The organism is Caulobacter sp. SRI_008 (genome assembly GCF_057586355.1).
The window spans coordinates 53,572-109,144 of the sequence record NZ_JBYCZS010000014.1; the positions used below are offsets into that span (position 1 = coordinate 53,572).

At 68.7% G+C, this 55,573-nt stretch carries 52 protein-coding genes and 1 pseudogene (2 of these 53 running past the window's edge); 25 read left to right on the plus strand and 28 right to left on the minus strand.

Annotated elements, in window-relative coordinates:
• A protein-coding gene (gene rnhB, locus AC2YHT_RS14030; RefSeq protein ID WP_487290404.1) for a ribonuclease HII crosses the window boundary here: on the plus strand, positions 1-35 show its end. It extends 589 nt beyond the left edge of the window; the window shows 35 of its 624 coding nt (coding positions 590-624); its start codon lies off the left edge, out of view; the stop codon is at positions 33-35.
• Positions 36-221: 186 nt separating this feature from the next.
• Here the strand turns inward: rnhB and AC2YHT_RS14035 are convergent, their stop codons facing one another.
• Positions 222-452, minus strand: a complete 231-nt coding sequence (locus AC2YHT_RS14035; protein ID WP_487290497.1) for a DUF3732 domain-containing protein — start codon at positions 450-452, stop codon at positions 222-224.
• A gap of 217 nt (positions 453-669) precedes the next feature.
• Here AC2YHT_RS14035 and AC2YHT_RS14040 point away from each other — a divergent pair, with 217 nt between their 5' ends.
• Together AC2YHT_RS14040 and AC2YHT_RS14045 are read left to right on the plus strand one after the other, a co-directional pair.
• The gene (locus AC2YHT_RS14040; RefSeq protein WP_487290405.1) at positions 670-1,401 is read left to right on the plus strand and encodes a DUF4062 domain-containing protein; all 732 of its coding nucleotides are present in this window, start codon (positions 670-672) and stop codon (positions 1,399-1,401) included.
• Positions 1,391-2,779, plus strand: coding sequence for an RNA-binding domain-containing protein (locus AC2YHT_RS14045; protein WP_487290406.1), 1,389 nt, complete (start codon positions 1,391-1,393; stop codon positions 2,777-2,779). Before AC2YHT_RS14040 ends, AC2YHT_RS14045 begins: the two co-directional genes overlap by 11 nt.
• A 219-nt stretch (positions 2,780-2,998) precedes the next feature.
• On the opposite strand, the gene AC2YHT_RS14050 is transcribed toward AC2YHT_RS14045, so the two are convergent.
• The 3 genes from AC2YHT_RS14050 to AC2YHT_RS14060 all read right to left on the minus strand — a co-directional run bounded on the left by AC2YHT_RS14050 (position 2,999) and on the right by AC2YHT_RS14060 (position 6,444).
• Positions 2,999-3,328: a hypothetical protein gene (locus AC2YHT_RS14050; protein WP_487290407.1), complete on the minus strand. Its 330-nt coding sequence runs from the start codon at positions 3,326-3,328 to the stop codon at positions 2,999-3,001.
• Positions 3,329-4,186: 858 nt separating this feature from the next.
• Positions 4,187-5,023, minus strand: a complete 837-nt coding sequence (locus AC2YHT_RS14055; RefSeq protein ID WP_487290408.1) for a C40 family peptidase — start codon at positions 5,021-5,023, stop codon at positions 4,187-4,189.
• Complete coding sequence (locus tag AC2YHT_RS14060) at positions 5,023-6,444, minus strand: leucyl aminopeptidase family protein (protein ID WP_487290409.1); 1,422 nt, start codon at positions 6,442-6,444, stop codon at positions 5,023-5,025. Before AC2YHT_RS14060 ends, AC2YHT_RS14055 begins: the two co-directional genes overlap by 1 nt.
• 88 nt (positions 6,445-6,532) lie before the next feature.
• On the opposite strand from AC2YHT_RS14060, the gene AC2YHT_RS14065 reads away from it, so the two are divergent.
• The 3 genes from AC2YHT_RS14065 (at position 6,533) to AC2YHT_RS14075 (ending at position 9,942) form a co-directional block, all read left to right on the plus strand.
• Entirely contained in the window at positions 6,533-7,360 is an 828-nt protein-coding gene (locus AC2YHT_RS14065; protein WP_487290410.1) for a tetratricopeptide repeat protein, read from the plus strand.
• Between the two features lie 97 nt (positions 7,361-7,457).
• A complete protein-coding gene (locus AC2YHT_RS14070; protein WP_487290411.1) occupies positions 7,458-8,267 on the plus strand; it encodes a hypothetical protein in 810 nt (269 codons plus the stop codon).
• Complete coding sequence (locus tag AC2YHT_RS14075) at positions 8,257-9,942, plus strand: hypothetical protein (protein ID WP_487290412.1); 1,686 nt, start codon at positions 8,257-8,259, stop codon at positions 9,940-9,942. Before AC2YHT_RS14070 ends, AC2YHT_RS14075 begins: the two co-directional genes overlap by 11 nt.
• A 3-nt stretch (positions 9,943-9,945) precedes the next feature.
• On the opposite strand, the gene AC2YHT_RS14080 is transcribed toward AC2YHT_RS14075, so the two are convergent.
• Positions 9,946-11,535: a sensor histidine kinase gene (locus AC2YHT_RS14080; RefSeq protein ID WP_487290413.1), complete on the minus strand. Its 1,590-nt coding sequence runs from the start codon at positions 11,533-11,535 to the stop codon at positions 9,946-9,948.
• 247 nt (positions 11,536-11,782) lie between these two features.
• Here AC2YHT_RS14080 and AC2YHT_RS14085 point away from each other — a divergent pair, with 247 nt between their 5' ends.
• Positions 11,783-12,529 carry a hypothetical protein gene (locus tag AC2YHT_RS14085; RefSeq protein ID WP_487290414.1) on the plus strand — a complete coding sequence of 249 codons (747 nt, stop codon included), beginning with the start codon at positions 11,783-11,785 and terminating at the stop codon, positions 12,527-12,529.
• 201 nt (positions 12,530-12,730) lie between these two features.
• On the opposite strand, the gene AC2YHT_RS14090 is transcribed toward AC2YHT_RS14085, so the two are convergent.
• Together AC2YHT_RS14090 and AC2YHT_RS14095 are read right to left on the minus strand one after the other, a co-directional pair.
• Positions 12,731-12,862, minus strand: a complete 132-nt coding sequence (locus AC2YHT_RS14090; protein ID WP_487290415.1) for a hypothetical protein — start codon at positions 12,860-12,862, stop codon at positions 12,731-12,733.
• Positions 12,863-12,877: 15 nt separating this feature from the next.
• On the minus strand, positions 12,878-13,402 hold the full coding sequence (locus AC2YHT_RS14095; RefSeq protein ID WP_487290416.1) for a hypothetical protein: 525 nt from the start codon (positions 13,400-13,402) through the stop codon (positions 12,878-12,880).
• Positions 13,403-13,545: 143 nt separating this feature from the next.
• Between AC2YHT_RS14095 and AC2YHT_RS14100 the strand changes: the two genes are divergently transcribed.
• From AC2YHT_RS14100 to AC2YHT_RS14125, 6 genes are all read left to right on the plus strand, one after another.
• Positions 13,546-14,274, plus strand: coding sequence for a CPBP family glutamic-type intramembrane protease (locus AC2YHT_RS14100; protein ID WP_487290417.1), 729 nt, complete (start codon positions 13,546-13,548; stop codon positions 14,272-14,274).
• Positions 14,275-14,440: 166 nt separating this feature from the next.
• Complete coding sequence (gene rpmH, locus AC2YHT_RS14105) at positions 14,441-14,575, plus strand: 50S ribosomal protein L34 (RefSeq protein WP_110118343.1); 135 nt, start codon at positions 14,441-14,443, stop codon at positions 14,573-14,575.
• 112 nt (positions 14,576-14,687) lie between these two features.
• Positions 14,688-15,182 carry a ribonuclease P protein component gene (gene rnpA, locus AC2YHT_RS14110; protein WP_487290418.1) on the plus strand — a complete coding sequence of 165 codons (495 nt, stop codon included), beginning with the start codon at positions 14,688-14,690 and terminating at the stop codon, positions 15,180-15,182.
• 7 nt (positions 15,183-15,189) lie between these two features.
• Complete coding sequence (gene yidC, locus AC2YHT_RS14115) at positions 15,190-17,046, plus strand: membrane protein insertase YidC (protein ID WP_487290419.1); 1,857 nt, start codon at positions 15,190-15,192, stop codon at positions 17,044-17,046.
• Positions 17,046-17,702 carry a ribosome biogenesis GTP-binding protein YihA/YsxC gene (gene yihA, locus AC2YHT_RS14120; protein WP_487290420.1) on the plus strand — a complete coding sequence of 219 codons (657 nt, stop codon included), beginning with the start codon at positions 17,046-17,048 and terminating at the stop codon, positions 17,700-17,702. Before yidC ends, yihA begins: the two co-directional genes overlap by 1 nt.
• A 331-nt stretch (positions 17,703-18,033) precedes the next feature.
• A complete protein-coding gene (locus tag AC2YHT_RS14125) occupies positions 18,034-20,304 on the plus strand; it encodes a TonB-dependent receptor plug domain-containing protein (protein WP_487290421.1) in 2,271 nt (756 codons plus the stop codon).
• Positions 20,305-20,316: 12 nt separating this feature from the next.
• Here the strand turns inward: AC2YHT_RS14125 and AC2YHT_RS14130 are convergent.
• From AC2YHT_RS14130 to AC2YHT_RS14150, 5 genes and pseudogenes are all read right to left on the minus strand, one after another.
• Positions 20,317-20,468: pseudogene (locus tag AC2YHT_RS14130) on the minus strand (hypothetical protein); the annotation flags it as partial.
• Positions 20,469-20,485: 17 nt separating this feature from the next.
• Positions 20,486-21,289: a response regulator gene (locus AC2YHT_RS14135; protein WP_487290422.1), complete on the minus strand. Its 804-nt coding sequence runs from the start codon at positions 21,287-21,289 to the stop codon at positions 20,486-20,488.
• Between the two features lie 122 nt (positions 21,290-21,411).
• The gene (locus AC2YHT_RS14140; protein ID WP_487290498.1) at positions 21,412-22,557 is read right to left on the minus strand and encodes a hypothetical protein; all 1,146 of its coding nucleotides are present in this window, start codon (positions 22,555-22,557) and stop codon (positions 21,412-21,414) included.
• Between the two features lie 301 nt (positions 22,558-22,858).
• Complete coding sequence (locus tag AC2YHT_RS14145; protein ID WP_487290423.1) at positions 22,859-24,145, minus strand: adenylosuccinate synthase; 1,287 nt, start codon at positions 24,143-24,145, stop codon at positions 22,859-22,861.
• Positions 24,146-24,265: 120 nt separating this feature from the next.
• The gene (locus AC2YHT_RS14150) at positions 24,266-24,880 is read right to left on the minus strand and encodes an acyloxyacyl hydrolase (protein ID WP_487290424.1); all 615 of its coding nucleotides are present in this window, start codon (positions 24,878-24,880) and stop codon (positions 24,266-24,268) included.
• Between the two features lie 127 nt (positions 24,881-25,007).
• Here AC2YHT_RS14150 and AC2YHT_RS14155 point away from each other — a divergent pair, with 127 nt between their 5' ends.
• The 3 genes from AC2YHT_RS14155 to AC2YHT_RS14165 all read left to right on the plus strand — a co-directional run bounded on the left by AC2YHT_RS14155 (position 25,008) and on the right by AC2YHT_RS14165 (position 29,425).
• Positions 25,008-25,973 carry a threonine ammonia-lyase gene (locus AC2YHT_RS14155; protein WP_487290425.1) on the plus strand — a complete coding sequence of 322 codons (966 nt, stop codon included), beginning with the start codon at positions 25,008-25,010 and terminating at the stop codon, positions 25,971-25,973.
• A gap of 289 nt (positions 25,974-26,262) precedes the next feature.
• Positions 26,263-27,915: a M28 family metallopeptidase gene (locus tag AC2YHT_RS14160; RefSeq protein ID WP_487290426.1), complete on the plus strand. Its 1,653-nt coding sequence runs from the start codon at positions 26,263-26,265 to the stop codon at positions 27,913-27,915.
• 121 nt (positions 27,916-28,036) lie between these two features.
• On the plus strand, positions 28,037-29,425 hold the full coding sequence (locus AC2YHT_RS14165; protein WP_487290427.1) for an L-serine ammonia-lyase: 1,389 nt from the start codon (positions 28,037-28,039) through the stop codon (positions 29,423-29,425).
• A gap of 7 nt (positions 29,426-29,432) precedes the next feature.
• Here AC2YHT_RS14165 and AC2YHT_RS14170 read toward each other — a convergent pair whose 3' ends face one another.
• Entirely contained in the window at positions 29,433-30,056 is a 624-nt protein-coding gene (locus tag AC2YHT_RS14170) for a hypothetical protein (protein ID WP_487290428.1), read from the minus strand.
• A gap of 161 nt (positions 30,057-30,217) precedes the next feature.
• Here AC2YHT_RS14170 and AC2YHT_RS14175 point away from each other — a divergent pair, with 161 nt between their 5' ends.
• Positions 30,218-31,657, plus strand: a complete 1,440-nt coding sequence (locus AC2YHT_RS14175) for an aldehyde dehydrogenase family protein (protein ID WP_487290429.1) — start codon at positions 30,218-30,220, stop codon at positions 31,655-31,657.
• 212 nt (positions 31,658-31,869) lie between these two features.
• Here AC2YHT_RS14175 and AC2YHT_RS14180 read toward each other — a convergent pair whose 3' ends face one another.
• The 3 genes from AC2YHT_RS14180 to AC2YHT_RS14190 form a co-directional block, all read right to left on the minus strand.
• Complete coding sequence (locus tag AC2YHT_RS14180) at positions 31,870-34,293, minus strand: M20/M25/M40 family metallo-hydrolase (protein ID WP_487290430.1); 2,424 nt, start codon at positions 34,291-34,293, stop codon at positions 31,870-31,872.
• Between the two features lie 135 nt (positions 34,294-34,428).
• Positions 34,429-35,058: a hypothetical protein gene (locus AC2YHT_RS14185; protein WP_487290431.1), complete on the minus strand. Its 630-nt coding sequence runs from the start codon at positions 35,056-35,058 to the stop codon at positions 34,429-34,431.
• Between the two features lie 143 nt (positions 35,059-35,201).
• A complete protein-coding gene (locus tag AC2YHT_RS14190) occupies positions 35,202-37,808 on the minus strand; it encodes a TonB-dependent receptor (protein WP_487290432.1) in 2,607 nt (868 codons plus the stop codon).
• Between the two features lie 266 nt (positions 37,809-38,074).
• Between AC2YHT_RS14190 and AC2YHT_RS14195 the strand changes: the two genes are divergently transcribed.
• The 3 genes from AC2YHT_RS14195 (at position 38,075) to AC2YHT_RS14205 (ending at position 41,529) form a co-directional block, all read left to right on the plus strand.
• Positions 38,075-39,526, plus strand: coding sequence for a protein adenylyltransferase SelO (locus AC2YHT_RS14195; RefSeq protein ID WP_487290433.1), 1,452 nt, complete (start codon positions 38,075-38,077; stop codon positions 39,524-39,526).
• Positions 39,527-39,685: 159 nt separating this feature from the next.
• Positions 39,686-39,811 carry a hypothetical protein gene (locus AC2YHT_RS14200; protein ID WP_110120497.1) on the plus strand — a complete coding sequence of 42 codons (126 nt, stop codon included), beginning with the start codon at positions 39,686-39,688 and terminating at the stop codon, positions 39,809-39,811.
• 500 nt (positions 39,812-40,311) lie between these two features.
• Entirely contained in the window at positions 40,312-41,529 is a 1,218-nt protein-coding gene (locus AC2YHT_RS14205) for an RtcB family protein (protein ID WP_487290434.1), read from the plus strand.
• Positions 41,530-41,743: 214 nt separating this feature from the next.
• Here AC2YHT_RS14205 and AC2YHT_RS14210 read toward each other — a convergent pair whose 3' ends face one another.
• Positions 41,744-42,499 (minus strand): SDR family oxidoreductase, encoded by a 756-nt coding sequence (locus AC2YHT_RS14210; protein WP_487290435.1) that lies wholly within the window; start codon positions 42,497-42,499, stop codon positions 41,744-41,746.
• 116 nt (positions 42,500-42,615) lie between these two features.
• Between AC2YHT_RS14210 and AC2YHT_RS14215 the strand changes: the two genes are divergently transcribed.
• A complete protein-coding gene (locus tag AC2YHT_RS14215; RefSeq protein ID WP_487290436.1) occupies positions 42,616-43,518 on the plus strand; it encodes a LysR substrate-binding domain-containing protein in 903 nt (300 codons plus the stop codon).
• 6 nt (positions 43,519-43,524) lie between these two features.
• On the opposite strand, the gene AC2YHT_RS14220 is transcribed toward AC2YHT_RS14215, so the two are convergent.
• Positions 43,525-44,487, minus strand: coding sequence for a hypothetical protein (locus tag AC2YHT_RS14220; RefSeq protein ID WP_487290437.1), 963 nt, complete (start codon positions 44,485-44,487; stop codon positions 43,525-43,527).
• Positions 44,488-44,613: 126 nt separating this feature from the next.
• Between AC2YHT_RS14220 and AC2YHT_RS14225 the strand changes: the two genes are divergently transcribed.
• Positions 44,614-45,693 (plus strand): hypothetical protein, encoded by a 1,080-nt coding sequence (locus AC2YHT_RS14225; RefSeq protein ID WP_487290438.1) that lies wholly within the window; start codon positions 44,614-44,616, stop codon positions 45,691-45,693.
• A 75-nt stretch (positions 45,694-45,768) separates the two neighbouring features.
• Here AC2YHT_RS14225 and AC2YHT_RS14230 read toward each other — a convergent pair whose 3' ends face one another.
• The 7 genes from AC2YHT_RS14230 to ychF all read right to left on the minus strand — a co-directional run bounded on the left by AC2YHT_RS14230 (position 45,769) and on the right by ychF (position 50,738).
• Positions 45,769-46,458 carry a dienelactone hydrolase family protein gene (locus AC2YHT_RS14230; RefSeq protein WP_487290439.1) on the minus strand — a complete coding sequence of 230 codons (690 nt, stop codon included), beginning with the start codon at positions 46,456-46,458 and terminating at the stop codon, positions 45,769-45,771.
• Positions 46,455-47,150, minus strand: a complete 696-nt coding sequence (locus AC2YHT_RS14235; protein WP_487290440.1) for a dienelactone hydrolase family protein — start codon at positions 47,148-47,150, stop codon at positions 46,455-46,457. The genes AC2YHT_RS14230 and AC2YHT_RS14235 overlap by 4 nt, the downstream gene beginning before the upstream one ends.
• A gap of 62 nt (positions 47,151-47,212) precedes the next feature.
• Positions 47,213-47,704, minus strand: a complete 492-nt coding sequence (locus tag AC2YHT_RS14240) for a hypothetical protein (RefSeq protein ID WP_487290441.1) — start codon at positions 47,702-47,704, stop codon at positions 47,213-47,215.
• Complete coding sequence (locus tag AC2YHT_RS14245) at positions 47,701-48,222, minus strand: hypothetical protein (RefSeq protein WP_487290442.1); 522 nt, start codon at positions 48,220-48,222, stop codon at positions 47,701-47,703. Before AC2YHT_RS14245 ends, AC2YHT_RS14240 begins: the two co-directional genes overlap by 4 nt.
• Entirely contained in the window at positions 48,219-48,728 is a 510-nt protein-coding gene (locus AC2YHT_RS14250) for a L,D-transpeptidase family protein (RefSeq protein WP_487290443.1), read from the minus strand. Before AC2YHT_RS14250 ends, AC2YHT_RS14245 begins: the two co-directional genes overlap by 4 nt.
• Before the next feature lie 3 nt (positions 48,729-48,731).
• On the minus strand, positions 48,732-49,568 hold the full coding sequence (locus tag AC2YHT_RS14255) for a hypothetical protein (RefSeq protein WP_487290444.1): 837 nt from the start codon (positions 49,566-49,568) through the stop codon (positions 48,732-48,734).
• 69 nt (positions 49,569-49,637) lie between these two features.
• Positions 49,638-50,738 carry a redox-regulated ATPase YchF gene (ychF, locus tag AC2YHT_RS14260; RefSeq protein WP_487290445.1) on the minus strand — a complete coding sequence of 367 codons (1,101 nt, stop codon included), beginning with the start codon at positions 50,736-50,738 and terminating at the stop codon, positions 49,638-49,640.
• A gap of 196 nt (positions 50,739-50,934) precedes the next feature.
• Here ychF and AC2YHT_RS14265 point away from each other — a divergent pair, with 196 nt between their 5' ends.
• Entirely contained in the window at positions 50,935-52,116 is a 1,182-nt protein-coding gene (locus AC2YHT_RS14265) for a glycosyl hydrolase family 28-related protein (RefSeq protein WP_487290446.1), read from the plus strand.
• 72 nt (positions 52,117-52,188) lie between these two features.
• Here the strand turns inward: AC2YHT_RS14265 and AC2YHT_RS14270 are convergent, their stop codons facing one another.
• Positions 52,189-52,890 carry a DUF4304 domain-containing protein gene (locus tag AC2YHT_RS14270; RefSeq protein WP_487290447.1) on the minus strand — a complete coding sequence of 234 codons (702 nt, stop codon included), beginning with the start codon at positions 52,888-52,890 and terminating at the stop codon, positions 52,189-52,191.
• Positions 52,891-52,894: 4 nt separating this feature from the next.
• Complete coding sequence (locus AC2YHT_RS14275) at positions 52,895-53,365, minus strand: NUDIX domain-containing protein (RefSeq protein ID WP_487290448.1); 471 nt, start codon at positions 53,363-53,365, stop codon at positions 52,895-52,897.
• Between the two features lie 433 nt (positions 53,366-53,798).
• Here AC2YHT_RS14275 and AC2YHT_RS14280 point away from each other — a divergent pair, with 433 nt between their 5' ends.
• Both AC2YHT_RS14280 and AC2YHT_RS14285 read left to right on the plus strand, forming a co-directional pair.
• Complete coding sequence (locus tag AC2YHT_RS14280) at positions 53,799-53,939, plus strand: hypothetical protein (protein WP_487290449.1); 141 nt, start codon at positions 53,799-53,801, stop codon at positions 53,937-53,939.
• A 331-nt stretch (positions 53,940-54,270) separates the two neighbouring features.
• The gene (locus tag AC2YHT_RS14285; protein WP_487290450.1) at positions 54,271-55,212 is read left to right on the plus strand and encodes an alpha/beta fold hydrolase; all 942 of its coding nucleotides are present in this window, start codon (positions 54,271-54,273) and stop codon (positions 55,210-55,212) included.
• On the opposite strand, the gene AC2YHT_RS14290 is transcribed toward AC2YHT_RS14285, so the two are convergent.
• Positions 55,209-55,573 carry the 3' portion of a hypothetical protein gene (locus AC2YHT_RS14290; protein ID WP_487290451.1) on the minus strand. The gene runs 223 nt beyond the window's last position, so 365 of the gene's 588 nt are visible here — the last part of the coding sequence; its start codon lies beyond the right edge, outside the window — the gene reads right to left on this strand; it ends in the stop codon at positions 55,209-55,211. The genes AC2YHT_RS14285 and AC2YHT_RS14290 overlap by 4 nt on opposite strands.

The following is a 55,573-nucleotide window of genomic DNA, read 5'->3' on the forward strand; positions in this document are numbered from 1 at the left end:
AGCTGGCGCTGGCGGGGGCGTTGGGAGAGGGCTGAGGGGAGCGGACCCTGACGCTGTGGCGGACGTCCGCAGTCGGCAACGGCTCCAGCTTTCCGACGCGACCTGTGGTGGATGGTCGAGGTCCGCTCGTGACTCTTTTGCGACGTTAGGAAGGTCAGCATCCGGGTCGAATACTCGGACTTCCCGGAGGAGCCTGAGCTCAGTTGGCGATAGGGTTTCAATCACGCCTGCGATGGCCAATGCTCAGGAACCAAGGCGTTGTCGTGCCAATCATCGATCAATTCGACACCCTGCAATCGGCCCCAAATCTCTTCACCAGCATGGTCCAGGACGATAATTTGCAGGCGTCCTTCGGCGGCGGTCACTTCGTCGCCAAGCACGCGGAACACGGAGCGTACGGCCTGGACGTCCTTTGGGGGCGTCGGGACGCATGGCCGATGTGTGGGCTGCAGGTCTCGTCACGGCCGCGGCTCGAGGCCGGCCATACGATCGATGGCTGTGTGAGGGGAGAACCTCTCGACGCTTGCTTCCCCCCTTGTTGATGGGGTTTTCGCGCTGAAACTTGACAGTTTTTCGTTGTACTTCGTATTCAACCTATTCGTGTCTTGAGGACTCGTTTGAGTGTCTCGACGGTCGAGGCGATGGGCGCGAAAAGAATGATCAGACCGAATGGCCCGCACCCCTAAACGCAAGAAGCTGACCATCCTCGTTTCGTCCACCGTTTATGGCGTGGAGGACCTCCTCAATCTCATCTACGCCTCGCTGACGAAATTCGGCTATGAGGTCTGGATGTCGCATCGCGGCACGGTTCAGACCTTCTCAAACCGTCACGCCTTTGAGGACTGTCTCCAGGCTGTTCGTGATTGCGATATCTTCCTGAGCTTCATCACCAAGCAGTATGGAACCGGTACGCTTCCGGGCGAGCTGTCCATCACACACCAGGAACTCCTGCTAGCGATCGAACTCAATAAGCCGCGATGGGTGCTGGCCCACCACGATGTCGTTTTTGCGCGCCAGTTTCTGAGAGGATTGGAGCTCGAGTTGGACGACGAGCCCGCTAAGGAGGGGGGCGAGCGTGAGGTTAAAGCCAAGGACAAACCCAAGCCAAAGCAGACCTTCGAGACCCGTGCAAAGCGGGCTAGGCTGAAGCTGAAGAAGGGCGCTGTGATCGACGATCTGCGAGTTATCGACATGTATGAGGACGCCACGCGAGACGAGGTGAAGCTCGGCAAGCCCGCCGGTAATTGGGCCCAGAAGTTTGTCAGCACCGAGGACGGGCTGTTGTTCGCCAATGCGCAGTTCCATCGATACCAGGAGGTGGAGAGTTTCCTGGAGGAGAATTTCAAGGACGTCGCGGCCGTGAAGAATAAGGCGATCAAGGGCGCAGCCGATGATCAATGACGCCATTCTGAAACTGGTAAGAGGGGGCGAGGGCGCGACCACGGAGTTCAAGACGACCTTGGCCTCACCCGAGATGCTCGCGCGCACGATCTGCGGCTTTCTCAACACCAACGGCGGGGTCATCCTCTGTGGTGTCGATGACGAGGGGCGAGTGGTCGGCGTCGATGACGCCGAGCAGAAGCTCTCCAAGCTGGAACGTCAGCTCCAAGCGGCCGTGACGCCGAATGCGCCATTTCAGATGTCGGTCGAGCGCGACGACGATTTGGCGGTGATCGTGATCGAGGTCCCAGTGGGACGTGACGGCCCCTACGTCGTCGATGGCCGGATGTATCTTCGCAAAGGCCCGATCACCCGCGCGGCGTCCGCCGAAGAGCTACGTTCTATGGTTCTTGAACGCAGCATCGAGCCGACGCGCTGGGAGCGACGTCCTTCGTCCGAACTCATGTTCGACGATCTGGATACCGAAGAGATCCAAAACACCATCAACGACGCGCTCAAGAGCGGACGTCATCAATTCAAGACCCCAGACGATCAAGAAAGTGTCCTGCGCGAACTGGGTTGCCTAGGCGGTAGCGGATTGACCAACGGCTGCGACGTGGTCTTCGGGGCGCGCCCGGCGCGGCGTATCCCGCAGGTCCGTGCGCATTTTATCAGCTTCGCCACGGATAAAGGCGGCGCCGAGTACAACGATGACCGCTGGTTCGAGGGGCCGGTGATCAAGGTTCTCGATGAGCTTTACGCTGCTCTCGTGCGCAACCTGCAGGTCCAGGCCCGTTTTCGCGAAGGCGATTTGCGCCGTAGCAACCGCTCGGAGTATCCGTTCTGGGCCATTCGCGAAGGCTTGGTCAACGCCCTGGCGCATCGCGACTACTCCAGCTTCTCGGGGGGGATGTCGGCATCGCTCTATCCCGATCGTCTTGAGATCTGGAACTCGGGCCGCTTGCCGGGCGGCCTCAAGCCGATCGACCTGCGTAAGGTACATCCGTCGATCCCGGTCAATCCCGACATCGCCAATGTTTTCCGGATCCGTGACCTGATGGATCGCGCCGGCCGAGGCACCCGTCGGATCGTCGATGCGTGCCGTGCCCATGGGCTGCCCAACCCCAAGTGGGAAGATCGGGCCACCGGCGTTACATTGACCCTGTTCAACGCACCTGGCGGCATGACGGGCGATTGGAACCATCGCCAACAATCGTTGCTTGAGAACATGCGCACCGGAGAAAGGTTGAGCCCTGGGCTCTATCACGAGCGATACGCCGCGGGCGTGTCGGAGCGTCAAGCGCGTCGCGACCTCGTCGAGCTCGAAGAGGCAGGATTGCTGGTCCGCGAAGGGGGCGGCGCGACCACCGTCTATCGCCGCACCGATATTCGCAACTGACCTGGGCTGAACCGGACATCAACCGGACATTTTATGCGCTCGGCATCTCTGGGCTGTGCGCGGGATGTTGTTGAAAATTAGAGCGTTTGTTGGTGTCGTGAGGCTAGGTCAAAGCTTGTTGCGATCAAATTCGGACATCATCCGGACATCCAAGGATCGAATTTCAAACGCCAGAACCGAGCTTGGCGACCTGAGCGTTCGCTACGTATTTTTCGATCTCTACAACCGTCGCAGACGGGCGCCGATCAGGATCGTCTCCGCCAAGGCCTTTCCGAGCTTGCCCTTACCCGTCACCGAAGCGGTAAGGCTCTCGACTTCCACCTTGTAGTTGTCATCGAGCACGTACTCGACTTCAGGACACTCGCTTGCTTCCCACACTGCAGGGTAGGTGAAGATGTAGGACGCGCCATCCCTGCGAATGGTTTCGATCCCATCATTGATCATCTCTTGGACAGCATCCTTGAGCTTCTTGCTGTTCCTGATCGCGAAGTCACGGATCGCCGTATCCGTTGCCGCCGGCAATTTCACACGCGCGCGCCAAACAGCCATCCCAGTCCCCGCTGCCGACCTGTTTGCAGCGAAGTTAACGTACAAAACGACTTTCGCAAGTTGTACGTGTAGGGCGTCGCGCTAGGGTCAAACGCGAATGCCGAGGAAGTTGGAAAATGGCGACCGCTCCACCTCTATCGAGCAGGACGTCTGCCGGGGGGCGCCAGGAAACTGCCTGGGCATGGCGTTGGAGAGGGCCGTCGTCGGGTGCCGTCGTTACGAAGGTCCCATGCAAGGGGGGGCTGAAGAGGTCAGCCTTGGCCAGTTCGGCGTCGAACTCCTCGACCGTTGCGAAGGAGCCGTAGTTCGCATTCTTGCCCTTGCACTGCACGCCGAACGTTTGGCCGGGAGCATTCGCAGGGTTTCCGAAGACGTCGACGCCGTACTGCTTTTGCCCCAAACGGCCGTGACAGCGAGCATCTGGGTCGGACCAGATCCAGCACCAGACCGTACGTAGTGATGTATGTTTTCGGGTGTCGCGCAACGTTTTGGCACCGTTCCTGAAGATGCCCGTCTCAGGCCAAACCCTGCCGCTTCGCCGGGTGACAATCGGCCCCGGCCACGATCAGGCGCTAACCCGCCAGAGCGTTCAGATTTACCTGCGCCACAAAGGATACGAAAACGTCGAGGTGCGGCTGTCCAACGTACCGTTTCGTACCTGACCGTCCGGCAATGCGGAAACGGGCGGAGGTTGAACGAAGCTGAGCGCACGCTCGGTATGTCCAGTTTCCGGAGGCGTGCCAACGGCGCAAATGGCGCTAAGCAGTCAGAGCGCCCAATCTGCATGACCGCCTTCGGCCCTTCGGCGACGCACGGTTCGTCCGGTTGCAACGACCGATCGAGGTCGGCGAGCCGCCCCTAAACCCGCCGCCACCCCGTCGGCAGTCCCACCCCCGCCGCCTCGATGCGCGCCACGGCTTCGGCAAGGGGCTCCACGGCCACGGCCATGTGGTGGGCGTTGGCGTGGACGATGGTGTCGGGGTCGAGCAGGATCGCCACGTGGCCTTTCCAGAACACGAGGTCGCCGCGCCGGCGCTCGGCCTCGTCGATCGGCTGGAGGAACGAGAACTGCATGTCGGTGTCGCGCGGGACGGCCTTGCCTGAAGCGGCCAGGGCCTGCTGCACCAGGCCCGAGCAGTCCAGCCCCAGGCTTTCCCGCCCGCCCCACTGGTAGGGCGCGCCCAGGAAGGACAGGGCCGTGGCGGCCGGATCGGGGGCGGTCGCCAGGCCGATGGGGGCCAGATGCGCCTCGATGAACCAGCCGGTTCCCGCGCCCTTGGCGAAGCGGCCTTCGCGGGCCTCGACCGTGACCAGGGCGTTCAGGGAATAGAGGCCCACGGGCCGCGACTTGATGTCCGGCGCGCTGAACGCATAGGTGCGCAGGCTCGCCACCTGGTGGGTCGCGGGCTCGCCCAGGGGCGCGAGCTCGGCCTCCGCCACCCAGCCCACATAGCCGTCGCGCGCCGCCTGGCCCCAGGCGAAGCCGTCCTTGGCGTCGAGCACCGCAAAGCGCTCGCCGAACAGCAGCTGGCTTTCCTGCTCGGCGTCCGGCGCGGGGGCCTTGCGCAGGGCGGCCGTGGGCGCGGCGACCTGGCGGGCCTTGGGGGCGTCGTAGCGCTCGGCGGCGACCAGGCCTTCCAGGGCCAGGTCGGCGAGGTCCGGGCGGGCCAGGGTGAGGCGGCGATCCGGAGCCATCAGGCGAACTTGCTCTTCAGCATGGCGTAGAGGCCGCGGATGGCCTGGGCCTCGCCGCCGCTGGGCCGGCCGGCGGCGCCCTTGGGGTTCCAGGCGTAGATGTCGAGGTGCACCCACGCGCCCGTCGTCGGGGCGAAGCGTTGCAGGAACAGGGCGGCGGTCACCGAGCCGGCCTGGGCCCAGGCGTCGGGATCGTTCTTCAGGTCGGCGATGTCGCTTTCCAGCGCCTCGCGGTAGCCGTCCCACAGCGGCATGCGCCAGACGGGGTCCGAAGCGGCGCGGGCGCCGGCCTCGATCTGGCCGGCCAGGGCGTCGTCGGGGGTGTAGAACGGGATCACCTGCGGGCCCAGGGCCACGCGCGCGGCGCCGGTCAGGGTGGCCAGGTCGATGGTCAGGGCCGGCGAATGCTCGGCCGCGCGGGTCAGGGCGTCGGCCAGGATCAGGCGGCCCTCGGCGTCGGTGTTGCCGACCTCGATGGTCAGGCCGGCGCGGCTGTCGAGCACGTCGCCCGGCCGCATGGCGTCGCCGGCGATGGCGTTCTCGACCACCGGGACCAGCACCACCAGTCGCACCGGCAGCCTGGCGGCCATCACCATGCGGGCGAGCGCCAGGGCGTGGGCGGCGCCGCCCATGTCCTTCTTCATCAGCCGCATGCCGGCCGAGGGCTTGATGTCGAGGCCGCCGGTGTCGAACACCACGCCCTTGCCGACCAGGGCCACCACCGGGTGCTTTTCGTCGCCCCACTGCAGCTCCAGCATGCGCGGCGCGCGCTCGGGCACGGCGGCGCGGCCCACGGCGTGGACGGCGGGATAGCCTTCGGTCAGCAGGTCGTCGCCGACGATGGCGGAGAAGCTGGCGCCGAACTGTTCGGCGATCTCGCGGGCGATGGTTTCGATCTGGCGCGGACCCATGGCGTTGGCCGGGCTATTGACCATGTCGCGCGCCAGGGCGCAGGCGTGGGCGATGGCCGAGACCTCGGAAAGATCGACGCCCTCGGCCGCGACAAGGCGTCGCGCGCCGTCGGCGCCTCGGGCCTTGAAGCGGTCGAAGCGATAGGTCCCCAGGGCGAAGGCGAGAGCGATCTGGCCGGCGTCGAGCCCCTCCGGCGTCGCGTGCAGGCGATAGTCGCCGGCCGGCAGCTTGGCCGGCAGGGCGCGGAAGGCCATGGCGTCGGCCTTAATCCCCTTGGAAACCCTTTGCCCCAGGCCGAACAGCACGCGGTCCAGGGCGCCTTCCGGGGTTGGGGCGACCACCACCTGGCCGGCCTTGCCGCTGAAGTCCGACAGTTTGGCGAAGCCGCGCACGAAGCTGGGGCGGGCCTCCAGGAACGCCGCGACCTCGTCTTCGTAGAGGGCGTGCACCGGGATCACGGGGCCGTCGGCGGCGCCGCGCGAGGAGGCGGCGATCAGGGGTTCGGTCATGGGCCGGGGCTTTCGCGGATTTATGCTTAACGATTCCTTGAGGGGGCCGGGCGATGCTCGACCCTACCTCTCCGGAGACTGCCCTTTCATGTGTCGCAAGCCCGCCCTGCTCGCAACCGTTCTCGCACCCGTTCTGCTGCTGGCCGCCGTCCCGGCGTTCGCCGCCGACAAGGGCAAGGCCCCCACGGCGAGCGAGGTGTCCGCCTCTGCTCCGGCCCCCGCGCGCCGCAAGGCCAGTCCCGCCGAGCGCGCCGAGGTCCGCCGCATGGAGCCCCTGGCCCGCGCCGCCTTCTGGAGCGCCGAGGTCGAGGCCGATCCGCGCGACGCTGAAGCCGGTGTGGGCCTGTCCCAGGCCCTGCGCACCCTAGGCCGCTACGACGAGGCCGCCGACGCGGTCGGCCGCGTGCTGGTCGCCACGCCGAACGACCAGGAAGCCCTGCTGGAGTCCGCCCGCGTGCAGGTGGCCCGCGGCGAGGGCTTCTTCGCCATCGAGCCGGCCAAGGCCGCCGCCGCCGCCGCTCCGCGCGACTGGCGTCCGCTGACCCTGCTGGGCGTCGCCTACGAACAGTCCAAGCGCGACGACGAGGCGCTCGCCGCCCACCGCCAGGCCGTCGCCCTGGCCCCCAACGAGGCCGCCCCGGCGGCGAACCTGGCCATGTACCTGGCCGGTCATGGCGACCTGCCCGGCGCCGAGGCCCTGCTGCGCAAGGCCGCGACCCTGCCGTCCTCGACCATCCAGATCCGCCAAAACCTGGCCCTCGTCGTCGGCCTGCAAGGCCGCGTCGACGAAGCCGAGAAACTGGCCCGCCAGGACCTCCCGCCCCAAGTCGTCGACAACAACCTCGCCTGGCTCCGCGCCGCGCTGGGCCAGGGCGGCGGCACCCGCACGTGGGAAGCGGTGAAGGCGGGGAGCTGAGGCTCTCGCCCAACTGAGATCGCCGTCGTCGATGGCGAGATTTCCGGCTCGACCTTAGGTGGATCGTGCGGCACGCTTCCGGCATTCGGAGGGAGACGTGCCCGACAGCAATCGACGTAGAGCCCTGGCCGACGTGGTGAGCGTCGAGGCCTGGCACGCGGCCCTGGAGCAGGGACGGGCCAAGGCCGACCTGCATGTCGACGTCGTCTTCGGCGTCGGCCGCATCGGCGGCGGCGATCCGTCCGGGGTGCGGTTCAGGCTGGGCCTTAGGCGCGCCGAGGTGATCGTCGTCGTGCCGCTGCACGAGCCCGCCCATATCGGCGGCGAGTCCGTTCCTCGCGAGACCACCGGTCAGGTTGTCGGCAAGGTCGAGACCAAGGCCAAGGTCAGCAAGAAGGTGGGTTTGGCCCTGGACGGACAGGGCGGGGCGTCGGTTGCGGGCGTTCAGGCCAAGGCGAGCGCCGAGGCGAATATGGCCCTCGCCGCCAGCAAGGACTGCACGGTGAGCGCCAGCCGCGCCTACAAGGGCCTGGGCGTGACGCAGATGAACACCGGCGAAGGGCAGCGGCGCTGGATCATCGTGCCGGAGCTCGGCGAGACCGTGCTGTCGGGGCGGCCATGGGACGCCAAGAAGGCGCCGCGCGGGGAGATCAAGGACGGGCGTCCCGCCGGCTCGCGAAGCCTTCCGGGCGCGGTTCGGGTCGAGGTGCGTTGTCTGCGTGAGGACCTGGAGATCAGTAACGTGGTGCTGACGGGCGGGCTCCTGGGCAAGATCGGCCGGAACCGCGAACTGGCCGCCGAGGCCGCCATCCGCACCCTGCTTTCGGAGGAAGGGCTGGTCGCCGGCGACATGAGCGACCCCTTTGCGGAGCTGGTTCTGGTGATGACGTTCGCCGATGCCGTCTGAGGGCGAGTCCTGGCTGTCGGCGGTGGCGCGCGTGCTGCTCGCCGAGACCGACGATCTGCGTGAATTGGCCGGAATCGCGGGCCTCGATCCTGCGAGCATGTACATCGGCACGCGCATGGACGGCGCGGATTTGCGCGGCCAGGACCTGCGGGGGATGGCGTTCACTGGGTTGGATCGCAGCAAGGTGCGGACGGACGCGCTCACGCTGCTGGACGAGGTGGAGGCCGAGCTGGAGCCCGTGCTCGATATCGAGCCGGAGCCCGAGCCGGACCGCGATTTCGGCGCCTTGATCCTGTTTCAGGACCCGAATCTCGAATTCAGCTACCGGCGACAGGCCGCGTCAATGTTCTTCCGCAACGAGGTCTTCGGGCCGGGGGAGGAGGCCCGGTTCCTGGCGGCCAGCCGAGATTTCGAGGGGGCCAAGCTCGTTATCGGGTTGTGTCGTGACGAGGCCGAGTACAGGTCTTTTCCGCACTTCGGAGACTTCATCCGCATCATCGGCGTGGATGGCAGGGAGGATCGTTTCCGCGCTATTTCCAGCGCTATCGAAGAACGCTCTCAGTCCAAAACGATCCTGACGCCGCTTTCGGGGGGTATCAACTCGCTTCGCAGGGAGACGCTGTTCTCGGTGTCGATGCGGAATCTGGTGACCTTCGCCAGCGCCGAATGGCTACAGCTCGATGAGATAATTGACCATGGGGAACTCTGGACTTTTATCAGCACCCGCGGGGATGCCGCCGATCCCGAGGCGGCGTGGTTCCAGCTTTTCAGTAGAGCCTGGAAGCTGGGACTGCATGTTGAGGACGGGTTCAGATTGGGAGATGGTCGAGGAGACGTGTTCTCGGGGCTGGGCGCGGGCCTGGCCTTTCCCGGCACCGGCGAGTTCGCGGTGGGTCCCGAGGGGGGCTGGCCGGCCTTTGGCGCTGCGGTCCTATTGTGGAGCGAGCCCCTGTATCGCGATGAGAGTTATCTCAAGGCCGTCCGTCGGATTCTTGACGCCAATAGGTGGAGGCTGCACACGGTCTCGGGCTTGGATTTGCGGATGTGGGGGGCGACGCAGCACTTGGACATTCGGGTCGAACCCGAACTGCCGATGATGCGGCCGCCGCCCTTGCCGTATGCCGCGATAGGGATCAATCCCGACACGCCTATCCTCGTCAGTGAACAGGCGGACGCGGGCACTATTCTCTGGGCGTTGGCCGTCGAGGGGAGGTTGCTTCTCAACCTGCAGGACCTTCGTTGGCTCAATCCGAATTCATGGGGCCCCTGGTTGACGGTCGGCCACCAGGTGCGACGGATCGCACGGACGATGTCCGGCCCCTCGCGCTCCCTCTATATCGCGGCGCTGGTGCGGCAGGCTCTGGAACTGGGGCGGGTGAATGGTCGCGACGGCACCGGACTCGCCGAGATGCTTGCGGCGCCCGATCTTGTCCAGCACGGCGGACTCGATATCTCGCTCATCGGCTTTGACGAGACGCAGGTCGCCTTCACGCTCAAGATCCCTAGCGGCTACCTTCATCCGCTGGAAAGCTCGAGGGTGCTTGTCTTGGCCATTGATGCGGGTGGACCATCCGTGAGGCGGCGTTCCGTTGCGGTCGTGCGAGCTTATTTCAAGGAGCGAATGGGCGGTTCGCTTGGTCCGAAATTGTCCTCCAAGGCTTCGCCGCGAAGTTAGCCTCTAACCTCGCGGCGAAGCCAGACGCTTCACGGGCGCCGCGATCGCCGCCTCCACCCCCACCGGAGCCTCCACCACGAACCGGCTGCCCAGGCCCGGCGTGCTGTCCAGGTGGATCTCGCCGCCCATGGTTTCGACGATCTGGCGGGTGATGCTGAGGCCAAGGCCGGTGCCGCCGACGTGGCGGGCGGGGTCGCCGACCTGTTCGAAGGGGCGGAAGACCGCGTCCAGCTGGTCGGGGGCGACGCCGACGCCGGTGTCTTCGACGGTGAAGCGCAGGCGGGCCTCGCCGCCCGCTTCGGGCTCGAGGCTTTCGACGCTCAACGACACCCGGCCCTGGTCGGTGAACTTCACCGCATTGCCCAGCAGGTTGATCAGCACCTGGCGCAGGCGCTTGGGGTCGGCGACGATGGTGCGCGGGGCGTCGGCCGCCAGGTCGACGGCGAAGGCCAGGCCCTTCTCCTCGGCCCGCAGGCGGAACATCTGGTCGATCTCGTCCAGGCAGGCGCGCAGGTCGAAGGCGGCGGGCTGGAGGTCGAGCCGCCCGGCCTCGATCTTAGCGATGTCGAGGATGTCGCTGATCATCGCCAGCAGGTGCTCGCCGCTGGAGCGGATGGCGTCGACGGCCGTGCGCTGCCTGTCGTCCAGCGCGCCGCGGCTGAGCCAGTAGCTGTAGCCGATCACCGCGTTCAGCGGCGTGCGCAGCTCATGGCTCATGTGGCCCAGGAACTGCGACTTGGCGGCGTTGGCGGCTTCGGCGGCGGCGCGGGCCTCGCCCATCACCCGGGCCTCTTCGGCCTGGCGGCGCTGGCGGGTCTCGAACTCGCGGCGCATGCCCAGCAGGCGTCCGACCAGAAAGCCGCCGGTCACCACCAGCCAGGCGCCCAGGATGATCAGGTACCACTGGCCGTCCGACAGCGAGACGCCCTCGAGGTCGATCTCGTCGAGCGACACGGTCAGCGGGCCGGGCGCGGCGTCGTCGGTGGTGATGGCGATGGCTCGCACGTCGGCCAGGTTCGGAGCGGCGTCGCGGGGCGATACGCCATGGCTGCTGACCCACCAGCCCTCGGCGGTCAGGCGGTCCAGCGGCAGGCGGATCTCGTTGGCGCCCGGATCGACCGGGAATTCCAGGACCAGCGGCACGTCCTGGTCGCCGACCTTGCCACGCAAGGCCGCCTGCGGGGCGGTCTTGACTTGCAGCTTCAGCCGGTCGCCGCCGCCCTTGTAGGTCAGCCGCAGGGTGATGCTCTGGTAGCGGGTGAAATCGAGCCCCTTGCTCGCGCCGCCGGTGGTCAGCTGCAGGCCGTAGCCGCAGTAAGGATAGGTGACGGCCGCCCGGATGTCGCAGCGCCAGGCCATCTGCCGGTGCGGATCGGGGGTGACGCTGGAGCGGCCGCCGGTCTCGGCGTCGGAGAAGGCGTAGGCGATCACCTGGTCCGACTGCGGCGTCAGGGCCAGGCTCTGGCGGGTGAGGGCGCCCTTGCCCAGCACCGCGGCGAAGGTCACCGCGATCAGCAGGAACAGCGCCGCCTCGACCTTCAGATGCCGATAGCGCCGCCAGCCTCCGTTCTCGTTGGACGCCGGCGACGACACCGGTGTCCGTGAGGTTGAACGAGGATCCGGACGCTGCGGCACGAGGCGCTCCTGGAGGCCTGTGCGGGCCGCGAAAGGAAGAAGCGCGACCTTAGCGCGGGCATGTTTGACCGCCGTTTAACGCGGCGCCGGAAATCTTCGGTTCGGCGCCGCGACCTTTTGTCGGCCTCTGCGCGTGAATGACCTTTGCGAGCGCCATGCGCCATGGTTCAACCCGAAGTGGTCGCCACAGCCCCAGGGAAACGCCATGTCCGTTCGCCGCCGGATCGCCGCCGCCGTCGCGCTCGCCGCGCTCGTCTCAGCAAGCGCGGTTCCGCCCGCCTGGGCCCAGATCCCCGGCGACCTGCGCGACCTGATCGGCGCCCGGGCGGCGGGCGGCGAAAGCGAGCTGCAGCGGCGGGGCTATGAGTTCGATCATGTGGACGAGGGCGGCAGCGCCAAGTGGAGCTACTGGCGGCGCGGCGACGACTGCGTCCAGGTCACCACCCGCGACGGCCGCTACCTGACCATCGTCGAGGCCCGCAACCTGTGCCGCAAGAAGAGCTCGGATTCCAAGGCCGCCGCCGTTGTGGCGGGCGTGGCCATCGTCGGCCTGGCCGCCGCCCTGGCGGCTCACAAGCAGAAGCATGGCGACGCCGACCGCGCCCATGACGACGACTACGAGCGCGGCTACCAGGCGGCCCTCTACGGCTCCGACTATGACGACCGGCACGAGACCGAGGGCTATCACGAGGGCTTCCTGGCCGGGCAGTCCGAACGCGACAACCGCCGCTACGCCAACACCCGCTATGTCCGTCAGGCGCCGCGCGCGGCCCAGGACGCCTGTTCGCGCCGGGCCGACGCGTTCCAGAACCGCCCCGCCGGCTCAAGCGTGCCGATCAGCGTTCGCGACCTGGGGCGCGGCGACTGGGAACTGACCATGGCCACCGGTCCCTATCGCTCCCGCTGCTTCGCCTCGTCGGACGGCCAGGTCCGCTCGATCGAGCCGTACTGACCCTTAGGGCGGATCGACACTCGGCTGTTCGCGACCTTCAAATCCGTGTTTCCCCGCGAAGGCGGGGATCCAAGCTGGATTTCAGGATGAGGCGCGACCGTGGACCGATTTCAACCTCGGCTTGGGTCCCCGCCTTCGCGGGGATGCTCGGTGAAAAATGAGCTCAGGCCGGTGAATGTCGGTCGACCCGGGAGCTGAGCTTCAGGCCAGAGCCAGCGGGATCAGGATCAGCAGCATGTAGAAGAGGGCGCGCGCCAGGGCCGCGATGGCGGTCACGGCCGCGCGGGCCGGCGGGATCGACAGATGCCGCGACAGCCAGCGGGTCTGGGCCACGATCAGCCAGACGGTCTAGGCCAGGATCACCGCCGCGCCGGCTCCGACCAGGGCCGGGGTCCCGCGCTGCACGGCCATCAGCCCCAGCGACACGCAAAGCGCCACCGGCGAGGCCAGATAGCACTGGGCGTAGAACGGCCGTCGCAGGGTCTGGCGCGAAATCGCCACGCCCTGCTTGCGCAGCCGGGTCAGGGTCACGACCAGCGGCGTGAGGCCAAACAGCAGGCAGCGGAACATCAGCAGGTTCTGCTGGGAGCCGTAGAGCGCCTTGGCCAGCGGCGGGGCGTTGGCCGGCTGGGGAACGTGGACCGCCCAGCCGATGGCGTTGGCGATCACCAGGGTGATGATCAGCAGCACCGGCGGGCTCAGCGCGTCGTCGTAGCGCAGGTCCTCGGGCTGGCCCTCCTCGCGGTCGGAATAGGCCATGGCCGTCATCGGCCGGCTGACGATCCGCAGCATGGTGCGCGGATAGAAGTAGAGCCAGGTCATGGCTTCGAAGAGCAGTTCCTCGAAGCTCCTCAAGATCTTCAGCAGGTCCACGAAGCAGGCTCCCGTTGCGCCGACCGGTCGGTGATAGCAGCAGCGGGCCGCGATTTCTGCCCATCCATCGCAGGGCGAGGAGCGAGCGCTATACAGCCATGGCGAAGCGTCGCCATAGTCGCCCGCGCAGTGGAGCTTCGATCATGGCTGGGCCAGCCCCGCGAGACTTTCCCTACATCCGCGCCGCGCCCGAAGGCCTGTCGGCCGGGTGGTGGGCCATGGTGCTGGGAAGCTGCGTCGCAGGCTTCGCGGCGCTGATGCTTCTGGCGCGCGCGCCGGGCAGCCCGATGGCGCTGGCCGGGCCGGTGCTGTTCGCCGCCATGCCGCTGCTGGCGCTGAGGGCGGCCCCTGGACGCGGCTGGACGGCGCTGTTCCCGCGCCTCACCTTGACCGACGTGCTGGCCGGCCTGCTGACCGTTCCCCTCGCCCTGCTACTGTCGAGCGCGGTCGCCCTGGTCTTCACCAAGGCCGGCGTCGCCGCCGTCAATCCGGTCGCGGGTCTGCTCACGCGGCTGGACGGCTGGGAGCGCGTCGTCTTCATCGCCGGCACCGCGCCGCAGCTGCTGGGCGAGGAGCTGATCACCATCCTGCCGTTCCTGGCGCTTCTGGCGCTGTTCCATCGCCGGTTCGGCCTGGCCCTGCGGTCTTCGGTGCTGGCCGCCTGGATCCTGTCGGCCGTGATCTTCGGCCTGCTGCACCTGTCGACCTACGGCTGGAACCTGGCCCAGGTGCTGCTGGTCATCGGCGTCTCGCGGCTGGCGCTGACCGTCCCCTATCTGCTGACCCGCAGCCTCTGGTCCTCGCTGATCGCCCACATTACCCTGGACTGGTCGATCTTCGCGCTGGTGCTGCTGGGCGCGGCCAGAGGGTAGGGCGAGAGGGGGGGGCGAGAGGGTAGGGGACCAACCCCTTGCCCTGACTCAGCTTCCGGCGCTTTGCGCGGTTGACATCCCCGGCCGGCTCGCTTATCCACCGCCCCTCACTCGCGGCGGCCGCAAGGTTGTCCGCGTCAACGCTATTGTAATTCGGAGCCACGTCGTGAAGCGGACATTCCAGCCGTCGAAGCTCGTGCGAGCCCGCCGTCACGGCTACCGCACGCGTATGGCCACCAAGAACGGCCAAAAGATCGTCGCGCGTCGTCGCGCCAAGGGCCGCAAGCGCCTGACGGCCTAAGAGCGGGTCTCCCGCTCTTCTTTCCTGCTCCGGCAGGATCGTACGACATGACAAAAGCCGCCCCTTCCCAGAACCAGGCCTCCAGCCTGCGCCGGAAAGGGCGGCTTTTTTCATGACCGATTCCCAGGTTTCCGCCGCCCCCCTGGCCGAACCTCTCGCGCCCGACCCCAGGGGCCCGAAGATCGAGCGCATCAAGGTGCGCGCCGACTTCCTGAAGGCCGCCAAGGCCCCCTCGCTGTCGCGCGGCGCCGTCTTCATGCAGCTGCGCCCGCGAGGCGACGACGACGCCCTGATCCGCGTCGGCTTCACCGCTTCCAAGAAGGTCGGCGGCTCGGTGGAGCGCAATCGCGCGAAAAGACGCCTGCGCGAGGCCGCGAGGCTCCTTCTGCCCCTTCATGGACGGCCCGGTTGCGACTATGTGTTCATCGCCCGCGGCGGTACGCGCTCGCGGCCCTGGGGGCGTTTGCTTGACGATGTAAAAGCCGCGCTGATAAGCCTCGCGGCCGAAATAGACCGCGGGGGGAGACATCCCTCTCCATCTGCCCCTGCCGCGCCCGCCTCACCCTCTTCGCACGCGCCTGCGTCGAAGCCCTCCGATCCCGGTTAAGTCATCCATGCAGAACGACAACAAGAACACGCTGGTCTTCATCGTCAGCGCGTTCGCGATCCTTCTCGGCTACCAATTCTTCGTGCTGGGCCCGAACCAGAAGAAGATGGAAGAAGCCGCCCGCGCCAAGAAGGCCGCCGAGGCCCAGGCCGCCGTCGCGCCTCCCGGCATGACCGTCGGTCCGGACGGCTCGCCCCAGCCGATCAAGCTGTCGCGCGACGTCGCCAAGGCCGCCAGCCCGCGGATCGCCGTCGACACCCCAGCCCTGGCCGGCTCGATCGCCCTGAAGGGCGCGCGGATCGACGACCTGTGGCTCAAGCGCTACGGCCAGACCACCAAGAAGAACGCCCCGCCCGTCGAGCTGCTGCGCCCGACCGGCGCCGAGAACGCCTTCTTCGCCGAATTCGGCTGGGCCGGCGCCAACCCGGCGGGCCTGCCGGACGCCAACACCGTCTGGACCGCTCCGGCCGGCGCGACCTTGCGCCCCGGCTCGCCGGTCGTGCTGACGCATGACAACGGCCAGGGCCTGATCTTCACCCGCACGCTCTCGGTCGACGCCGACGCCATGTTCACGGTGTCCGACAGCGTCAAGAACCAGGGCGGTCAGACCCTGACCCTGGCGCCCTACGCCTCGGTGCAGCGCTGGGGCATCCCCACCGATCTGGGCAAGAACCACATCGTCCACGAGGGCGGCATCGGCATCCTGGGCCAGGACGGCTACGAGCTGAAGCAGGCCAAGTACCAGGACTGGAAAAAGAAGAAGCCGCTGCAGGAGTTCTCCTCCAAGGGCGGCTGGACCGGCATCACCGACAAGTACTGGCTGGCGGCCCTGATCCCGAGCCAGGACGAGGCCATCACGGCCCGCTACAAGGTCACGCCCGTCTCCGGCGTCGACGTCTACGAGGCCAACTACACCGCCGCGGCGCGCGCCCTGGCCCCCGGCCAGACCCTGACCGAGACCACCCGCCTGTTCGCCGGCGCCAAGACCGTGCCGCTGCTGCGCCAGTACGAGTACGCAGGCAACGCTCCCAACGGCTGGGCCTTCTGGGACAAGCGCAAGGCCGACATCCCGCGCTTCGACGACGCCGTGGACTGGGGCATGTTCGCCCTGATCACCCGTCCGATCTTCAACGTGCTGGAGATCTTCTACAAGCTGGTCGGCAACTTCGGCATCGCCATCATGCTGCTGACCGTGACCCTGAAGCTCCTGCTCTATCCGCTGGCGGACAAGAGCTACGAGTCCATGGCCAAGATGAAGAAGATCGCCCCCGAGGTCGAAAAGCTGAAGGCCAAGAACAAGGAAGACCCGGCCAAGCTGCAGCAGGAAACCATGGCGCTGTACGCCAAGGAGAAGATCAACCCGTTCATGGGCTGCGTGCCCATGCTGATCCAGATCCCGGTGTTCTACTCGCTGTACAAGGTGCTGACGGTCACGATCGAAATGCGCCACGCGCCGTTCTTCGGCTGGATCCAGGATCTGTCCGCGCGTGACCCGACGACGTTCATGAACCTGTTCGGCCTGATCCCGTGGGATCCGGCGACGGCCCCGCTGATCGGCAACTTCCTGGGCGGTCCCCTGCACATCGGCGTCTGGCCGCTGCTGTACGGCTTCACCATGTGGCTGACCACGGCGATGAACCCGCCGGCCGGCGACCCGATGCAGCAGAAGATCTTCCAGTTCTTCCCGCTGATCTTCATGTTCACCCTGTCGCAGTTCGCGGTGGGCCTGGTGATCTACTGGTGCTGGTCGAACGTCCTGACCATCATCCAGCAGTACATCATCATGCGCCGCTACAAGGTCGACAACCCGATCGACCAGATCGTGGCTCGCCTGACCGGCAAGCAGACCGCGACGGCGACCTGATGACCGATCCGATCACTCCGGACCCGATCTTCAGCGAGGACGAGATCGAGGCGGCGCGGGTGCTCTTCGCCCAGCCGGTCTCGTTCATGATGGGGGCCGTCCGCATGGACGGCCTGCCGCCCTCCGACCTGCCGGAAGTGGCCTTCGCTGGCCGCTCCAACGTCGGCAAGTCGAGCCTGATCAACGGTCTGGTCGGCCAGAAGTACCTGGCCCGCGCCTCCAACGAGCCGGGCCGCACGCGGGAGATCAACTTCTTCCTGCTGGCCGAGAAGCTGCGTCTGGTCGACCTTCCGGGCTACGGCTTCGCGCGCGTCTCGCGCTCGACGGCCAGCAAGTTCCAGGACCTGGGCCGCCAGTTCCTGCGCGGTCGGCCCAACCTCAAGCGGGTCTACCTGCTGATCGACGCCCGCCACGGGCTGAAGAAGGTCGACGCCGAGGCGCTCGACGCCCTCGACATCTCGGCGGTCTCCTACCAGATCGTCCTGACCAAGGCCGACAAGATCAAGCCGGCGGAAGTCGAGAAGGTCGTCGAGGAAACCACCAAGGCCGTCGCCAAGCGCCCGGCCGCCTTCCCGCGGGTGCTGGCCACCTCGTCGGAGAAGGGCCTGGGCCTGCCCGAACTGCGGGCCGAGATCCAGCGGACGTGTCTGGGCTAACCCTTCTCCCCTTGCGGGAGAAGGTGGCGCCGTAGGCGTCGGATGAGGGGTCTCTCAGAAATCAGACGCCGCGACAGCCGAAAGGCCGTCGCGGCGTTTTGCGTTTGTGCGACCCCTCACCCGACCCCACTTCGTGGGGCCACCCTCTCCCGCAAGGGGAGAGGGATTGGATGTTCCGAGCACGGATCATCCGCACCGCTACATAAATCCGCAATAAAACTGTCGCCGAAACTTCTCTGGCCCCCAGGTTGTGGCGAAACTATGCCCTGCCCCGACAAAAACACGCGCGTCACCCGGTGTCATGCCCGGCCGCGAAGTGGGGGATGTTTCGATGAAGAAGACCGCTCTGTTGGCGCTGTGCGCCCTCGCGCCCCTGGCCATGGCGGCCCAAGCCGCGGCCGCCGATCTCGCCGACGCCCCGATCGCCACCGCCGAAGAGCCGGTCACGGCATCGGAAGTCGTCGTCCAGGCCCAGATCGCCTATCGCAACCGCAGCGAGGAGACCGCCCCGGTCCTCGAATACGGCCTCGACTACTTCCAGCGCTTCGAGCCCCTGACCGCCGGCGACGCCCTCAAGCGCGTGCCTTCGGTGGCCTTCCTGTCGGACGTTCTGGAATCGGACGGCGTGCGCATGCGCGGCCTGGATCCGGGCTACACCCAGGTGCTGATCAACGGCGAGAAGGTGCCCGGCTCGGGCGTCGACCGCTCGTTCTTCGTCGACCGCATCCCCGCCGAGTTGATCGAGCGCGTCGAGATCGTCCGCAGCGCCAGCGCCAACCGTAGCGGCGACGCCCTGGCCGGCGCCGTCAACATCGTGCTGCGCGACGCCTATTCGCTGGACGGCGGCTTCTTCCGCGTCGGGGCCCTGGGCTTCAACGACGGCCGCATCCGCGAGACCCTGGGCGGCGTCTGGGGCGGCCAGGTCGGCCCCGGCCGCCTGCTGCTGGGCGCCAACCTGCAGGGCCGTCGCAACCCCAAGGAAAAGACCAGCCTGCGCTACGCCAGCCCGAACGGCGCCTTCGTCAACCGCGAAGACCAGAGCGACGTGCGCAACGGCACGGACTACTCGTTCAACGCCAGCTACCAGACGCCCCTGGCCGGCGGCGACCTCGACCTGTCGGCCTTCTACGTCAAGACCGACCGCAAGCAGGACGAATACTCGCTCGAGTACAACACCCGCACCGGCGGCTCGACCGCGCCGATCGTGTTCGGCAAGACCACCGGCGGCAACCTGCTGACCATCAACCACCAGATCGTCGACACCGACCAGGAAACCCTGACCCTGTCGGCCAAGTACAAGCACGAGATGTTCGGCGGCGTCGGCTCGGCCCGCGTCACCTACGCCCGCTTCACCGAGACCGATTTCGACCGCGAGGACGACACCGACTACAACCGCTCCAAGCCGCGCTACACCTTCGACCGGACCACGACCGACATCGAGGACACCGAGACCACGCTGAAGCTGAAGCACGAGCGTGACCTGGGCGCGGCCAAGCTGGAGTTCGGCGTCGACCTGCAGGACAAGAGCCGCGACAGCGACATCCAGACCCTGCGCAACCGCTACAACATCGGCGCGACCGCGGTCAGCAACCCCTACGAAGCCGTCCCCGGCGGCGTGAACCAGATCGAGGAAAAGCGCGTCGATCCCTACGTCCAGCTGTCGGGCAAGGCCGGCAACGTGAAGTGGGAAGCGGGCCTGCGCTACGAGACCACCGACGTCTCGATCACCGACGAGACGGCCGCGGCCGCCCTGCGCGACACCAGCCTCGACTACGCCATCCTGCTGCCCTCGGCCCACCTGCGCTGGAGCCTGACCGACGACGACCGCGTCACCGCCTCGGTGGCCCGCACCGTGCGCCGCCCCGGCTTCGACCAGATCTCGCCGGCGGTCCTCGAGGAGGAGTACGGCGACAACGACTTCATCGGCAATCCGAACCTGAAGCCGGAAACCGCCTGGGGCCTGGACGTCGGCTATGAGCGTCGCCTCGGCCGCCAGGGCGTGGCGGGCGTCAACTTCTTCTACCGCGACGTCACCGACCTGATCGAACTGGCCGACACCGGCGTGGTGGGCTCGGCCGGCGGCACCGCCAGCGTGCTGCAGTCGCGCAACGTCGGCGACGGCAAGGTCTGGGGTCTGGAGTTCGACCTCTCGACCCCGCTGACCGTGGTGGGCCTGGACAACACCGGCGTGTTCTTCAACTACTCCTGGCTCGACAGCGAGATCTCGGACGTGCTGGGCAAGCGCCGCTTCAACGGCCAGGCCAAGTACGTGGCCAATGTCGGCTTCATCCAGGACCTGCCGAAGCTGGGCGCGGCCTTCGGCGCCACCTACCGCAAGCAGGGCGAGGCCTTCGACCGCCTGATCGGCGAGGAGGTCCACACCACCTACGGCGGCGAGCTGGAAATCTTCGTCGAGAAGCGCATCGGCGAGCGCACCACCATCCGCCTGACCGGCTCGAACCTGCTGAACGGCAAGAAGAAGGAAACCTTCGACAAGTTCGACAGCCTGGCCGACCAGAAGGCCCGCAACTACGCCGAATACGAACTGGAATCGGAAGAAGCCGGCCCGGCCTTCCAGCTGATCGCCCGCATGGCGTTCTGATCGGAGCCCTGATCCTTCTCCCCTTGCGGGAGAAGGTGGCCCGCGCAGCGGGTCGGATGAGGGGTTGCACTAAGACAAACGCCGCGACAGCCGATCGGCCGTCGCGGCGTTCTGCTTTTGAGAGACCCCTCATCCGTCGCCTACGGCGACACCTTCTCCCGCAAGGGGAGAAGGGAAACTCCTAAGCCGCCCGGCCGTTGCCCTCGTCGGTCATGAAGCCCATCAGGGCGTCGATGCGCCTGACCAGTTCGGCGCGGCCGCCGCCGACCGAGAAGTCGGCCGTGGTGCAGCCGGCCAGGGCCGCGGCGGCCTCGACCAGGCGCGGATCCTTCACCGCCACGCCGACGGCGTTCAGCTCGGCGGCCTGGGCGGCGAGAGCGCGGCGGGCCTGGGCCGGATCGCTGTCCAGCGACTGGGCGGCGGATTTGACGATGCGCAGGGCCTGCGACAGGCGCGCGGCGGGCGTGCCGGCGGCGTCGGCCTTGCGCTTGCGCGGACCCTTGTATTCGGCCGAGTTGAAGCGGCGGCGGTCGGGACCGACGTACTGCACGGCCTCCACCCAGTCGCGCGGCTTCAGGGTCACGGCCTCGAGGCGGCGTTCCAGATCCTTGATCGTGAACGGCTTGCGCATGAACTCGTGGATGCCGGCGTCGCGGGCCCCGAAGATGGCTTCGGCGGTGGCTTCGGCCGTGCACATGATGATCGGGTTCTGGCGGCAGGCCAGGTCGCTGCGGCGGATCTTGCGGGCCAGGGCCAGGCCGTCGAGGCCGGCGCTGGCGTGCTCGACGAAGATCATCTGCGGGTCGACGGTGCGCACCATGCCCCAGCCCTGCTCGATGGTCGGGGCGGCGAAGACCTGCACATTGCCCACGTGGCGCAGCTGGTCGCCCAGCAGGCGGACGGCCGCGTTGCTCGGATCGACGACCAACACGCGCTGCATCTTGGCGGCGATGCGCTGCAGGGTGCGGGGGTTGTCGTCGAACACGGGGCGGGGCCTCTTCGCTGGTCGGGAAGAACGGACCCCGACTCTTAAGGCGCGAGGGTAAAAATCCGCTTGATGACCAGGCGGCTCCTCTGCGTCAGATCGCCTACCTCAGGTGGGCGATCTCAGATCGAAAGCGACGCCGACAACCCGGAGTCGAAGTCCTGCAGGATGTCGACGGCTTCTTCCACGTCGACGATGGCCTGCTGGCCCTCGGGGAAGCGGTAGCGCCAGAAGCTGGCGATGTGCGAGATCACCCCGACCTTCTCGCCCAGGGACAGGAACATCTCGGGCGCGCGCAGCAGGAACTCGCGGAAGGCCTGGGGCTTGCCGTTGTCGATCAGGTCCTCGAAGGCGTCGTCATAGACCTTCAGCGTGCGCAGGATCGAGGCGCGCTCGACCACTACGCCGTGCTGCAGCCGCTTGCGGGCGTCGTCGACATAGCGGGCCGTCTCGGCCTCGCGGGCGCCGGTGATGATCATCTGGCCGATCTCGCCGGCCGTGGCGGTCAGCTGCGGCCACAGCCGCGTCAGCATCCACTTGTAATAGAGGAAGCCCTTCCAGCTGAAGACGCCCTCCCGGAAGCTCTCGCCCTCCAGGACCAGGGTCTCGCGCAGGGGCTCCAGCCGCTCGTCGACGTCGGTCGACAGCAGCGCCTCGACCAGGCGGGCGGCGGCCGCGCCGTTCACCCGGCCGCTGTCGCGATAGGCCAGGTCGATCAGCCGCGAGATCTCGACGGTGACGAAGCCCTGCATCTGCTCCAGGTCGCCGGGCGACAGGGCGAAGTAGCAGGGGGCCACGATCATGCCGTGGCGGCGCAGGTGCTCGCGCAGCAGGAACGGGTCCAGCGACGGCAGCATGTCGATCATGCGCAGCGTGGCCAGGTCCCGGGTCATGTCGGTGGGATCGTTGCAGGCCTCGCGCAGCAGGTCGATCCAGCCGCGTTGGCCGACGAAGAACGACTGGCCGCCCAGCGACAGGTCGCTGCGCTCGAACGGGATGATGATCTTGGTCGCCGTGGGGCGGGCTTCGTCGAACAGGAAGAGGTCGTCGGTCCGCAGGCGGTGCTTGACGATCAGGCTGTTGTTGAGGACCCGGTTGCGGAACAGCGGATGCTGCGAATATTCCGGCCGCTTGTGGCTGTCGGCGGCGATGGCCAGCAGGTTCAGCACCCGGCTGGTCGAGGCCGTGCGCTCCAGGGCGCGCAGGCTGCGCGTCAATCGGTCCGGCTTGCGGACCGGAGAGAGCTTTCGACGCGCGGACAAGATCAGGCGACCCCCTTGGTGACACGAGGGTTGTAGCCTTGCCGACCTAAGCAATCGCTAACCGCGACCGTAGGTAGTCCTCATTATGGGGATTGTCGGCCTCCGTGAGTTCCTTCTCCCGCCTCGGTTCACCTCTCCCATAGGGAGAGGGAGGGGCCCATGCGAAGCATGGGAGGGTGAGGGGTTACAGACTTTCCGGACAGGGCAAGGGGCGAGGGGGATAGGACGGCTGACGTCGTACCCCCTCACCCTCCCACGCCTGACGGCGCGGGCCCCTCCCTCTCCCCATGGGAGAGGTTTCAAAAGCTTACCCCGCGAACGGGTCGCGCATCAGGATGGTGTCGTCGCGCTCGGGGCTGGTGGACAGCAGGGCCACCGGGGCGCCGATCAGTTCCTCGACGCGGCGCACATACTTGATGGCGTTGGCGTTGAGGTCCTTGAACGAGCGGGCGCCGGCGGTGCTTTCGCTCCAGCCTTCGATCTCTTCGTACACGGGCTCGGCGGCGGCCTGGTCGCGCATGCCGGCGGGCAGGTAGTCGAGGATCTTGTCGCCGATCTTGTAGCCGACGCAGATCTTCAGGGTCTTCAGGCCGTCCAGCACGTCCAGCTTGGTCAGGGCGATGCCGTCGATGCCGTTGATGGCCACCGACTGGCGCACCAGCACCGCGTCGAACCAGCCGCAGCGGCGCGGACGGCCGGTGTTGACGCCGACCTCGCGGCCGATCGTGGCCAGGTGCTTGCCGACGTCATCCTGCAGCTCGCAGGCGAACGGGCCTTCGCCGACGCGGGTGGTGTAGGCCTTGACGATGCCCAGCACGTAGCCCGGGCCCTTGGGACCCATGCCCGAACCGGCGGCGGCCTGGCCGGCGACGGTGTTGGACGAGGTGACGAACGGATAGGTGCCGTGGTCGACGTCCAGCAGGGCGCCCTGGGCGCCTTCGAACAGGATGCGCTTGCCGGCCTTGTGGGCCTGGTCGAGCACGCGCCAGGCGGGCTGGGCGTAGGCCAGGATCTGCGGCGCGATCTCCATCAGCTGGTCGAACAGCGCGCCGGCGTCGGCGTCCGGCAGGCCAAGGCCGCGACGCAGGGCGCCGTGGTGGCTGAGCAGGCGCTCGATCTTCGGCTTCAGGGCTTCCGGATCGGCCAGGTCGGCGACGCGGATGGCGCGACGGCCCACCTTGTCCTCGTAGGCCGGGCCGATGCCGCGGCCGGTGGTGCCGATCTTCTGGCTGGAGGCGGCTTCACGCGCCTGGTCCAGGTCGCGGTGCAGCGGCAGGATCAGGGCGGCGTTGTCGGCCAGGATCAGCACGTCCGGCGTGATGGCCACGCCCTGGTCGGCGATCTTGGCGATCTCGGACAGCAGGTGCCAGGGATCGACGACCACGCCGTTGCCGATGACCGAGGTCTTGCCCTGCACCACGCCCGAGGGCAGCAAAGCGAGCTTGTAGACCTTGCCGTCCACCACCAGCGTATGGCCGGCGTTGTGGCCGCCCTGGAAGCGCACGACGACGTCGGCCCGGTTGGAGAGCCAGTCGACGATCTTGCCCTTGCCCTCGTCGCCCCATTGGGCGCCCACGACGGTCACGTTGGCCATGATAGAGATATGCCTTGTCACCTGCCCGGTAGCGCCCGCGGCCCTTCGACAGGACTCGGCGGCGGACGTTCATCAGATTGTGCGGCGACAGGAGGGGGCCGTCAGGCGGCCCCCGCGAAGTCAGAAGGCGTAAAGCAGTCGCACGCCCAGATCGTCAAGCCCCTGGTTCTTGCCCTGGTGGAAGATCTGGCCGTTCGAAAGGTGCACGTAGGACAGTTCGGTCGCCCAACGGTCGTTGAAGCGGTAGCCCAGGTTCAGCTCCGGCTGGAACAGCACCTTCGAGCCGAAATCGATGCGGGTGTAGTAGAGCTTGAGGCGGCGATCGATCTCGGCCTGGCTGATGCCGGGCTGGTTCACCGGCGGCAGGTTGGTCTCGCCGTCGGTATAGGCCAGGCCCATGCCCGGGCGGAAATAGAAGCCGCCCTTGTCGCCGAAGTCGATCGGCCAGCTGAAGCCGGCGGCCACGAAGTTCGAGGTGTTTTCGCTGTTCAGGGACAGGAAAGCGTGGACCTGCGGCTTGCCCAGCCAGCGCAGGTTCTCCAGGCGATCGGTGCGGTAGCCGACGTGCAGGTCGACGCCGTCCTCGCGGCCGGCGGCGCCCAGGCCGACGGCCTCGCCGATGAAGGTGACGTCGTGCTTGTAGGCGCCGACGATCAGTTCGCCGGCGCTGGCGGCCGTGCCGGCGGCGAGCGACAGGACGGCGCAGGCCGCGGCGGCCAGCAGTGCGGTCTTCATGGTGTGAGAGCCCCTCAGCAGTCTTCCCGCTCTCTTATGGCGCGAACTTCCGGCGCGAGCTAGTAGCGGTGCGGTCGATTGTCGCGGGGCTGTTCCCGCGAAGACGCAGCCGCCGGTGGACAGCCTCATGACCGTCTCGCTCGCCGACATCCAGGCCGCCGCCGCCCGCCTCCAGGGCCAGGCCGTCGTCACGCCCTTGCTCGAAAGCGCCGCCCTGTCCGAGCGGCTGTCGGGGCGGATCTTCGTCAAGCCCGAGACCCTGCAGCTGGCCGGGGCCTTCAAGTTTCGCGGCGCCTACAACCGCCTCTCGCAGCTGTCGGCCGAAGAGAAGGAGAGGGGCGTCGTCGCCTTCTCGTCGGGAAACCACGCCCAGGGCGTGGCCCTGGCGGCCCGCAAGCTTGGCCTGCCCGCCCTGATCGTCATGCCGCTCGACGCGCCCAGCGTGAAGGTCGAGGCCACGCGCGGCTTCGGCGCCGAGATTCGCTTCTTCGACCGCTTCAAGGAAGACCGCGAGGCGATCGCCGCGCAGATCGCTACCGAGCGCGGGATGATCGTCGTGCCGTCCTACGACGACCCGCACATCATCGCCGGCCAGGGCACGGTGGGGCTGGAGATCATCGCCCAAGCCGAGACCGCCGGCGCGACCCTCGACAAGGTGCTCTGCCCCGTCGGCGGCGGCGGGCTGATCGCCGGAACCTCGACCGCCGTGAAGGCCCTGTCGCCGGCCACCCAGGTCTGGGGCGCCGAACCCGCCGGCTTCGACGAAACCCGCCGCTCGCTGGGCAGCGGCCATCGCGAGGTGATCGACCCCGACGCCCGCTCGTTCTGCGACGCCCTGCTGACCCCGATCCCCGGCGCCCTGACCTGGCCGATCAACAGCCGGACGCTCACGGGCATCGCCGCCGTCACCGACGAGGAAGTCGCAGCCGCCATGCGCTGGGCGTTTGCGAACCTGAAGCTGGTGGTCGAGCCGGGCGGCTGCGTGGCGCTGGCCGCCGCGCTGAGCGGCAAGATCGACCTCTCCGGGCAAACGGCGGCCATCGTGCTGTCGGGCGGGAACGTGGACCCAGCGGTGTTTTCAAAAGTCCTCTGATCCTTCTCCCCTTGCGGGAGAAGGTGGCGGCCGAAGGCCGACGGATGAGGAACCTCCCCCTGTGGGGGAGGCGGCCGCAGGCCGGTGGGGGGAAGTTTTCAGCTTCCGTCGCCTTGGCTTGTTTCGCAGTCACACCCCCCACCGATCGCTTCGCGATCACCTCCCCCACAGGGGGAGGTTCCCTGGGGACCGGGAAGCATGCCCACTTTCTCCCCACCCCCTAGCGGCGGTCAAAACCACCCGCTAGGGTCCGCGCCTTCGAATGAACCGCTCGAAAAGAACAGCGACGATGAAACGCCTGCTCCTCGCCACGGCCCTGATCGCCGCGCCCATGCTCTCGCATGCGGCCGAGGCGCCCAAGATCGACCCGGCCCGCCTGTCGCAGCACATCAAGGTGCTGTCGTCGGACGAATTCGAGGGCCGGGGTCCCGCCACCGAGGGCGAGAAGAAGACCGTCGCCTACATCACCCAGCAGATGCAGGCGATCGGCCTGGAGCCGGCCGGCGACCTGCAGAAGGACGGCAAGCGCGCCTGGACCCAGGACGTGCCGCTGGGCAAGTTCGAGATCAAGGGCCCGGTCGCCGCCCACATCATGACGGCGTCGAACCACATCAACCTGGCCCAGGGCGAGCAGATCGCCATCCGCGCGGCCATGACCAATGTCGACAAGGTGTCGATCAAGGACGCGCCGCTGGTCTTCGCCGGCTACGGCGTCACCGCGCCCGAGCGCAACTGGGACGATTTCAAGGGTCTGGACGTCAAGGGCAAGATCGTCGTCGTGCTGATCAACGACCCGGACTTCGAAACGGGTAAGGGCGATTTCGGCGGCAAGGCCATGACCTATTATGGCCGCTGGACCTACAAGTACGAAGAGGCCGCCCGCCGCGGCGCCGCCGGCCTGCTGATCGTGCATGAGACCGCGCCTGCCTCCTACGGCTGGAACACGGTCAAGAACTCCAACACCAACACGATGTTCGACATCGTCCGCAAGGACCCGGGCAAGAGCCACCCGCCGCTGGAAGGCTGGATCCAGCGCGACCTGGCCGTCGAGCTCTTCAAGCAGGCCGGTCTCGACTTCGAGGTCCTGAAGCAGCAGGCCCAGACCCGCGACTTCAAGCCGGTGGACCTGAAGGCGACCTTCTCGGCCGACTACGCCGTCGACCACCAGGTGATCGTCTCCAAGAACATCGCCGGCCGCGTGAAGGGCACGAAGTTCCCCGACGAGAGCATCATCTACAGCGGCCACTGGGACCACCTGGGCGTGGGCCTGCCGGACGCCAAGGGCGACAAGATCTATAACGGCGCGGTCGACAACGCTGATGGTATCGCGGCTTTGCTGGAACTGGGCCGCGCCTTCAAGGCCGGCCCCGCGCCGCAGCGCTCGGTGCTGTTCCTGGCCGTGACGGCGGAAGAAAAGGGCCTGCTGGGCTCGGAATACTATGCCGCCAACCCGCTGTTCCCGCTGGCCAAGACGGTCGCCGACCTCAACATCGACGCCCTGTCGGCCGCCGGTCCGGCCAAGGACGTCACCACCTCGGGCGACGGCAAGGTCGATCTGCAGGACATGCTGGTGGCCAAGGCCAAGGAAGAGGGCCGCTACTTCACGCCCGATCCCACGCCGCAGGCCGGCCACTTCTACCGCTCGGACCACTTCCCCTTCGCCAAGCGCGGCGTGCCGGCGATCTCGGTCGGCTCGGGCAACGATCTCGTGAAGGGCGGCAAGGAAGCCGGCGAGAAGGCCGAGGAAGACTACACCACCAACCGCTACCACCAGCCGGCCGACGAATGGTCGGCGGACTGGGACCTGTCGGGCCAGGCGATGGACATCGGCCTGTTCTACAAGGTCGGCGCGGATCTGGCGAACTCGCGCGTGTGGCCGGAATGGCAGGCGGGGTCCGAGTTCAAGGACCTGCGCGACAAGACCAAGGCCGAACGTAAGTAAGAGAAAAAAGTAGCCCGATCACCCCCGCGAAGGCGGGGGCCCAAGCCGAGTCGACCGCGCACCCCGTGGCCAGCTCAGCTTGGGTCCCCGCCTTCGCGGGGAAGAACGGTGAAGAATAAAAATGACCGCCTCCGTCTTCGATCTCTTCAAGCTGGGCGTCGGCCCTTCCAGCAGCCACACCATGGGGCCGATGACGGCGGGGGTGATGTTCGTCGAGCGGCTGCGCGCCGCCGGCAAGCTCCCGCTCGTCGCCAGGGTCGAGACCCGGCTCTACGCGTCGCTGGCCCTGACAGGCAAAGGCCACGCCACCGACCGCGCCGTGATCTTGGGCCTGATGGGCTTTGCGCCCGCCAACCTCGATCCCGACGCCGGCGAGGCGGCTCTCGCCGAGACCAAGGCGACCCAGTGGATGCTGCTGGGCGGCGAGATCGGGATCGGCTTCGACGAGGCCCGCGACATCGTCTTCGCCGGCCACGAGCGCCTGCCCCAGCACCCCAACGCCCTGACCTTCACCGCCTTCGACGCCGAAGGCGGCGTGCTGGCCGAGCGTACCTATTTCTCGATCGGCGGCGGCTTCGTGCGCGACGAGAGCGAGATGGGCCGCAATGCGCCGCCCGAGGAAGGCCCGACGATCCCGTTCCCGTTCGAGAGCTCGGCCGACCTGCTGGAACGCGCCGATCAGGCCGGCCTGACCATCGCCCAGGTGATGGCCGCCAACGAGCTGGCCCGGATGAGCGAGGGCGAGATGAACGCCGGCCTCGACCGCATCTTCGGGGCCATGGAGGCCTGCATCGACCGGGGCATGCGCGAGGACGGGATCCTGCCCGGCGGCCTGTCGGTCAAGCGCCGCGCCCGCCAGATCCACCAGACCATCCTTGGCCGGATGGAGCGCCAGATGAGCGATCCGCTGGCGGCCATGGACTTCGTCAACCTGTGGGCCATGGCGGTCAACGAGGAGAACGCCGCCGGCGGCCGCGTCGTCACCGCCCCGACCAATGGCGCGGCGGGCCTGGTGCCGGCCGTGCTGCGGTTCTTCGTGCGCTTCCACAAGGGCACGCCCGAGCAGATCCGCGTCTTCCTGCTGACGGCGGCCGCCATCGGCGCGCTCTACAAGCGCAACGCCTCGATCTCGGGGGCCGAGGTCGGCTGCCAGGGCGAGGTGGGCGTGGCCTGCTCCATGGCCGCCGGCGGGCTTTGCGCCGCCCTGGGCGGGACCAACGCCCAGATCGAGAACGCCGCCGAGATCGGCATGGAGCACAATCTGGGCCTCACCTGCGATCCCATCGGCGGCCTGGTCCAGATCCCCTGCATCGAGCGCAACGCCATGGGCGCCATCAAGGCCATCGACGCCGCCCGCCTGGCCCTGCTCGGCGACGGCCAGCACTCGGTGTCGCTGGACAAGGTCATCGCCACGATGAAGCGCACCGGCGAGGATATGAACGAGATCTACAAGGAGACCTCGCTCGGCGGCCTGGCCGTGGGCCTGTCGGTGAACCGGGTCGAGTGCTGAGGCGGCGCTAGGCCTGGAGCCGCTCCAGCCCCCGATGCCAGACGTGCCGGACGGTTTCCAGGGCGTCTATGACGTCCTTCGCCGAGCGGTTCGATTGCGTGAGCTGGCGCTGATAGATCGTCATGAAATTGTAGAGCGGCATCTGCGTGATATCGACGAACGATCGAGCGGCCGAGACGACGAGCAGCCCCTCGATGTGTTCCGACAGCGGGTGCGTCCCGTCCAGCGCAGAGACCCAGGTCCGGATGTCGATGCGGATAAACGCGCTCTGGTAGGTCGAGGCCGTCCGGTCGAGATCGACGAGGTACCTCTGGGTTGGTTGCTCGGCCGTGGGCTGGTCGGCCGCGGCGGCGGCGAGCCTGATGATCAGCCGGGCCTCCGACCTTGAGAGGGAGGCGAAGTCCGCTTCCAGGGCGCCGGGAACGTCGCCGGCTCCGTAGCCGTAGCTCTGGTGTACGATCCTGTCCAACGCCGTGACCGGCACGTTCACCTGGTCTTGCGGATCGGGCGACTGGCGGAACGCCGCGTCGTCGAGCAGATGCCGAGCGGCGGCCAACTGTTCCAGAGCCTGGACGGCGTCGCTGTCGGCGCCTTTGTTCAGCAACGTGTTGAGCGGCGTCAGCTTGGCCATGTCGGCTCCCTCGCATCGATTGGTGGGCTCAACTTCCGAGAGGCGAATTAACAAACTCCACCGACGGCGCCCCTTTCCACCTGATCGCCGATAATTAGAATGAGCGTTTGAAAGAGCGCCGCCCCCGTCCCAGGTTAGAGCGGCCCGGCAGGAGGATCCCCATGCGCGACTACCTGAAGTTCTACATCGACGGCCAATGGGTCGAGGCGAAGTCCGACAAGACGGTGGACGTCATCAACCCCGCCACCGAAGCCGTCGCCGGCCGGGTGACCCTGGGGGCGGTGGAAGACGTGGACCTGGCCGTCCGCGCCGCCCGCAAGGCCTTCGCCACCTTCTCCCAGACCAGCCGCGAAGAGCGCATCGACCTGCTCGAGCGGATCATTTCCGAGTACCAGAAGCGCTTCGAGGACATGGCCAAGGCCATCACCGAGGAGATGGGCGCCCCCGCCTGGCTGGCCCAGCGCGCCCAGGCGGCGATGGGCGTCGCCCACGTCCAGACGGCGCTGCAGGTGCTGAAGGACTACAAGTTCGAAGAGGATCGCGGCACGACGCGGCTGGTGAAGGAGCCGATCGGCGTCTGCGCCTTCATCACCCCGTGGAACTGGCCGGTGAACCAGATCGCCTGCAAGGTCGCCCCGGCCCTGGCCGTCGGCTGCACCATGGTGCTGAAGCCCTCGGAAATCGCGCCGTTCTCGGCCTGGGTGTGGACCGAGATCCTGGAAGCCGCCGGCGTGCCGGCCGGGGTGTTCAACCTGGTCAACGGCGACGGCCCCACGGTCGGCGCGGCGCTGTCCAGCCATCCTGAAGTCGACATGGTGTCGTTCACCGGCTCGACCCGCGCCGGCATCGAGGTGGCCAAGAACGCCGCCCCCACCGTCAAGCGCGTGCACCAGGAGCTGGGCGGCAAGAGCCCCAACATCATCCTCGACGACGCCGACTTCCAGCGCGCGGTGGGAGGAGGCGTGGCCTCGGTGATGATGAACTCGGGCCAGTCGTGCAACGCCCCCACCCGTATGCTGGTCCCCGCCAAGCGCATGGACGAGGTGATCGCCATCGCCAAGGCCGCCGCCGAGGCCCACACGGTCGGCGATCCCAGCGGCAATTCCAAGCTCGGCCCGGTGGTGTCCGAAGTGCAGTGGACCAAGATCCAGGGCCTGATCCAGAAGGGCGTCGACGAGGGCGCGACCCTGGTGTCCGGCGGCCCCGGCAAGCCCGAAGGGCTGGAGACCGGCTACTACGTCAAGCCGACCGTCTTCGCCAACGTCACCCCCGACATGACCATCGCCAAGGAAGAGATCTTCGGCCCGGTGCTGTCGATCCTCGGCTACGACAGCGTCGACCAGGCCGTCGCGATCGGCAACGACACCGAATACGGCCTGGCCGCCTACGTCTCGGGCGGCGATCCGGAGGGTGTCCGCAAGGTCGCGTCCAAGCTCCGCGCCGGCCAGGTCAATCTCAACGGCGCCAGCCCCGACCTGATGGCCCCCTTCGGCGGCTACAAGATGAGCGGCAACGGCCGCGAATGGGGCGACCACGCGTTCGGCGAGTTCCTCGAGACCAAGGCGATCCTCGGCTACGCGCCGAAGCAGGCGGCGGAGTAAGGGGATCCTTCTCCCATCCGACCAACCCTTCTCCCATAGGGAGAAGGAGGGGCCCGTCCCGACGCATGTCGGGATGGGAGGATGAGGGGTTACGAGGCCGGCCGGCGTGCCGGCAAATCGTGGGCAATGCGGTGAGGGTGTAACCCCTCACCCTCCCACCGCTGCGCGGCGGGCCCCTCCCTCTCCCTATGGGAGAGGTTTTCCGAAACGGATCACCACTTCACGCTCGCCCGGGTCAGCACCAGGGTCTTGTCCGACAGCCCCCAGGCCATCAGCCCGTCCGGCTTGGCTCCCGGCGAGGGCGTGGCGCGGGGCCAGCCTTCGCGGACTTCCAGGGCGGCGGCCTCGACGCGGCCGGAGCCGTTCAGGCGGCTGAAGCTGAGGGTCACGCCGCTGGGGTCGGGGGCGTGGTAGGTCAGGCTGGTCCACTCGCCGGCCTTGGTGGTCAGGGGCACGGGGCGGCCGTTGAGGCGGGCGCCGGCCAGCATGCCGTCGGGCCTGATCCGCACCGTGACATATTCGGCGCCGGGACCGGGGATCACCCGCACCAGCAGCCGCTCGCCGGCCTGTTCGAGCACCAGTTGCGGCGGGTCCAGCGGCACGGGCCGGGCGTCGGCCAGCCAGGCCTTGGACTTGAAGAACGGGACCAGCTCCTGCTGCACGGGCGTGCCGCCCTGGGCGGTCAGGGCGCCGCGCGACCAGGCGTCCAGCCGCGGCAGGGTCGAGATGCGGTAGGCGCGGCCGGTCGACAGGTCCGACAGGTGGGCGGCCTCGGTCAGTTCCGGCCGCGTGGCGCTGGCCCCGGCCAGCACGGCGTAGGCCACGAGCGCCGCGCCCAGGCCGGCGACCAGGGTGGCGGGGATGGCCGCCAGCTTCAGGGCCGAGAAGTCGTGGGCCAGGGGGATCAGGGCCGGCAGGGCCAAGAGGCCGAACGCCGCCAGGATCGCCGGCAGCTCGACGCCGAGGCCGGCGAAGGTCCAGCCGCCCCAGGCGCCGACCTGGGCGACCACGGCCACGGCCGCCAGGGCCACGAAGAAGGTCAGGGCCAGGGCCACGCGCTTGTTGCGGGTGCCGCCCTTGGCCAGCACCAGCACCGCCGCCAGGGCCGCGACCAGCAGCGGCCAGGTGGTCATCACCGAGCCGCCGGGCAGCAGGACCATGGTCGCGATGGCGATGGCCAGCAGGCCGACCAGCGCGCCGATCCAGGCGCCCAGCACGCCCACCGGCTTGCCCAGCGAGGCCCAGACCAGCACGGCGGCGGCGACGCCGAGGCCCAGACCGATCGGGTCGAGCGCCGGTCCGCCGACCAGGCAGGTGAGGCCGCCGGCGGCCAGCGCCAGGAGGCTCGGCCAGATCCGCGCCGCGCCCTTGGCCTGGCCGATCACCACGGCGAGAGCCGTGCCGACCAGCAAGGCCGTACCGCCCAGCAGCAGCGGGTTGAACCGGCCCAAGAGAGCGTAGTGTCCCTGCAGATCCACGATGCCCAGCAGCTTGCCGGCCAGGTGCAGCACCAGGCCGCCCGAGACGCCGACCAGCAGGAAGCCGCACAGGCCCTTGAGCAGCTCGACGACGCTGGTTCCCTTGATCATCAGGCCGCGCACCAGGGCGTAGAGCACCAGCGCGCCGGCCAGGGCCAGCAGGCCCCAGGCGACTTCCACCGGATAGCTGACCATCACCAGGCCGAAGAGGTCCGAATAGACCGCGTTGGGGGCCTTGGCCGGCAGGTCGGCGGCGGTCGCCAGGGCGCGCACCGTGGGCAGCACCTGGTCGCCCAGGTGTTGCAGGCTGCCCTGGTCGAGGTGGTCGGCGCGGGCCAGGGGCGTGTGATAGGCCAGCTGGTCGTCGATGAAGGCGAAGTTCAGCCCCGGCAGGCCGGCCTTCACCGCGTGGGTGAAGTCGGTGTCGTTGGGCATCTTCTCGTAGACCGCCGCGGCCAGGGAGTTGGCGGCCGGTCGCCGGGCCTCGCGGGCGAAGAGGTGCATCAGGGCGCCGTTGCCGGGGCCGGTCTGGAACATGGCCGCGCGGCCGGAATCGCCGCGCGCCTCCATGTTGATCACCAGGCCCACGCGCTCGCGCAGGGGATCGCGGGCGAAGAAGGCGTCGGCGCCCAGCAGGCCCTGCTCCTCGCCGTCGGTGAACAGGAAGATCACGTCGCGGGCCGGCTTGGGGCCGGCCTTCAGGGCGCGGGCCACCTCGAGGGCGGCGGCCACGCCGGCCGCGTCGTCGGCGGCGCCGGGCGAGTTGGCCACCGAGTCGTAGTGGCTCATCACCAGCACGGCGGGCTTGGCGCGATCCGCCCCCGGCAGCACACCGATGACGTTCTGCACCGCCCCGGCCGACAGGAACCGGCCCTGGTTGCGCGCGGGGGCGTAGCCCTCGTCGGCACGCACGGCCAGCTCCAGCCCCAGCGACGAGATCCGGCTCATCAGATGCTCGCGCACCCGCACGATGTCGGTCGAGCCGGTGGGGTGGGGGCGCAGGGCGATGGTCCGCACGTCGGCCATGGCCCGCGTGGCCGAGAAGGCGTCTGGCGGCGCGGTCGCGGGCAGGGGCGGCGGCGCGCGCTGGGCCAGGGCGGCCAGGGCCAGGCCTAGCAGCAGGCAGATCCAGAACCCCAGGAGTCTGATCGCTTTCATTCGCGGCTCGCCCTCGCGTCTTCCCGGCGGTTCGCCCCGCTTCGAGGTTGGGGGTGTTCGCGCGAACGGGAAACGGGAAAAAGGCGGGCGTGCGGAGGGAAAACGGGCGCGAGGGCGTTGGGAGGCGGTCGCTCCCTAGTCCGGATCGGGCGGGGCGTGTTCGAAGGTCAGGGTTCCGGCCGGGGGCAGCTTGGCCGCGCGGCGGGCCAGGGCGAGCATCTCGCGCTTGCTGTTGATGCTGCAATAACGGGTGACCAGGATGTCGAGCGACGGGCCGCCCCGGATGGCGGCCTTGGGGCAGGGGGTCTGGAGCACCGTGAAGCGATCCAGCGCGCCGGGGGCGCGGGCCAGCAGGAGGTAGTCGCTGCCGGGCCTCGCGCCCAGCTGCAGGGCCCACAGCTCGCTGCCGCCAGCGGCGCCGATCTTCACCAGGAAGCCCGGACGGGTGTCGCCGAACGCGTCCGGCGCGTCGGCCTCGGCGACGTTCATCCAGCAGTGCATGACGCCGTAGTTGGTGAACCTGTACCAGGAATCGTCGGCGGGGCCCTCGGACTCGGCGTCATGATAGCGCCAGACACCGAGCTTGACGGCGTGGACGCAGCCGAACGCGCCGCTGTCGTCGAAGAAGTGCTGGGGCCAGATGTCGTCGCCGCCGGGCCGCCAAAGCGGCGTGTCGGCGTGGATGGGTCCCGTGACCTGGGCCGGCGCCGGGACGGCCGTGGCCAGGGCCAGCAGGAGGACGAGCAGAACCGATCGAAGCGTCATGGCGCCATCTGGCACGGGTGTTCGCGCCCGGACAACCGTGTTCGCCGATGATCTCCGAAAACCAAAAAGGGCGGCCCGCGAAGGCCGCCCTTTCCGTGTTTCCCCAGGCGCCGGATCCCGTGACCGGGCTCTGGCGGCTCGGATCAGAACTTCGCCCGCAGGGTCACGCCGTAGGTGCGCGGCGCGCCGAGGAAGGCGTCGTAGGTGTTGGTGTCGTTGGCGCGGTTGTAGACCGCGTTGGTGGCCGAAAGACCCGAAGAGCCCTGCAGCGGCCCGTTGAACACCACCTGGTAGTAGTCTTCGTCGAGCAGGTTCTGGGCCCACAGTTCGGCGGTCCACTTGTCGTCGGCGTCGCCGAGAGCGACCCGGGCGTTGACCAGGGCGAAGCCGTCCTGGGCCTTGAACGGGAACAGGTCCGAGCCGGTGTTGTAGTCGGACATGTACTTGACGCCGACATTGTACCTGGCCTTCAGGGTCCCGCCGACCGGGTGCTCGTAGGTCACCGAGGCCGAGGCCGAGGTTTCCGGCGCGAACGACACCTGGCTGCCGGGCAGCAGGGCCAGGGCGTTGGTCGGGTCGTTGGCCACCTTCTGGTCGCCATACTCGGTCTTGGCGTAGGTCAGGCCGCTCTGGATGGTCAGGCCGCGCAGCGGGGTGAACCACAGGAAGTCGACGTCGACGCCCTTGGAGGTCACTTCCTCGACCGAGCGCACCGCGAACGAGGTGCCCAGGAAGGTGTTGAGCTGGAAGTCCTCGTACTTCTGGTAGAAGCCCGTGACGTTGAACAGCACCGAGCGGTTGAACAGGGTGTTCTTCAGGCCCAGCTCGTAGCTGTCGACGTATTCGGCCGGGAACGAGGTGTCGTAGATCGGCACGATGCCGACGCCGCCGCTGGGCAGGCCGTTCGACGATTGGGTGCGGTCGAGGTTGAAGCCGCCGCCCTTGTAGCCGCGGGCGTAGGAGCCGTAGGCGAAGACCTGCGGGTTCAGGCGGTAGGACGCCTTCACCGTGCCGGTCCACTCACGATCGGTCATGCTCTGCTTGGTGCCGCGGCCGTTGAACAGCGGGTTGGCCCAGGGCAGGCACATGTTGCCGACGACGGTCGAGACCAGGCTCGTGCCGGTGGAGGTGGCGAACAGGGCCGCGGGAACGCCGCGAGCCACCAGGGTGGAGGCCACCCGCTGCTGGCCGGCGGTGGTCAGCAGCACGCCGCAGGCGTTCGAGGCGCCGGTCTGGTAGGTGCTGAGGTCCTTGCTTTCGGCCGTGTAGCGCAGGCCCACGGTGATGTCGAAGGCGTCGGTGACCTTGAAGGTGTTGTTGGTGAACAGCGCGATGGTCTTGGAGCGCTGGTTGTAGGTGTCGTGCAGGCCGGTGCCGGCGGTGAACGAGCTGCCGTAGGGCAGGGCGGTGATCTGCGAGGCGAAGGTCGCGCCGTTGGCCTGGTTGACCGTGATGCCGGCCGGAGCCAGGGCGGCGGCGATGCCCGACAGGACGATCGTCGACATGTAGGCTTCGTAGTCGGCCCCGAAGCGGAAGTTGGCTTCGTTGTCGAGGCGCTCGTCGGCCAGGAAGGCGCCGACCAGCCAGTTCAGGCGCTCGGTGTTCCCCGCCAGGCGCAGTTCCTGGGTGTAGGTGGTGAACTCGGCGTAGTTGGTGCCGTCCTTGGCGCGATAGGTGATGTCGGCGGCGGTGAAGTCGCTGTCCTGGCCGGTGTCGGTGCGCCAGTTGCGGATGGCGCTGATCGAGGTCAGCGTGCCGATCGGCAGGTCGATGTCGGCCTGCAGCGAGATCCCCTTGTCCTCGATCTCCTGCGGCGAGCCGCGGTTGGAGTAGGCCACGCGCTTGAACGGGTCGGCCGGGTTGGAGATGCCGGTTCCGGTGCTCAGGGCGTTGACGACGGCGGCGGTCGGGCCGGTGCGGATCTGCACGGCGCCGCAGCAGTTTTCGTCGCGCTTGGTGTAGTCGGCGATCAGCTTGAAGGTGGCGTTGTCGTCCGGCACGAACAGCAGCTGGCCGCGCACGGTGTAGAAGTTCTGGTCGGCGTCTTCCTTCTCGGTGCTCGGGCCCTCGCCGGTCACCACGGTGTTGTAGCCGTTGCGCTGGCGGGCGGCGGCGTAGAGGCGGCCAGCCCACTTGTCGCTGTCGAACAGCGGGCCGGTGACCGAGGCGGCCACGCCCTTGGCGTCGTAGTTGCCGACCGTGACCTCGGCGTTGGCGCCGAAGCCGAACTCCGGCTCCTTGGTGATGATGTTGATGACGCCGGCCGAGGTGTTCTTGCCGAACAGGGTGCCCTGCGGGCCCTTCAGCACCTCGATGCGCTCCATCTCGCCCAGGTCGCCGAACGACACGCCGTTGCGCGGGCGGTAGACGCCGTCGATCACCACGCCGACCGAGCTTTCCAGGCCGGGGTTGTCGCCGACCGTGCCGACGCCGCGGATGCGGGCGGTGGTCGAGGCTTCCGACGTGGTCGAGGTCACGGTCAGGCCCGGGGTCAGGATCGTCAGGTCCTTGATGTCCTTGACGCCGGTGTCCTGCAGCAGCTTGGCGCCGACCGCGGTGACCACCACCGGGGTGTCCTGCAGGTTCTGCTCGCGCTTCTGGGCGGTGACGATGATGCTGTCGACGGTGAGGGTTTCGGGCTCCTGGGCGGCCGCCGCGGCCGTGTCCTGAGCATGGGCGACGCCGATCGCGGCGACGCCCGCGAGCACGACGGCGGACGCCGTGCCGCGAAGCACCTGGGTAAAGCGCATTTCCTACCTCGGTTCGTTATGACGAGAGCGCTTGCACCGCCCCCGCCGGCTTTTTGATTGGCCTACACCCGAACGATTGTTCGAATGGACAGCCAATGGTTATGGGCGGTCCGGATGCTCGGCAAGCGAAATCCTTGCTGGAACACGGATCGAGAGTTGCTGTTGCGAAACTGCGACAGCGTTATGTGAACATCCGCGCTTTCTTAAAACCTTGCGGCGGGGGCGGGCTTCTTGCGCGCGGGCGGCGCCGGGCGCATCTGGCGCACATGCCGGTCTCCGAACGCTATCGCCCCGATCCCCGATTCGCCGACCTCGTCGCGCAGGCGGGCGAGTTCGCCGACCCCGTCGCCCCGGCCGACTTTCCTGAAACGATCCTGCGCTTCCGCAACGATCGCGCGGCCGCCACGGTGGGCCTGGCGAGCCTGACCGACGCCGAGTGGATCGCCCACTTCGCGCGCTTCCAGGCCTTGCCGGACAATCAGTCCCGGCCCCTGGCCATGCGCTATCACGGCCACCAGTTCCGTTCGTACAACCCCGAGCTCGGCGACGGTCGGGGCTTCCTGTTTTCGCAACAGCGGGAGGCCGGTTCGGACCGCCTGCTCGACCTGGCCACCAAGGGCTCGGGCCAGACCCCCTGGTCGCGCCACGGCGATGGCCGGCTGACTCTGAAGGGCGGGATGCGCGAGATCCTGGCCGCCGGCCTGCTGGAGGCCCTGGGCGTTCCCACTTCGCGGGCCTTCTCGCTGGTCGAGACCGGCGAGGCCCTGACCCGCGGCGACGAGCCCAGCCCCACCCGCTCGGCGGTGCTGACGAGACTTTCCCATAGCCATGTACGCTTCGGGACCTTCCAGCGCCTGGCCTATTTCGAGCGCGCCGACCTGATCACGGCGATGGTCGACCACGTGGTCGAGACCTATTTCCCGCACCTGATCGACGCCCCCGACCGGCCGACGGCGATGTTCCAGGAGGTCGTCGCCCGCACCGCCCGCCTGGTCGCCCGCTGGATGGCCGCCGGCTTCGTGCACGGGGTGCTCAACACCGACAACATGGTCGTCACCGGCGAGAGCTTCGACTACGGCCCCTGGCGCTTCCTGCCGGGCAACGATCCCAACTTCACGGCCGCCTATTTCGACCATTCGGGCCTCTACAGCTTCGGCCGCCAGCCGGAGGCGGGGTTCTGGAACCTGCAGCAGCTGGCCGCCTGCCTGGCGCTGATATCGCCCGACCAGTCGGGCCTGATCGCCGCCCTCAACGGCTTCTCGGCCGCCTATCGCGACGCCCTGCGCGAGGCCGTGATCGCCCGCCTGGCCGTCAGGAGCCAGGGCGAGGAGGCCGACGTCGAGCTGGTCAACGCCGCCTTCAAGGCCCTGGCGGAAGGGACCAGGCTTTCCGGCGGCGAGGCCCTGCGCTGGGAGCCGTTCTTCTTCGACTGGTTCGGCGGCGAGGCCTCGGAAAGCCGCGCCCTGGAGGGGCCGCGCGGCGGGCTCTACCAGGACCCGGTCTTCGCCGAGTTCCGCGCCCGCCTCTCGGCCTTCGAGCCGGATCGTCCGGAGCGCCTGGAAAACCCCGTGTTCGGACGAACCGAGCCGGAAGAGCTGCTGATCGACGAGGTCGAGGCCCTGTGGGCCCCGATCGCCGAGGCCGACGACTGGGCGCCGCTGAACGACAAACTCGCGCGGATCGAGACTGCGAGGCTGGCCTACAACCTCGACCAGTGACATAAGTTTGAGGCAATTATGCCGCATGCTGAGTTTTCCGGCGGGCTGGCCGGAACAAACGTCACGCTAGCGGTTTAAGCGACCTGGACGGCGGTCTATCAACCCCGCGGCCGACCCCCTTCCGGCGGGCGAGGCGGGCTCTGAGGTGGAGAAAAACGCATGCGCATCTTCCAACCGATCCTGCTGGTCTGCGCCGTGGCCCTGTCGTTCATCGGGGCCCTCGGCATTCCCGGCTGCGCCCGCGCCATCGGCGAAGCGCTCTCGGACGGCCCGGAACTGGCCTAAACGTCCTTCTCCCCTTGCGGGAGAAGGTGTCATCCGCAGGATGACGGATGAGGGGTCTCTCAGACGGGAGGCACCTCGCCCAGCCTGTCCGCCGTCGCGGCGGCGAGTTCTGAGAAACCCCTCACCCGACCCCGCTCCGCGGGGCCACCCTCTCCCGCAAGGGGAGAGGGATAAATTTACCACACCGCCCGCAACTTCCGCTTGCGCCGCTCGCGCGGCCCCTGGCGCGGGTTCGCGTAACCCTGTAATCGCCCGCCTCCCGATGAGGACTTCGAAGACCATGGCGCGCAAAGCCCCAGTCACGACCGTCAGCTACCAACTGGACCGCCAGGTCGAGGGTAATGGCGCGCGCGTGTCGGAGGGGAAGACGGCCTAGGTCCAAGCGGACTGTCGGCGTTACGGAAAAACCCCTCCTGGCCTTGGCCGGAGGGGTTTTTCGTTTTGCGCGGAAATGCCTCCGACCATGACGCCGGGAGGGGCGGATTGGAAAGGAGAAGCCCATGAGCGGCTTCACGCACATCGAAAGCGAAGGCGCGCCGATCAAGGCGTGGACCCAAGGCGTGCCGATCGAGGAGTCGGCGCTCAAGCAGCTGCGCAACGTCGCCAGCCTGCCGTTCATCCACAAGCACGTGGCGGTGATGCCCGACGTGCACTGGGGGATGGGCGCCACCGTCGGCTCGGTGATCCCGACCTGGAAGGCGATCATCCCGGCCGCCGTGGGCGTCGACATCGGCTGCGGCATGATGGCGGTGCGCACCTCGATCCGCGCCGAGCACCTGCCCGACAACCTGTTCGGCGTGCGCTCGGCCATCGAGGCCGCCGTGCCGCACGGCCGCACCGACAACGGCGGGCGCAACGACAAGGGCGCCTGGCAGGTCGAGCCCCCGGCGATCGCCGCGGCGAAGTGGGCGGATCTGAAGGAGGGCTACGACGACATCGTCGCCCGCAACCCCAAGGCCGGCCACCCGCGCGGCTTCGGGCACCTCGGCACGCTGGGCACCGGCAACCACTTCGTCGAACTCTGCCTCGACGAGGCCGGCGACGTCTGGGTGATGCTGCACTCGGGCTCGCGCGGCGTGGGCAACCGCTTCGGCACGTTCTTCATCGAGCGGGCCAAGCACGAGATGCGCCGCTGGTTCGTCAACCTGCCCGACGAGGACCTGGCCTACTTCGCCGAGGGCTCCGACGGCTTCGTCGACTACGTGCGCGCGGTGGCCTGGGCCCAGAAGTACGCCCGGGCCAACCGCGAGGTGATGATGCACGAGGTGCTGGGGGTGCTGCGCCAGCACTTCCCGGATCTGGTGGTGACGGAGGAAGCGGTGAACTGCCACCACAACTACGTCAGCAAGGAGAAGCACTTCGGCAAGGAGGTCTACCTCACCCGCAAGGGCGCGGTGTCGGCCAAGGCCGGAGAGCTGGGCATCATCCCCGGCTCGATGGGCGCCAAGTCGTTCATCGTGCGCGGCAAGGGTAACCCGGACTCGTTCTGCACCTGCTCCCACGGGGCCGGGCGGGCGATGAGCCGCAACGAAGCCAAGCGCCGGTTCACCGTGGCCGACCACATGGCCGCCACGGCCGGCGTGGAATGCCGCAAGGACGAAGGCGTGATCGACGAAACCCCGATGGCCTACAAGGACATCGACGCCGTCATGGCCGCCCAGAGCGACCTGGTGGAAATCGTCCACACCCTGCGCCAGGTGGTGTGCGTGAAGGGCTAGCAGGACGCCGTCCGGTCGCAAGACCGGGCGGCGTTTCTGCGTGGGGATCAGGTCCACTCGACATTCGGCGGTTGAGACGAAAACCTCGTCCTTCGACGGGCTCAGGATGAGGTTTTTCTGCTGCCGGGGCCTGTAAATGGTCCTCATCCTGAGCTTGTCGAAGGACGAGGGCCAAGCACCGAGCCGGAACGTCGATCAGGTCCAGTTCGCCGCGCTAGACCTGCGCGACGCCGCCATCGACCGCGAAGTCCGAGCCGGCCATGAAGGCGGAATCGTCGGACGCCAGGAACAGGACCGCCTTGGCGATTTCCTCAGGCGCGCCGACGCGGCCGATCGGGGTCTGGCTGGCCATGTAGTCGAGCAGGTTCTGTTGCTGGGCGGGGTCGGAACCGGCCAGTTCCACAAGGCCCGGCGTCTTGATCGGCCCGGGGCTGACCACGTTGACCCGGATGCCCCGATCCTTGAGGTCCAGGGTCCAGCTGCGCGCGAGGTTGCGTACGGCCGCCTTGGAGGCGCTGTAGACGCTGAACGCGGCCGTGCCGGTGCTGGCGGTGGTGGATCCCGTCAGGATCACGCTGGCGCCGTCGCGCAGCAGCGGCAGCGCCTTCTGGACGGTGAAGATCACGCCCTTCACGTTGCGGCCGAAGATGTCTTCGTAGTGCTCTTCGGTGATCGCGCCGAGCGGCAGCATGTCGCCGCCGCCGGCGTTGGCGAACAGGGCGTCGATCTGGGCGTGGCGCTGCTGGACGGCGTCGTACAGCCGGTCGATGTCGGCCAGCTTGGACATGTCGGCCCGCACGCCGACCGCCTTGGGGCCGAGCGCGGCGACGGCCGCGTCCAGTTCGGCCTGGCGGCGGCCGGTGACGAACACGCTGGCGCCTTCGGCGGCGAACAGCTTGGCGGTCGCCAGGCCGATCCCGCTGGTTCCGCCGGTGACGACCACGACCTTGTTTTCGAACTTGCCGGTCATCTGAAATCTCCTCTTGGGCGGCGAACCGTTCGCCGTTGAGGACTAGATGAACTTGGAACGATCTGGCCGGTAGACGGCCACTGTGGTACTCATTGTCCCGAAAATGGAACGATGACGTGGCCGACCTCAACGACTACCTGCTGTACGCCGCCGTCGTGAGCCACGGCGGTTTCGCGCCCGCCAGCCGCGCGCTTCGCCAGCCGAAGTCGACCCTCAGCCGCAGGGTGGCCCAGCTGGAGGCGCGGCTGGGCGTGAGGCTGATCGAGCGCACGACCCGCCGGTTCCGGGTGACCGAGGTCGGCCGCGCCTTCTACGAGCGATGTCGCATCGTGGCGCTGGACGTCGAGCAGGCCGAAGCCGTCGTCGCCGAGGCCCGCAGCGAGCCGGACGGCGTGATCCGCTTCAGTTGCCCAACAGGATTGGTCGAGACCCTTTCAGCGAGTCTGCCTCAGTTCCTGGCGCGCTTTCCAAAGGTGCGGTTGCAGGTGATCGCTGTCGATCGCGCGGTCGACCTGATCGAGGAGCGGATCGATGTCGCTCTGCGGGTGCGCACCGTCCTGGCGACCGACGCGGCCCTGACCATGCGCACCCTGGGCCGCTCCAGCCGCATCCTGGTGGCCGGACCGCAACTGGCCGGACGTTGCCTGGACCTCGACATCAGCGAACTGGCCGAACTGCCCACGCTCAGCCCGACCGACCAGTCGGGAGAACTGATCTGGGACCTGGTCGGACCGGGCGGCGCGACCGTGGCGATCCGCCACGAGCCGCGCATGACCTGCGGCGACTTCCTGGCGCTTCGCGACGCGGCGGCCGCCAATGTCGGCGTGGCCTTCCTGCCCGATCACGTCTGCAAGGCCGACCTCCTGACGGGCCGGCTGGTGCAGGTCTTCCCGGACTGGCGATCGGAGGACGGCATCGTCCACATCGTCTTCACCACCCGCCGCGGCCTGCCGCCGGCCGTCCGCGCCTTCATCGACCATCTGGCGATGGTGTTCGCCCGCGACCGGCCGACGGGGTGAGCAACCTCACCCCTCCCAATCCGCCAGCACCCCCGCCCGCGCCAGGCTCCCGAACAGCCGCTGCACGTTGCCGGCGTTGGTGCGCGCCATCTCGACCACCCTCGTAACCATCGCCGCCGGCAGGGCCGCGACCACGCCGTCGGCTTCGCGGCGGCAGAAGCCCTGAGTTTCCAGTTCCGCCACCCGGCGGCGGACGGTTTCGCGTGGCAGGTTGAGAGTGGCGGCGAGGGCGGCGACGCGGGTGGGGCGGCCCAGGCGGGCCAGGCCGCCGGCCGGGTCGAGGTCGGCCGTGATGGGGCCCGTCTCCTTCCCATTGGCGGCGGGGCGGGTGGCGATCAGGGCCAGCTCCATCAGCACGCGGCTGCTGACGACGTCGCCGGTCAGGGCGATCAGGTCGGCGCAGGCGCGCAGGGTGTATTCGGAGAGGGCCCAGTTGGCGGCGCGCACCGGCGGTTCGGTTCCGGGCGGGGCGGAAGGCGGGGCGGGCTCGAAGGCGGGCAGGGCGCCCAGGGCCTTCAGGGTCTCGTAGAACCGCCGGGCGCGGTCGTAGCGGGCCCGCTGGTCGGCGACATAGGACGGCGAGGTGGTCAGGCTGTGGGGCGCGACCATGCCCTGGGGGCCGATCACGCACAGGCCGGCCTTGGCCAGCCGGCGGGCGCGCCGGCGCACGGTCTCGAACGGCAGGTTCAGCGACTGGGCCACGGCGTTGACGCTGACCGGCCGGCGCAGGTCGTCCGGGGCCGAGACGCTGGGGCCGCCATAGGCCTGGCGCAGGTCCGGCGCGCGCTTGACCGGGGCCATGTTGGCGTCCAGCGCGGCGGTCAGGATCAGGGCGTCGAGCAGCTCATGGTCGCCGCGAGTGATCTCGACCGTATCGCGCACATGGTCGAGGCTGGCGCGGGCGACCGCCCAGAAGCGATGGTCGTCGAGGCGAAGGGCGGTGGTCGTCGCCGGGGGGGAAGCGAACATCAGACGCGATAGGGGGCGGGGTGCGAACGGGGGTATCGGAGTAATACCCATTTTGGGTCGCGCCTGCTTACAGATTTTACGGGTATTGCTAAACCCGCCCTCCGGGGTTGATCGGGGAGGCGCGCCATGGCCCAGGAAATCCTGTTTCCGAACGAGCCGTTCTTCATCGTCTCCAGTCTCGACCACGCCGGCCTGGCGCTGTCGCTGGACAAGGCGGGCAAGCTGGTTCTGGCGCCGCTGCTGGGTTCGCCCGGCCAGCGCTGGGTCGCCGAGCGCGATCGGCGCGGCGGCGCCCTGCTGCGCCACGTCGCCAGCGGCCTGGCCCTGACCTGCAAGACCCGGCGCGTCGGGCCGAGCGGCTCGGACGTGGCCATCGACGGTCCCGAGGCGCTGGTCTTCGCCGCGCCGCCCGGCCAGCCGGACCTCGCCCAGCGCTGGCGGGCCGAGACCCTGGGCTTCTGGACCTGCCTCAACAGCCAGATGGACTGGGAATACAAGCTCAACGTCTTCGGCGGCGACAAGACGGGCCGGATCGGCGTGCGTCGCTGGGAGAACGGCGCGCCCCAGGAGTGCTGGCTCCTGCCGACCGAGGCCGGGGTGATCGCGCTGCAGTACGTCCGCTACGACCTCGACCGGGCCGTGGCCGAGCACCTGCCGCCGACCCCGGCGGACCCGGCCCTGATCGTCGACAATCGCGCCGGCGAGGAACCGCTGGAAAAGCGCATCGTCCTTACCCGCACCTGCGTCTCCGAGCGCGGCTGCCGGCTGGAGCCGGCCGATCGCGAGCGCCTGGCCGGCGCGACGATCCATGAAGACAAGGTGTCGATCGGCGTGGTGCTCACCGACCAGGGCGACTGCGTCGAGCGCGAGATGGCGCCGACCCCGCTGGACGATCCGGATCCGCATCGGACGGTGTCGGAGGAGCGGGTTGAGGTCGCGGTCCTTGTGCCGCCCGGCCGGGTCTATAGCTACCAGGCGCTGGTTCGCCACGCGAGGGTGCGGGCGCCGTTCACGGCTCGCCTGTTGTTCCACGGGCAGGGGGTGGGCGTGGAGTCGCGCGCGATCGACGTGGCGGGCGTCTTCACCGGCGTCAATCCGGTGGAGACCAGGATTCAGGTCCGCGACCTCACCCTCAAGGACGGAGACATGCGAGCGGCGGGGCAGGGCGAGGAGTCGCCGGTGATCGCGGAGCTGACGCCGGCCTGACCGGCGCTGTTCGCAACGAGCTCGTCGACGCGCGTGGGGGCGCGCGTCCGGGAGAGGGGGAGGCCTGGCCCGCCGTCAGGCTTCCCCCTTGCTCCCGCCCGAGCGCTGGAAGAGCTGCAGGGTGCGCAGCATCGACAGCCGGGCGCTGTCGGCGTGGTGGCCGCTGGGGGCCACGAAGGCGTGGCCGGCCTCGTACTGGAAGATCGGCAGGTCCGGATGCGCCCCGGCGATGGCCTCGACGTCGGCCAGGGGGATCATGTCGTCGGTCTTGCCGAAGTGCAGGATGGTCGGGACCTTCGGCGTCTCGTCGCGATACCTGACGATGTCGCCGCCGTAGAAGGCCGAGACCGCCGTGACCCCGCTCGCCCGCGTCGCCGCCAGCCAGGCGGTGGTGCCGCCGAAGCAGAAGCCGACCACGAACACCGGCCCGCCCTCCAGGGCGTCGATCGCCGTCTGCACGCGCGGCAGGCAGGCCGCGCCCCAGGCGGCCTGTTCGCCGAGAGCCATGCGCTCGTCGAGGATCGCCGGCTCGGTGTTGAGTTCCGGCCAGGCGGCGTCGGCGGAGTCCAGCAGGTCGGGGGCGATCACCTCGTAGCCGTGCTCGGCCAGGCTCTCGCTGAACTCGCGGATGTGCGGGGTGATCCCCCAGATGGCGTGCAGCACCACCACGCCCCCGCGCCGCGCCTCGCCCGGCGGCACGCGCCAGGCGCTGAACGGGCCGCCCTCGCGGTCGGCCAGGGCGATGCGGGTTCCGGCGGTGGTCACGCGCCGGCTCCATTCGCTTCGAACAGGGCGAGCGTGCGCTCGCGGGCCAGTTCGGCGTCGGAAAGGTCGCTGTCGGGGCGGCCGTCGTTGTTGAAGCCGTGGCCGCTGTTCTCATAGACGTAGACCGGCAGGTCGGGATGCGACGTCCACACGGCCGCCTTGACGGCCTCGGCGTCGATGTGGCCGTCCTTGGCGCCCAGGTGGACGATCACCGGGCAGTTCAGCGGCAGGGCGGCGTTGGCCCCCACCTGGCTGCCGTAATAGCTGGAGCCGGCGGCCAGGTCCGTCAGCTTCGAGGCCGCCACCCACACCAGCGAGCCGCCCATGCAGTAGCCGACGGCGAACACCGGGCCCCCGTCGCTCCCCGTGCCCTTCAGGGCGTCGATGCTGGCCTGGATGTCCGACAGCATGGCCGGGAAGCCCACCTGGCCGACGGCGGCGATGCCGTTCTGGAAGCCCTCCGGGTCGTGCTCGGCGACGTAGCCCGGCGTGACGCGGTCGAACAGCGACGGGGCGATCGCCTCGTAGCCGCGCGCGGCCCAGCGCTCGACGTCGGCCTGGACATATTGGTCGAGGCCGAAGATCTCCTGGATCACCACGACCCCGCCCTTGCGCGGGCCTTGCGGCGCGGCGTGCAGGGCGGAGAACGCGAAGCCGTCGACGGCGGAGGTCAGGGTGATGGTGTCGGACATGCGCGGCTCCCGGCTCGGTTTGGCGCGCATCCAGACCCGCGCCGCCCTTCCGGTCAAGGCGCTCAGTCGTCGAAGTCGATCAGCGAGACGTGCGGGGCGATCGCCCGGACGATGTCGGGCAGGTCCTCGCCCCACGGGCTGAGCCCCCGCACCAGGATCGAGGCCCTCAAGGCGCCGCGGGGCGCATCGGGGCCGGCGATGTCCAGCTCCAGCCAGCCGGTATCGTGATGGTGCGGGTCGGAGCGATAGCCGACGCCGCGCAGCTGCTCCCAGGGCGTGAAGCGCAGGGGATCGCCCGGGCGCTTGCGCCAATGCAGGCCGTCGTGGTCGAGCACCAGGCGGGGCCGCCGGTCCAGCAGCGGCGCGAGGCAGATCAGCGCCACGATCGCCAGGAACACCCCGCCCATCAGCAGCGCGGCCGGCTTCAGGTTCGCTGGGCGGGTCAGGCTGCCGATCGCCACGAAGCCGACCATGGCCAGGAAACCGAACCAGGGCTTCGACCGCGACGGCCGCACGACCAGCGGCAGGCGCGGAGCCTCGAGCGTCTTGCTCATCTGGGTCGCCCCGAGGCCTCGGGGAAGAGGTGCGGCGCCCGGCTGTGGATGGCGGCGACCAGGGCGTCCTCCGACAGGTCGAGGCCGTTGATCCTGATGTCCACGCAATGCGGTCCGTGGCGGTCGGAGGTCACCTGCTGCAGGGGCGGCGGCGCGACCAGGGTCAGGCGCAGGAAGCGGCCGTCCTCGCTGTGATCGTCGCGAAGGCGCGCCGAGACGATGCGGTTCCAGGCCAGGAAGAACAGCGGGTCCTTGCGCCGTTCGCGCCAGCTGAGGCCGTCGGCGGCGATGATCAGCCGGGGCGCGCGATCGAGGAAGGTCAGATAGACGCCGATCAGGCACCAGGCCCCGAACGCCGGCGCCGCCCATCGCCAGAAGGCGGCCTGGCGGTCGCTCCAGGGGCTGAGCCACCAGGCCAGGGTGACCAGCGCCAGCATCAGCGTTCCGACCAGGCTCTGGCGCCACTCCCGGCGCGCGACCAGCGGGCCGGCTTCGGCGACGTCGATCGCTTGGCTCATGGCGTGATCCTCACCGCCGCGCCGTCGCGCACCAGCGTCCAGACCTCCTCGATCTCCGGATCGGTCAGAGCGATGCAGCCGTCGGTCCAGTCGCGGCCAGCGTAGAGCGCCGCCAGGGCGCCCCGGCCGTTGGGCAGGCCGTGGATCATGATGTCGCCGCCGGGCGAGACCCCCGCCGCCCGGGCCGCAGCGATCTGGGCCGGGGTCGGATAGCCGATGCGCAGGGCCAGGTGATAGCGGCTGTTCGGATTGCGTCCGGTGATGCGGTAGTCGCCCTCGGGCGTGCGCCGATCGCCTTCGCGGGTCTTGGGCGCCAGGCCGCCGGCCCCCAGCGAGACCGTGTAGGCGCGCACCAGCCGCTGGCCGGCATAGAGGCTCATGCGGTGGGCGGCCTTCTCGATCACGATCCGGTCGACCGAGCCCTTGACCGCAGGCGGGGTCGTGGCGGCGGCGTGGCAGCCGGCCAGCACGAGGCTCGTGGCCAGCAGGATGGGCGCGGCGCGCACGGTTCAGAATTCCGGCTTGGCGTCGGGCTTGGGCGGGGTGATCACCTCCAGCAACGCCGCATGCCGGTCGGTTCCGACCTGGGTCAGCTTGAACTCGCCGCCGAAGGCCTTCAGTCGCACGCTGCCGTCGGCCAGGCGCGGCAGGCTGCGGTTGCCGATCGGGCCGCGGGTTCCCGGCGACTCGACGCTGATGAAGACGTCGGCGTCGTCCTTGTCCCACTCGGTGAAGGTGAAGGTCAGGCGCATGACGGGCAGGGCGACCCGCTTTGGCTCGATCGTCACCTCGGTCGCCCCGTGGGTCCCGTTGGCCGAGAACGACAGGTAGATCGGGAACAGCGGCTCGTAGACATCGACCCAGCGGGTCATGTTGGCCGCGTCCTTGGGGAAGCAGGTCGTCGACCAGGCGATCTTGTCGCCGCGCGTCTGCGATCTCGGCGCGCACCAGATGACGTTGAAGCCCTGCGAGCCGGTCATCGGCAGGCCGAACACCGGCGTGCCGGCCGGCAGCGACGCCTTGGCGAACAGGCCCAGCTTCTTGACGTCCTGCCGCAGCACGCCGGTCTGGGCGTGGGTCACCGGCAGGCTCAGGAGGACGTCGCCGCGCTTGATCGGCCCGTCCGCATGCTGTTCCGGAGGGCCGGCGGCGTCGAGCAGGGCCGTGGCGGGAAAGGTCAGCGGCGGCGGCGCCTCGGATCCCGCGCCGGGCTCGGAGGGCGACAGTGGGACCAACTGCGGGGCCGCCTGTGGGGTCGACTGGGGCGCGGGTTCCTGGCCATGGGCCGTGGCCGCCAGGCTGGTCGCCGCGACGATCGCGGCGGCGCCGAATGACAAGACCTTCACGCTGAACCAAGCTCCCCCGAACACCGTCGGCGAAGCTTGGCTTAGACGTGAATTATTTCAAGCCTGCGATCAGACGTTGAAGCGGAAGTGCATCACGTCGCCGTCCTTGACGACGTAGTCCTTGCCCTCGGCCCGCATCTTGCCGGCTTCCTTGGCCCCGTTTTCGCCGCCCAGCTTGACGAAGTCGTCGAAGGCGATGGTCTCGGCGCGGATGTAGCCCTTCTCGAAGTCGGTGTGGATGACGCCGGCCGCCTGCGGGCCGGTGTCGCCGACATGGATGGTCCAGGCGCGGGCTTCCTTGGGGCCGACCGTGAAATAGGTCTGCAGGTCCAGCAGCTTGTAGGCTTCGCGGATCAGGCGGTTGAGGCCCGGCTCTTCGAGGCCCAGGGTCTCCAGGAACTCGGCGCGCTCCTCGGCGTCGAGCAGGGCGATCTCGCTCTCGATCTGGGCCGAGATGACTACGCTCTTGGCGTTGTCCTTGGCGGCGCGTTCGGTCACCAGGTCGCTGTACTTGTTGCCCTTGTCGGCGCTGCCTTCATCGACGTTGCAGACATAGAGGGCCGGCAGCGAGGTCAGCAGCTGCAGCATGTGCCAGGCTTTTTCGTCGTCGGCGTCGATCTTGGCGGCGCGGGCCGGGCGGCCTTCGCGCAGCAGGGCGAGAGCGACATTGGCCAGGCGCAGGGTGTTGGCGCTTTCCTTGTCGGCGCCGACCTTGGCGCGCTTCTCCAGGGCGGGGACGCGCTTTTCCAGGCTCTCCAGGTCGGCCAGCATCAGCTCCATCTCGATGATCTCGAGATCGCTGAGCGGGTCGATGCGGCCTTCCACGTGGACGATGTCGCCGTCCTCGAAGCAGCGGGCCACGAAGGCCACGGCGTCGCAGTCACGGATGTTGGCCAGGAACTGGTTGCCCAGGCCCTCGCCCTTCGACGCGCCGCGCACCAGGCCGGCGATGTCGACGAAGGTGATCCGGGCCGGGATGATCTCCTTTGAGCCGGCGATCTTGGCCAGGGCGTCCAGGCGAGGTTCCGGCACGGCGACTTCGCCGGTGTTGGGCTCGATGGTGCAGAACGGATAGTTGGCGGCCTGGGCCGACGCCGTCTGGGTCAGGGCGTTGAACAGGGTGGACTTGCCGACGTTGGGCAGGCCGACGATGGCGACTTTCAGGGCCATGGAACTCTCGTGAATTTCGTTGGCCGGGCGCTTAGCACGGATCGCGCGGGAAGTCGCGGGGCGCGGGCCCGGGGCGGCCGCCTGATGCGAGGCGACCGTTCCTGTCGAAGCCGCGATGCAATCTGCGGATGCCGACGCGACGGCCCGATCGGGCGGCGGCGGATTTTTTCAGATCCCTTATTTCAAGGCATTTCCAATGATCATCAACGTCAAGAACGCGCCCTACAACGCCGTCGGCGACGGCGTGACCGACGACACGGCCGCCATCCAGGCCGCCATCAACGCGTCGGGCGTCAATCAGGTCTACCTGCCCTCGGGCACCTACCGCACCACGGCCACTCTGGTGATCGAAAAGCACGGCGTCACGCTGTGCGGCGACTCCCAGTGCGGCTATCCGTTCGTCTCGACCTCGCAGAGCGGGATCTATGGCTCGGTCATCTCGCCCGACCCGGACGTCGTGGTGGGCCTGCGCATCGGCGGGGCGAGCATCAGCCCCAGCTTCGTGACCCTGCGCGACCTGGCCGTCATCCGCGCCAAGACCACCTCGGCGCCGATCCGCACCGACAGCATCGGCATCCTGTGGCAGAGCTTCAACTACGGCCGCGAGCAGCGCGTGCTGTCCAGCCGCCACGCCTTCGGCCGGGTGATCACCGGCACGAGCGCCTCGGCGATCTCGATCGGCTATGAGGCGACCAACATCTCCACCTCGGTCTGCCCGCTGGCCTACATGCGGATCGAGGAGGCGGCCGGGATCAAGGTCGCCCAGAGCGACTTCGGCCTCAACGGCGGCGAGGAGGGCGTGATCCCCAACGTGCTCGTCCAGATCGGCGGCTCGGCCAATGACGTCAGCTTCGTCGACATCAACGCCTTCCCGACCGCGACGGGGGCCGGCGATACGGCCACGGTCCTCGGCTTCTTCAACCTGGACAGCGCGACGGGGATCTACACCTTCGTCAACTGGAACTCCGAGAACGTGAAGTCGGCGATCATCGACAGCGGCACGTCCGAGATCGTCGCCCTGTCGATCATCGGCGGCCGCTGGACGGGCGCGAGCACGGGCGACTTCTTCATCCAGGGCGATGCCACCCGCTACAAGGCCCTGTCGATGAGCGGGATCAATGTCGGCGGCTTCACCGGCTTCACGCTCCACAACCCGACCTGGAGCAAGATCACCGGCGGTTTCTTCGGCGTCCCGGTGTCGCTGGTGGCGGGCACTGACGCCGACATGGCCTTCGTCGGCAATGTCGTGGCCGACGCCGCCTATCTGACGGGCGACTGGCGCTCGCTCGCGGTGACGGGCAACTGCCTGCTGAACGGCGGCGGCAAGAACGTCACCGGCGACGTCGCCATCAGCACCAACACCCCGTTCAACTTCTGACGGGGGAAGAAGGAGGGCGGCCGTCGGCCGTCCTCCACGTCTTCGTTTTCAGCGAGCCCGCGAAACGCTCGCTCAGGTTTCCTGGCAGGCTTCCAGGATCGCTCGCAGTTCGGGAACCAGGGCGCTGCCGGCCATGCCGTCGCCGATGTCGTCCCCGATGTCGTCCAGGGCGAACCGGGCGAAACCGCGCGCGGCGGTCCGATCGCCGGCGGCCAGGCGCATGTGCGCCAGGGCGCGGGCCATCCGGACGGGGGTCTGGCGGAAGACCTGGAAGTGCCGCGCCCCGTCCCTGAAGTCCTGCGGCGTCGCCGTCCGCAGGGGCGAGAACGGGCCGGCCATGATTTGCAGGAACGGCCGGCCGAAGGCGCGATAGGTCTCGGCGGCGGCGCCCATGGCCGCGTCCATCGCCTCCCGCGTGGGCTGGTAACGCCATCGGCCGTCGTTCTCGGCCGGTCCCAGGTCGCGGCTGAACTCGCAGTGGGCGGCCGTCAGCTTTCCGTGCGCGATGGGCGTTCCCTGTTCGGAGGGAACGTCGACGGGCTGGAGGCCCAGGCTCAGCGCGACCTCGCCGCCATAGCGCGTGCCGCTCACCGCGACGACCAGCGTCAGGTCCCTGTCGAAGCGTCGGAAGACGCGCCCCGAACCTGAGAAGCCGTCCTCGGCCAGCACCGGCGCCAGCAGGGCGTGGATCGACGGCTCCAGCTTCGGCGGCGGATCGCCGGACGGCGCGGGCTCGACCTGCCTGGAAAAGGCCCTGGGGGACGGCTCGCTCATCGCCTCACCACATCGGATCCACCTGCGCCCCATGCAGCGCCTCGGCGATGCGCTGGCGGGTGGCGGCGGTGACGTCGTCGGGCAGGGCGTCGGGATGGTGCCAGGCGATCTCGTGGATCTCGCCCTGGGCCGACGCCTCGCAGGGCTCCCAGGCGTGGACGCGATAGACCAGCACGTGGTCGCCCGGATGGCGCGGCTCGTTGCTGTGCACCGAAAGCAAGGTCGGCCGGCCCAGCACCCGCACGCCGGCCTCTTCCTGAAGCTCGCGGGCCAGGGCGGTCTCGGTCGTCTCGCGCCTCTCCACCCCGCCGCCGGGCAGGTACCAGCCGGGCACATAGGTGTGCTGGATCATCAGCACCCGGCCTTCGGCGTCGGTCACCAGCCCGCGCACGCCCAGGGTCAGGCCCCGGTTCCAGCGAAACCAGGCGAAGATGAAGGGGCGGGCGAACGGTTCGACCTTGCGGCGCCAGAGCATGGCCGTGAACCTAGATCGCTTTCCGCAAGAGCGGCAGGGGGCAAAGCGGCGGGGGCCGCTTGGCGCGAGGATGCGAATCCCGCCCTCTGGGGCCATGCGCCGCCGTATCCTGATCGCCGCCCTGCTCGCCGCCCCCTGTCCGGATGCGTCCGCGGCCTCGACGTCGAGGTTTCGGGCTCTGGGACGGCGCCGGTCTTCTCCCTGCGCAAGCCCGGCTACCTGCGCAGGCCGCCCGTGCCATTCCCGGGCCTTCTGGACGTCTACGAGATCCTGCCGGAGAGGGAAGGGCGCACCGTCTGGCGCGTCTCTTCAAGCCGGGCGTCCGACCTGCCCGCCGACGCCCGCCTGACCTACGGCCTGGGCGCCGCCGTCCCTGGCCGACGGCGGCGCCCAGGCCCAGCCCCTGCGCCTGGGCGGGGTCTACAGGGTCCTGGTGCACGGGGCGGGTTACGGGGGCGCGGCGGTGTTCGCGGTTGGCCTCGACGGCGGCCTGATCACGCCCAGGCGCGGCGAAGAGCACGACGCCTTCGTCCGCCGCATGTCGGCCCTTGCTCCACAGAACGCCGACCGCTAAAGCCGCTGACAGAGGAAACCAGAGAACAACAAGCGGAGACACGCCCATGCTCGCGATCCTGATCATCGCCATCTTCCTGGGCGTCATCGTCGGCCTCAACGCCTTCGAATTCGGCCGCATCGACTAAGGTCCGAGGGGCTCAAGGCCCCCACAGTTCCCGGCATTCCGTCCCGAGCGCTCCTGAAGCGCCCCAGGAGCGCCATCGAATCGCCGCGCCCGCTCACCAAGCTTCGCTGGAGCTTCTGGGGGAAGGTTGATGCGCGGTCTTCACGTCTGCCTATTGGCGTTGGCATGCCTGTGGCCGCCCTTGGCGCATGCGGCGCCCCCGGCGATGTCGGCCGGTAGCCCGGAGATGCTCGAAAAGCGCCTGTTCGACATCGGCGGCGGCCGGCGGCTGAACATGGTCTGCATCGGCAAGGGCTCGCCGACCCTGGTGTTCGACCAGGCGCTCGGCGGGACGGTCCTCGACTGGCAGTACATCCAGGCCCAGGTCAGCCAGACCAACCGCGCCTGCTTCTACGATCGCGCGGGCTACGGCCAGAGCGACGCCTCGGACAGCCCCCGCTCGCCCCGCGACATCACCGACGACCTGCACGCCCTGCTGCGCAAGGCCGGAGAGCGCGAGCCGGTGGTGCTGGTCGGGCATTCGATCGGCGGGCGGTACGCGGCCTACTACTACGAACGCTTCCCGGCCGAGGTGGCTGGCATGGTGCTGGTGGATCCGGGGTTCGCCGGGCAGGACGACCTGGGCCTGTCGGCCGACGACCAGGCGTTCTTCGACGGACTGCGGGTCAAGGCGCTGCGGAAGTGGTCGACCTGCGCCGACGCGGCGCGCAGGGGCGCGATCACGCTGGAGGAGCCGCAGGGCTGCTTCGCGGCGAAGCTGCCCTACTACACCCGTGACGAGGCGGCGCGGATGCTGCCCGTCTACCAGCGTCCCGAGCGCTGGGAGACGGTGGCCTCGGAATATTCCCATGTCGACGAGGACCGGGGGCCGCAACGCGATTGGGGCGCGCTGCCGCTCGTGGTGCTGACGCGCGACCGGTTCCAGCCAACGCCGGGCCAGTCGGACCCCTCGCACCAGTCCGTCATCGACGTCTGGAAGCGCGGGCACCAGGCGCTGGCGGCGCGCTCCAGCCGTGGCGAGGCGATCAGCGTGCCGGACTCCAGCCACTATATCCAGGCCAGCCAGCCGGAGGCCGTCGTGGCCGCGATCCGCAAGGTCCTGGCGCAGGTCGGGACGCGGCCAGCCGGCGGGGGCGGGGGCGGCTAGGCCTCCCCCAGCCGCGACATCAGCCGCCGGCCGCCGGCGCGCATCAGCCAGCGGGTCTCGGCGTTGGCCGGGATGCGGGGGTCGTCCCACAGCGCCAGCTGCAGCCAGGCCTCGACGCGCAGGCGGCGGGTGAGGCCGCGCGCCGTCTCGAAGGCGTCGCCCAGTTCGCGCACCGTGCGGGCCTCGACCGCCTGGGCCACGGCCTCGCCGTCGGAGAGCAACGGATCAGCATGCGCCAGCACCCAGTCGCGGACGTCCTCGCGGGCCTCGGTCGGCGGGGCCAGGTCCCTGGCGAAGAACAGCGGCCAGTGGGCCAGCGGCCGGCGGCCGGCCTCCAGGTCCTGGGCGGCCAGTTCCAGGG

Bases quoted from the DNA above. Each gene is read 5' to 3' on its own strand.
- AC2YHT_RS14075 (WP_487290412.1), top strand. From the start codon at position 8,257: ATGCCGTCTGAGGGCGAGTCCTGGCTGTCGGCGGTGGCGCGCGTGCTG.
- AC2YHT_RS14125 (WP_487290421.1), top strand. From the start codon at position 18,034: ATGAAGAAGACCGCTCTGTTGGCGCTGTGCGCCCTCGCGCCCCTGGCC.
- AC2YHT_RS14175 (WP_487290429.1), top strand. From the start codon at position 30,218: ATGCGCGACTACCTGAAGTTCTACATCGACGGCCAATGGGTCGAGGCG.
- AC2YHT_RS14155 (WP_487290425.1), top strand. From the start codon at position 25,008: ATGACCGTCTCGCTCGCCGACATCCAGGCCGCCGCCGCCCGCCTCCAG.
- AC2YHT_RS14195 (WP_487290433.1), top strand. From the start codon at position 38,075: ATGCCGGTCTCCGAACGCTATCGCCCCGATCCCCGATTCGCCGACCTC.
- AC2YHT_RS14220 (WP_487290437.1), bottom strand. From the start codon at position 44,487: ATGTTCGCTTCCCCCCCGGCGACGACCACCGCCCTTCGCCTCGACGAC.
- AC2YHT_RS14100 (WP_487290417.1), top strand. From the start codon at position 13,546: ATGGCTGGGCCAGCCCCGCGAGACTTTCCCTACATCCGCGCCGCGCCC.
- AC2YHT_RS14285 (WP_487290450.1), top strand. From the start codon at position 54,271: ATGTCGGCCGGTAGCCCGGAGATGCTCGAAAAGCGCCTGTTCGACATC.
- yidC (WP_487290419.1), top strand. From the start codon at position 15,190: ATGCAGAACGACAACAAGAACACGCTGGTCTTCATCGTCAGCGCGTTC.
- AC2YHT_RS14270 (WP_487290447.1), bottom strand. From the start codon at position 52,890: ATGAGCGAGCCGTCCCCCAGGGCCTTTTCCAGGCAGGTCGAGCCCGCG.
- AC2YHT_RS14060 (WP_487290409.1), bottom strand. From the start codon at position 6,444: ATGACCGAACCCCTGATCGCCGCCTCCTCGCGCGGCGCCGCCGACGGC.
- AC2YHT_RS14050 (WP_487290407.1), bottom strand. From the start codon at position 3,328: ATGGCTGTTTGGCGCGCGCGTGTGAAATTGCCGGCGGCAACGGATACG.
- AC2YHT_RS14200 (WP_110120497.1), top strand. From the start codon at position 39,686: ATGCGCATCTTCCAACCGATCCTGCTGGTCTGCGCCGTGGCCCTGTCG.
- AC2YHT_RS14165 (WP_487290427.1), top strand. From the start codon at position 28,037: ATGACCGCCTCCGTCTTCGATCTCTTCAAGCTGGGCGTCGGCCCTTCC.
- AC2YHT_RS14205 (WP_487290434.1), top strand. From the start codon at position 40,312: ATGAGCGGCTTCACGCACATCGAAAGCGAAGGCGCGCCGATCAAGGCG.
- AC2YHT_RS14265 (WP_487290446.1), top strand. From the start codon at position 50,935: ATGATCATCAACGTCAAGAACGCGCCCTACAACGCCGTCGGCGACGGC.
- rnpA (WP_487290418.1), top strand. From the start codon at position 14,688: ATGACCGATTCCCAGGTTTCCGCCGCCCCCCTGGCCGAACCTCTCGCG.
- AC2YHT_RS14160 (WP_487290426.1), top strand. From the start codon at position 26,263: ATGAAACGCCTGCTCCTCGCCACGGCCCTGATCGCCGCGCCCATGCTC.
- AC2YHT_RS14145 (WP_487290423.1), bottom strand. From the start codon at position 24,145: ATGGCCAACGTGACCGTCGTGGGCGCCCAATGGGGCGACGAGGGCAAG.
- AC2YHT_RS14245 (WP_487290442.1), bottom strand. From the start codon at position 48,222: ATGAGCCAAGCGATCGACGTCGCCGAAGCCGGCCCGCTGGTCGCGCGC.
- AC2YHT_RS14190 (WP_487290432.1), bottom strand. From the start codon at position 37,808: ATGCGCTTTACCCAGGTGCTTCGCGGCACGGCGTCCGCCGTCGTGCTC.
- AC2YHT_RS14045 (WP_487290406.1), top strand. From the start codon at position 1,391: ATGATCAATGACGCCATTCTGAAACTGGTAAGAGGGGGCGAGGGCGCG.
- AC2YHT_RS14225 (WP_487290438.1), top strand. From the start codon at position 44,614: ATGGCCCAGGAAATCCTGTTTCCGAACGAGCCGTTCTTCATCGTCTCC.
- AC2YHT_RS14210 (WP_487290435.1), bottom strand. From the start codon at position 42,499: ATGACCGGCAAGTTCGAAAACAAGGTCGTGGTCGTCACCGGCGGAACC.
- AC2YHT_RS14055 (WP_487290408.1), bottom strand. From the start codon at position 5,023: ATGGCTCCGGATCGCCGCCTCACCCTGGCCCGCCCGGACCTCGCCGAC.
- AC2YHT_RS14150 (WP_487290424.1), bottom strand. From the start codon at position 24,880: ATGAAGACCGCACTGCTGGCCGCCGCGGCCTGCGCCGTCCTGTCGCTC.
- AC2YHT_RS14065 (WP_487290410.1), top strand. From the start codon at position 6,533: ATGTGTCGCAAGCCCGCCCTGCTCGCAACCGTTCTCGCACCCGTTCTG.
- yihA (WP_487290420.1), top strand. From the start codon at position 17,046: ATGACCGATCCGATCACTCCGGACCCGATCTTCAGCGAGGACGAGATC.
- AC2YHT_RS14180 (WP_487290430.1), bottom strand. From the start codon at position 34,293: ATGAAAGCGATCAGACTCCTGGGGTTCTGGATCTGCCTGCTGCTAGGC.
- AC2YHT_RS14170 (WP_487290428.1), bottom strand. From the start codon at position 30,056: ATGGCCAAGCTGACGCCGCTCAACACGTTGCTGAACAAAGGCGCCGAC.
- AC2YHT_RS14240 (WP_487290441.1), bottom strand. From the start codon at position 47,704: ATGAGCAAGACGCTCGAGGCTCCGCGCCTGCCGCTGGTCGTGCGGCCG.
- AC2YHT_RS14235 (WP_487290440.1), bottom strand. From the start codon at position 47,150: ATGTCCGACACCATCACCCTGACCTCCGCCGTCGACGGCTTCGCGTTC.
- AC2YHT_RS14085 (WP_487290414.1), top strand. From the start codon at position 11,783: ATGTCCGTTCGCCGCCGGATCGCCGCCGCCGTCGCGCTCGCCGCGCTC.
- AC2YHT_RS14185 (WP_487290431.1), bottom strand. From the start codon at position 35,058: ATGACGCTTCGATCGGTTCTGCTCGTCCTCCTGCTGGCCCTGGCCACG.
- AC2YHT_RS14275 (WP_487290448.1), bottom strand. From the start codon at position 53,365: ATGCTCTGGCGCCGCAAGGTCGAACCGTTCGCCCGCCCCTTCATCTTC.
- AC2YHT_RS14040 (WP_487290405.1), top strand. From the start codon at position 670: ATGGCCCGCACCCCTAAACGCAAGAAGCTGACCATCCTCGTTTCGTCC.
- ychF (WP_487290445.1), bottom strand. From the start codon at position 50,738: ATGGCCCTGAAAGTCGCCATCGTCGGCCTGCCCAACGTCGGCAAGTCC.